This is a genomic window from Oceanospirillum maris DSM 6286 (assembly GCF_000422865.1).
GTDB classification, from domain to species: Bacteria; Pseudomonadota; Gammaproteobacteria; order Pseudomonadales; family Halomonadaceae; genus Oceanospirillum; species Oceanospirillum maris.
Genome location: NZ_KE383938.1, coordinates 104,925 through 162,595 on the forward strand (window position 1 = coordinate 104,925; position 57,671 = coordinate 162,595).

General features: G+C 46.0%; 61 protein-coding genes and 1 pseudogene (1 of these 62 only partly in view). 4 read left to right on the forward strand and 58 right to left on the reverse strand.

Going from position 1 to position 57,671, the window contains the following annotated elements; all coding sequences use genetic code 11:
• From G517_RS20815 to G517_RS0116410, 9 genes are all read right to left on the reverse strand, one after another.
• The coding region (locus G517_RS20815; protein ID WP_036591916.1) for a hypothetical protein at positions 1-491 on the reverse strand (491 nt) is incomplete at its 3' end.
• Between the two features lie 793 nt (positions 492-1,284).
• The gene (locus tag G517_RS19700) at positions 1,285-2,001 is read right to left on the reverse strand and encodes a hypothetical protein (RefSeq protein ID WP_157833210.1); all 717 of its coding nucleotides are present in this window, start codon (positions 1,999-2,001) and stop codon (positions 1,285-1,287) included.
• Between the two features lie 86 nt (positions 2,002-2,087).
• Positions 2,088-3,272, reverse strand: a complete 1,185-nt coding sequence (locus G517_RS0116380) for an MFS transporter (protein WP_036591918.1) — start codon at positions 3,270-3,272, stop codon at positions 2,088-2,090.
• Positions 3,272-5,059: an ABC transporter ATP-binding protein gene (locus G517_RS0116385; RefSeq protein ID WP_028305297.1), complete on the reverse strand. Its 1,788-nt coding sequence runs from the start codon at positions 5,057-5,059 to the stop codon at positions 3,272-3,274. Before G517_RS0116385 ends, G517_RS0116380 begins: the two co-directional genes overlap by 1 nt.
• A complete protein-coding gene (locus G517_RS19705; RefSeq protein ID WP_036591920.1) occupies positions 5,056-6,831 on the reverse strand; it encodes an ABC transporter ATP-binding protein in 1,776 nt (591 codons plus the stop codon). Before G517_RS19705 ends, G517_RS0116385 begins: the two co-directional genes overlap by 4 nt.
• Positions 6,832-6,989: 158 nt before the next feature.
• The gene (locus G517_RS0116395; RefSeq protein ID WP_102043395.1) at positions 6,990-7,256 is read right to left on the reverse strand and encodes a putative antibiotic biosynthesis monooxygenase; all 267 of its coding nucleotides are present in this window, start codon (positions 7,254-7,256) and stop codon (positions 6,990-6,992) included.
• Positions 7,237-8,478: an MFS transporter gene (locus G517_RS19710; protein ID WP_051206523.1), complete on the reverse strand. Its 1,242-nt coding sequence runs from the start codon at positions 8,476-8,478 to the stop codon at positions 7,237-7,239. The genes G517_RS0116395 and G517_RS19710 overlap by 20 nt, the downstream gene beginning before the upstream one ends.
• Positions 8,471-9,565, reverse strand: a complete 1,095-nt coding sequence (locus G517_RS0116405) for a class I SAM-dependent methyltransferase (protein ID WP_028305299.1) — start codon at positions 9,563-9,565, stop codon at positions 8,471-8,473. The genes G517_RS19710 and G517_RS0116405 overlap by 8 nt, the downstream gene beginning before the upstream one ends.
• A 12-nt stretch (positions 9,566-9,577) precedes the next feature.
• On the reverse strand, positions 9,578-11,602 hold the full coding sequence (locus G517_RS0116410; RefSeq protein ID WP_028305300.1) for a TonB-dependent receptor: 2,025 nt from the start codon (positions 11,600-11,602) through the stop codon (positions 9,578-9,580).
• Between the two features lie 178 nt (positions 11,603-11,780).
• Between G517_RS0116410 and G517_RS0116415 the strand changes: the two genes are divergently transcribed.
• A complete protein-coding gene (locus G517_RS0116415) occupies positions 11,781-12,728 on the forward strand; it encodes a helix-turn-helix transcriptional regulator (protein WP_028305301.1) in 948 nt (315 codons plus the stop codon).
• Between the two features lie 273 nt (positions 12,729-13,001).
• On the opposite strand, the gene G517_RS0116420 is transcribed toward G517_RS0116415, so the two are convergent.
• A complete protein-coding gene (locus G517_RS0116420) occupies positions 13,002-13,877 on the reverse strand; it encodes a LysR family transcriptional regulator (protein ID WP_028305302.1) in 876 nt (291 codons plus the stop codon).
• A gap of 104 nt (positions 13,878-13,981) precedes the next feature.
• On the opposite strand from G517_RS0116420, the gene G517_RS0116425 reads away from it, so the two are divergent.
• Positions 13,982-14,449, forward strand: coding sequence for a PaaI family thioesterase (locus G517_RS0116425; protein WP_211224317.1), 468 nt, complete (start codon positions 13,982-13,984; stop codon positions 14,447-14,449).
• A gap of 202 nt (positions 14,450-14,651) precedes the next feature.
• Here G517_RS0116425 and G517_RS20580 read toward each other — a convergent pair.
• The 35 genes and pseudogenes from G517_RS20580 to G517_RS0116605 form a co-directional block, all read right to left on the reverse strand.
• Positions 14,652-14,818: pseudogene (locus G517_RS20580) on the reverse strand (Txe/YoeB family addiction module toxin); the annotation flags it as partial.
• A gap of 89 nt (positions 14,819-14,907) precedes the next feature.
• Entirely contained in the window at positions 14,908-15,417 is a 510-nt protein-coding gene (locus tag G517_RS0116430) for a ClbS/DfsB family four-helix bundle protein (RefSeq protein WP_028305304.1), read from the reverse strand.
• 108 nt (positions 15,418-15,525) lie between these two features.
• Positions 15,526-16,155, reverse strand: coding sequence for a type B chloramphenicol O-acetyltransferase (catB, locus tag G517_RS0116435; protein WP_028305305.1), 630 nt, complete (start codon positions 16,153-16,155; stop codon positions 15,526-15,528).
• Between the two features lie 78 nt (positions 16,156-16,233).
• On the reverse strand, positions 16,234-17,244 hold the full coding sequence (gene dmeF, locus G517_RS0116440; protein ID WP_036591921.1) for a CDF family Co(II)/Ni(II) efflux transporter DmeF: 1,011 nt from the start codon (positions 17,242-17,244) through the stop codon (positions 16,234-16,236).
• Positions 17,241-18,509 carry an MFS transporter gene (locus G517_RS19715; RefSeq protein ID WP_051206524.1) on the reverse strand — a complete coding sequence of 423 codons (1,269 nt, stop codon included), beginning with the start codon at positions 18,507-18,509 and terminating at the stop codon, positions 17,241-17,243. Before G517_RS19715 ends, dmeF begins: the two co-directional genes overlap by 4 nt.
• On the reverse strand, positions 18,499-20,682 hold the full coding sequence (locus G517_RS19720; protein ID WP_036591922.1) for a TonB-dependent receptor: 2,184 nt from the start codon (positions 20,680-20,682) through the stop codon (positions 18,499-18,501). Before G517_RS19720 ends, G517_RS19715 begins: the two co-directional genes overlap by 11 nt.
• Before the next feature lie 81 nt (positions 20,683-20,763).
• The gene (locus G517_RS20350; protein ID WP_028305307.1) at positions 20,764-21,837 is read right to left on the reverse strand and encodes a helix-turn-helix transcriptional regulator; all 1,074 of its coding nucleotides are present in this window, start codon (positions 21,835-21,837) and stop codon (positions 20,764-20,766) included.
• 180 nt (positions 21,838-22,017) lie between these two features.
• Positions 22,018-22,209, reverse strand: coding sequence for a hypothetical protein (locus G517_RS20945; protein ID WP_211224318.1), 192 nt, complete (start codon positions 22,207-22,209; stop codon positions 22,018-22,020).
• A 165-nt stretch (positions 22,210-22,374) separates the two neighbouring features.
• The gene (locus G517_RS0116465) at positions 22,375-24,453 is read right to left on the reverse strand and encodes a peptidase domain-containing ABC transporter (RefSeq protein WP_028305309.1); all 2,079 of its coding nucleotides are present in this window, start codon (positions 24,451-24,453) and stop codon (positions 22,375-22,377) included.
• Complete coding sequence (locus tag G517_RS19730) at positions 24,450-25,661, reverse strand: JmjC domain-containing protein (RefSeq protein WP_084632353.1); 1,212 nt, start codon at positions 25,659-25,661, stop codon at positions 24,450-24,452. Before G517_RS19730 ends, G517_RS0116465 begins: the two co-directional genes overlap by 4 nt.
• Before the next feature lie 269 nt (positions 25,662-25,930).
• A complete protein-coding gene (locus G517_RS20355; protein ID WP_051206525.1) occupies positions 25,931-26,236 on the reverse strand; it encodes a hypothetical protein in 306 nt (101 codons plus the stop codon).
• A complete protein-coding gene (locus tag G517_RS0116485) occupies positions 26,233-26,655 on the reverse strand; it encodes a hypothetical protein (protein WP_028305311.1) in 423 nt (140 codons plus the stop codon). Before G517_RS0116485 ends, G517_RS20355 begins: the two co-directional genes overlap by 4 nt.
• Positions 26,656-27,014: 359 nt before the next feature.
• A complete protein-coding gene (locus tag G517_RS20585) occupies positions 27,015-27,158 on the reverse strand; it encodes a class IIb bacteriocin, lactobin A/cerein 7B family (RefSeq protein WP_084632355.1) in 144 nt (47 codons plus the stop codon).
• 358 nt (positions 27,159-27,516) lie between these two features.
• A complete protein-coding gene (locus tag G517_RS0116500) occupies positions 27,517-28,812 on the reverse strand; it encodes an HlyD family secretion protein (RefSeq protein WP_028305313.1) in 1,296 nt (431 codons plus the stop codon).
• 214 nt (positions 28,813-29,026) lie between these two features.
• Positions 29,027-30,205, reverse strand: a complete 1,179-nt coding sequence (locus G517_RS0116505; RefSeq protein WP_028305314.1) for a pyridoxal-phosphate-dependent aminotransferase family protein — start codon at positions 30,203-30,205, stop codon at positions 29,027-29,029.
• A 122-nt stretch (positions 30,206-30,327) separates the two neighbouring features.
• Positions 30,328-30,660, reverse strand: a complete 333-nt coding sequence (locus G517_RS0116510) for a hypothetical protein (RefSeq protein ID WP_036591923.1) — start codon at positions 30,658-30,660, stop codon at positions 30,328-30,330.
• 5 nt (positions 30,661-30,665) lie between these two features.
• Positions 30,666-31,535 (reverse strand): alpha/beta hydrolase family protein, encoded by an 870-nt coding sequence (locus G517_RS0116515; protein WP_157833211.1) that lies wholly within the window; start codon positions 31,533-31,535, stop codon positions 30,666-30,668.
• A gap of 386 nt (positions 31,536-31,921) precedes the next feature.
• Positions 31,922-32,611: a DUF4336 domain-containing protein gene (locus G517_RS0116520; protein WP_028305317.1), complete on the reverse strand. Its 690-nt coding sequence runs from the start codon at positions 32,609-32,611 to the stop codon at positions 31,922-31,924.
• Positions 32,612-32,642: 31 nt separating this feature from the next.
• Complete coding sequence (locus tag G517_RS0116525; protein ID WP_028305318.1) at positions 32,643-32,879, reverse strand: helix-hairpin-helix domain-containing protein; 237 nt, start codon at positions 32,877-32,879, stop codon at positions 32,643-32,645.
• A gap of 55 nt (positions 32,880-32,934) precedes the next feature.
• Complete coding sequence (locus G517_RS0116530; RefSeq protein WP_028305319.1) at positions 32,935-33,408, reverse strand: GNAT family N-acetyltransferase; 474 nt, start codon at positions 33,406-33,408, stop codon at positions 32,935-32,937.
• 28 nt (positions 33,409-33,436) lie between these two features.
• A complete protein-coding gene (locus G517_RS0116535; protein WP_245543278.1) occupies positions 33,437-33,802 on the reverse strand; it encodes a DUF1801 domain-containing protein in 366 nt (121 codons plus the stop codon).
• A 12-nt stretch (positions 33,803-33,814) separates the two neighbouring features.
• Positions 33,815-34,234, reverse strand: coding sequence for a DUF6559 family protein (locus tag G517_RS20785; protein WP_157833212.1), 420 nt, complete (start codon positions 34,232-34,234; stop codon positions 33,815-33,817).
• Positions 34,235-34,256: 22 nt separating this feature from the next.
• Positions 34,257-34,964: an alpha/beta fold hydrolase gene (locus G517_RS0116545; protein WP_028305322.1), complete on the reverse strand. Its 708-nt coding sequence runs from the start codon at positions 34,962-34,964 to the stop codon at positions 34,257-34,259.
• 68 nt (positions 34,965-35,032) lie between these two features.
• Positions 35,033-35,803 (reverse strand): SIMPL domain-containing protein, encoded by a 771-nt coding sequence (locus G517_RS0116550; RefSeq protein WP_036591930.1) that lies wholly within the window; start codon positions 35,801-35,803, stop codon positions 35,033-35,035.
• Between the two features lie 76 nt (positions 35,804-35,879).
• Positions 35,880-36,245, reverse strand: a complete 366-nt coding sequence (locus G517_RS0116555) for a hypothetical protein (RefSeq protein ID WP_157833213.1) — start codon at positions 36,243-36,245, stop codon at positions 35,880-35,882.
• 280 nt (positions 36,246-36,525) lie between these two features.
• Positions 36,526-36,879, reverse strand: coding sequence for a hypothetical protein (locus G517_RS0116560; protein WP_102043396.1), 354 nt, complete (start codon positions 36,877-36,879; stop codon positions 36,526-36,528).
• 23 nt (positions 36,880-36,902) lie between these two features.
• A complete protein-coding gene (locus G517_RS0116565; RefSeq protein WP_028305326.1) occupies positions 36,903-37,304 on the reverse strand; it encodes a hypothetical protein in 402 nt (133 codons plus the stop codon).
• A gap of 99 nt (positions 37,305-37,403) precedes the next feature.
• Positions 37,404-37,820, reverse strand: coding sequence for a hypothetical protein (locus G517_RS0116570; protein WP_028305327.1), 417 nt, complete (start codon positions 37,818-37,820; stop codon positions 37,404-37,406).
• A gap of 129 nt (positions 37,821-37,949) precedes the next feature.
• Positions 37,950-39,548 (reverse strand): ATP-binding cassette domain-containing protein, encoded by a 1,599-nt coding sequence (locus G517_RS0116575; RefSeq protein WP_028305328.1) that lies wholly within the window; start codon positions 39,546-39,548, stop codon positions 37,950-37,952.
• Positions 39,548-41,155 carry an ATP-binding cassette domain-containing protein gene (locus G517_RS0116580; RefSeq protein WP_051206526.1) on the reverse strand — a complete coding sequence of 536 codons (1,608 nt, stop codon included), beginning with the start codon at positions 41,153-41,155 and terminating at the stop codon, positions 39,548-39,550. The genes G517_RS0116575 and G517_RS0116580 overlap by 1 nt, the downstream gene beginning before the upstream one ends.
• 57 nt (positions 41,156-41,212) lie before the next feature.
• Positions 41,213-43,462, reverse strand: a complete 2,250-nt coding sequence (locus G517_RS0116585; protein ID WP_211224319.1) for a TonB-dependent receptor — start codon at positions 43,460-43,462, stop codon at positions 41,213-41,215.
• Between the two features lie 111 nt (positions 43,463-43,573).
• A complete protein-coding gene (locus G517_RS0116590) occupies positions 43,574-44,539 on the reverse strand; it encodes a siderophore ABC transporter substrate-binding protein (protein ID WP_281167534.1) in 966 nt (321 codons plus the stop codon).
• Positions 44,532-45,323, reverse strand: coding sequence for an iron ABC transporter ATP-binding protein (locus tag G517_RS0116595; protein WP_028305332.1), 792 nt, complete (start codon positions 45,321-45,323; stop codon positions 44,532-44,534). The genes G517_RS0116590 and G517_RS0116595 overlap by 8 nt, the downstream gene beginning before the upstream one ends.
• Entirely contained in the window at positions 45,320-46,267 is a 948-nt protein-coding gene (locus G517_RS0116600; RefSeq protein ID WP_028305333.1) for an iron chelate uptake ABC transporter family permease subunit, read from the reverse strand. Before G517_RS0116600 ends, G517_RS0116595 begins: the two co-directional genes overlap by 4 nt.
• The gene (locus G517_RS0116605; RefSeq protein WP_084632358.1) at positions 46,264-47,280 is read right to left on the reverse strand and encodes an ABC transporter permease; all 1,017 of its coding nucleotides are present in this window, start codon (positions 47,278-47,280) and stop codon (positions 46,264-46,266) included. The genes G517_RS0116600 and G517_RS0116605 overlap by 4 nt, the downstream gene beginning before the upstream one ends.
• 136 nt (positions 47,281-47,416) lie before the next feature.
• Between G517_RS0116605 and G517_RS0116610 the strand changes: the two genes are divergently transcribed.
• Positions 47,417-48,037, forward strand: a complete 621-nt coding sequence (locus tag G517_RS0116610; RefSeq protein ID WP_028305335.1) for a TetR/AcrR family transcriptional regulator — start codon at positions 47,417-47,419, stop codon at positions 48,035-48,037.
• Between the two features lie 261 nt (positions 48,038-48,298).
• Here the strand turns inward: G517_RS0116610 and G517_RS0116615 are convergent, their stop codons facing one another.
• The 11 genes from G517_RS0116615 to G517_RS0116670 all read right to left on the reverse strand — a co-directional run bounded on the left by G517_RS0116615 (position 48,299) and on the right by G517_RS0116670 (position 55,820).
• Positions 48,299-48,982: a DUF1963 domain-containing protein gene (locus G517_RS0116615; RefSeq protein ID WP_211224321.1), complete on the reverse strand. Its 684-nt coding sequence runs from the start codon at positions 48,980-48,982 to the stop codon at positions 48,299-48,301.
• Positions 48,983-49,340: 358 nt separating this feature from the next.
• Positions 49,341-49,805 carry an SseB family protein gene (locus G517_RS0116625; RefSeq protein ID WP_028305338.1) on the reverse strand — a complete coding sequence of 155 codons (465 nt, stop codon included), beginning with the start codon at positions 49,803-49,805 and terminating at the stop codon, positions 49,341-49,343.
• Positions 49,806-49,923: 118 nt separating this feature from the next.
• Positions 49,924-50,496 carry a DUF6151 family protein gene (locus G517_RS20360; protein WP_051206527.1) on the reverse strand — a complete coding sequence of 191 codons (573 nt, stop codon included), beginning with the start codon at positions 50,494-50,496 and terminating at the stop codon, positions 49,924-49,926.
• A gap of 116 nt (positions 50,497-50,612) precedes the next feature.
• Entirely contained in the window at positions 50,613-51,395 is a 783-nt protein-coding gene (locus tag G517_RS0116635; protein ID WP_051206528.1) for a hypothetical protein, read from the reverse strand.
• Positions 51,396-51,528: 133 nt separating this feature from the next.
• On the reverse strand, positions 51,529-51,810 hold the full coding sequence (locus tag G517_RS21415) for a 7(1) septoil knot domain-containing protein (protein ID WP_028305340.1): 282 nt from the start codon (positions 51,808-51,810) through the stop codon (positions 51,529-51,531).
• Positions 51,811-51,935: 125 nt separating this feature from the next.
• Positions 51,936-52,229 (reverse strand): barstar family protein, encoded by a 294-nt coding sequence (locus G517_RS19745; protein ID WP_036591934.1) that lies wholly within the window; start codon positions 52,227-52,229, stop codon positions 51,936-51,938.
• Positions 52,230-52,309: 80 nt separating this feature from the next.
• The gene (locus G517_RS0116650; RefSeq protein ID WP_028305341.1) at positions 52,310-52,597 is read right to left on the reverse strand and encodes a YrhK family protein; all 288 of its coding nucleotides are present in this window, start codon (positions 52,595-52,597) and stop codon (positions 52,310-52,312) included.
• Positions 52,598-52,825: 228 nt separating this feature from the next.
• Positions 52,826-53,095 carry an immunity protein Tsi6 family protein gene (locus G517_RS0116655; protein WP_028305342.1) on the reverse strand — a complete coding sequence of 90 codons (270 nt, stop codon included), beginning with the start codon at positions 53,093-53,095 and terminating at the stop codon, positions 52,826-52,828.
• Positions 53,096-53,210: 115 nt separating this feature from the next.
• Positions 53,211-53,624: a hypothetical protein gene (locus G517_RS0116660; protein ID WP_028305343.1), complete on the reverse strand. Its 414-nt coding sequence runs from the start codon at positions 53,622-53,624 to the stop codon at positions 53,211-53,213.
• Positions 53,625-53,717: 93 nt separating this feature from the next.
• Entirely contained in the window at positions 53,718-54,299 is a 582-nt protein-coding gene (locus G517_RS0116665) for a hypothetical protein (RefSeq protein WP_028305344.1), read from the reverse strand.
• 270 nt (positions 54,300-54,569) lie between these two features.
• The gene (locus tag G517_RS0116670; RefSeq protein WP_028305345.1) at positions 54,570-55,820 is read right to left on the reverse strand and encodes a DEAD/DEAH box helicase; all 1,251 of its coding nucleotides are present in this window, start codon (positions 55,818-55,820) and stop codon (positions 54,570-54,572) included.
• Here G517_RS0116670 and G517_RS21325 point away from each other — a divergent pair.
• The gene (locus tag G517_RS21325) at positions 55,794-56,099 is read left to right on the forward strand and encodes a hypothetical protein (protein WP_051206529.1); all 306 of its coding nucleotides are present in this window, start codon (positions 55,794-55,796) and stop codon (positions 56,097-56,099) included. The two genes, G517_RS0116670 and G517_RS21325, sit on opposite strands and share 27 nt — an antisense overlap.
• Before the next feature lie 358 nt (positions 56,100-56,457).
• On the opposite strand, the gene G517_RS0116680 is transcribed toward G517_RS21325, so the two are convergent.
• On the reverse strand, positions 56,458-57,108 hold the full coding sequence (locus tag G517_RS0116680; protein ID WP_028305347.1) for a pentapeptide repeat-containing protein: 651 nt from the start codon (positions 57,106-57,108) through the stop codon (positions 56,458-56,460).
• A 127-nt stretch (positions 57,109-57,235) separates the two neighbouring features.
• Positions 57,236-57,671: the end of an acyl CoA:acetate/3-ketoacid CoA transferase gene (locus G517_RS19755; protein ID WP_084632365.1), read on the reverse strand. Its footprint extends 1,214 nt past the window's final position; 436 of the gene's 1,650 nt are visible here — the last part of the coding sequence; its start codon lies beyond the right edge, outside the window — the gene reads right to left on this strand; its stop codon occupies positions 57,236-57,238.

Consider the following 57,671-nt stretch of genomic DNA (forward strand, 5'->3'; position numbering starts at 1 on the left):
TTCGCTACAGTAGCCCCGGTAACTGGTGAGGTATTTGCCACAGCAGCGATGAGCTTCATGGCATTGATTGCACCCCCTCGACTCTCGTTAAATTCTCTGCCGGCATATGTGGGAAGCTGTTTTTGATGATAATCCCACTGATTATATTTTGCGTCCTGATTTATCCCTTTTCCATCGGGACCAAACTCTACAGAGCCAGATATATATCCGAAATTGACTTGGTCGTAAGTCAGAAGTTTTGCGTCAATAAGCCCTCTGTAAAGAGTGAGCATATCATTGCTGCTGGCATCTTTAACATTGACATCTTTTACGATCTCTTTAAATTTGTCGTAGTCTTTCTGGCTGAGAGTCCCGCCGAGTATGCCTTCGGGGCTGGTTTCCTTGCCCACTTTGACTGTGAAACCTTCGTATTGCTTAGGGTCAAGCAACGAACGGTTCATATTGGCCGAGATGTTGCTCAGCGCGTTAGATAATGGGTTAATGGATGGCATTCTTACGGTTCCTTTATTGATTATGAAATGTCATAAGAACTGGAGAGCTATTAGCTCCCCAGTCGTCCTTTGACTATCAGGTGCCAGGAATTGTGAACAGTGGCATACGACCTTCCATGCGCCAAGTGCGCACTTCGCTCGTGCCGGTATTGACAATGCTATAACGATACTTGCCGGTTGACTGGGAGCGCCTGGGAATAGACCGCCACCAATTAACTGGTTTACAAAAGTTGTGCTAAAAACACAAGTTTTACTACCCATGGTGTAGCGCACAATTGCCGCGTTAACATCAGGGCTCATATTGTTCTGTACACTGTACGAATCCGAATTATTGGGATTAACCTTTAACCTTAGTAGCTGGTTTAGGGCTGGCATAGGCATAGGTCATAACTTCGTTATTAGTTACAATCTTGTAAACTGCCTCTTGATTGCCTAGGTTTTTAAAAGTGACTTGTACTGGTGCCCTGCAAAGGCAGCACCAGCGGTAAACATCGTAGCAGTGGCAAGCGCAACAGACAGCATAGTTTGTTTGATTTTCATATACGACTTCCTTCTATCGTTTTAACAAGATAACTAGGCAAGTTTTACAAGTAAGCCCAGCATGGCAGCACTTCATTGTGCTACCCAATGAATTATCGACCTCACAAAACAGAACTTTAAAAGTAACTAATATACTTGTTGTACGGCTTAGGTTTTTGTGATTTTTATTTAAGCGGCTACTAAATTAACTCTTGATTTGTTCCTTATTTATGGGATGAGTCGATAAAGTTAAGCAGTATGCTTTTAACAACACCTATGCCTGTTTATTACTTTCCAGTCGTTTGTTCAACACTTCTAACAAAGATTCCAGTTCTTTTTTGTGCTGAGATGGCTCATTGCTGTCTGCGGCTTGTATCAAAGCTTGCAACTGCATGTCGTAACCCTTTGGGAGTTGTGCTTCTTCAATGGCTGGCAGTGACTTGTAATAATCCAGCACTTCCTGATGGCTTTCTGACGAGGTTTTATGAGTGCGGTTGTATTCGTCCATCATCTTAGCGACCATAGCACGACTCCATTCTTCATGCTGTCTGTAAGACTCTTCCCACGCTGCACGCCGTTCATTAACGGTGAAGGTACCGCTTTCATCGTAGGTGATTAATGCCAGTTGATCTCGCGACAAGCCTGTAAATGGGTTACCACCCTTGTTATTCCCATAGTCGGTCGCTTGTTTTGCCAGAGCAAGCCGCTGCGGATCCTCTGAGTTTGGTACTTCAGCATCATGGGCATCCCTGTTGTTCCAAAAATTATCACCAAATATCTTATCAAGGGCAGACTCTGCAATAGCAGCTAAGCCGTCGCGGTCGGTGTTAGCATCACGAACAGCAGCCTGAGTCGCCACGCCACCTAATAGACGTGAAAGCAAGGAAACCTCTGTTCTACTGACTTGTGTATCAATTAAAGCGGCACCTTTCACTGATGACGTAACACCCGATTGGCTAGCTGCGCTTTGATTGTTAGCTTGCGATGTCAAGTTTTACAAGTAAACCCAGCATGGCTGGGCTTCATTGTGCAGCCCGAATGAATTATCGACTTAAAAAGAGGGAACTTTAGCAATGGTTAATATTCAATTTGTTGGCTGGGCCGGTACACGGCAAAGCCTATACTCAGCAGCAATAACAAAGCAGCGGCGATCAGATAAGGCAAGATGGGGTTCATTTCATAAAACAAAGTGCAGATCAGGGGCATCACGACCATCGCTACCCCTTGCACTGCGGCCAGTGTTCCTGCTGCTGCGCCCTGTTCGTGTTGCTCAACACTGTTGGCCGTTAATGCCTGTACGGAAGGAAATACCAGACCAAGACCCGCCGCCATGATGCAATAGCTGACCAACAACCCTGCCTGACTGATCCACACCGTCGCTAACAAAAAGCCACCACAAGCCAATAATGCGCCCCACAAGAGCACCTTCAGGCTATTGACCTGTTTGGCCTTAGATAACACAACCTGCACCAGTATCAGGGTCATGCCCACACCCGTCATTGCTAAACCAGCCATTCTGGCAGCCTGCAAACCCTCCAGATGCAGACGATCCAGTGCGTAAAAGCCAACCGTCATCTGAGAAATAATCACACTGCCCATCGCCAGAAACATCGCCAGCAAGGGCAGGCGAATACGAGGATCTAAGAGCCTGACCCTTGAAGAAGACTGATTTTTAGCCGGTACTGAGGCTGGTAACCTCCATGCCAGCAGAAGTACCGCCAATAGTGGTAACACAGCAGCCAGATACAGGGGCGTCACCAGATCGGTATATTCTGCTAACAAGCCTGCTAACAAGGGGCCAAAAACCATGCCTAAAGCTCCTGACGCACCCAGTTTTGCCATGGCAGAACCCCGCTCATCCGGTGAGTGGGTGTCTGCAATTTGTGCCGCACAAACCGGCGGAATACCGGCAAAAAACACCCCCATCGATCCTCTGAACAGAAGCATCAACAGCAACAACACAAGCAAGGACAAAGGTGTCTTTAAAGCATAATCCAGCAACCCGGCCAGCATTAAATAGCTGACTGAAAAGCCAACACCCGCCAATAACAAAACCGGCTTTCGACCGAGGCGATCACTGCGCTTACCCCAAAACCGAGCTAATAACATCCAAAAAACACCGGAAACCGTGACAACAAGCCCGCCATGCCATTCCGCTAAGCTCAACGCTCTGATCAAAGGGCCAATGACCGGCACAAAAGCCATCATCGCGGTCATGCAAATCATGTTGAACAAGTGAATGCTTGTGGAGGATTTTTTCATCAGATCACACCTTGAGCGGAAGTAATGTGCCACTCTTTAATGCTTTGCTGCGCCTGCCACATCCGGGCATAACGCCCTTGGTTGGCAAGCAACTCCTGATGTTTACCACTTTCGGCCAATTCACCCTTATCAATCACCAGAATCTGATCAGCACCGGCGATGGTGGACAGCCTATGGGCGATAACAATAACAATACGTTCACGCACCAAGGTGTCGATAGCCGCCTGAACAGCCACTTCACTTTCCGTATCCAGTGCCGCAGTGGGTTCATCCAGAATCACAATGGGCGCATCCTTAAGTATCGCGCGGGCAATACTGATACGCTGGCGTTCACCGCCAGAGAGCCTGCCACCAATTTCACCCACAAGCGTCTGGTAACCCTCAGGCAAGCGGGTAATAAACTCATGGCAATGAGCGGCGCGGGCGGCGGCTTCCACCTCTTCATCAGAAGCATCGGGACGAGCCATACGAATATTGGCCAGAATGCTGTCGTCAAACAGATAAACATCCTGAAACACCACCGAAATCAGCTCGTTAAGCCGTTCCGGTTCAATAGCACGCAGATCCACACCACCGATGGTAATACGGCCTTTTTGTGGATCAGCATGGCGCATCAGCAGCCGTGTGATCGTGGTTTTACCGCTGCCCGAAGGCCCCACAAGCGCAGTAAGGCTACGTGCAGGAAGTTGAGCGTTAAGATTGCGCAGAATCTGTTTCTCAGTATTGGCATAAGCAAAGCTGATCTCTTCAAAGCGGATCTCAAAACCATCCGGTAACTGAGCCGGTGTTTGTTGTGGCAGAGGTTTGATGTTTGACAAGGCATCAATCTTACCCAGTGCCGCCTCCATAATATCAATCACCTTGGCGTAAATCACAAAGGTTGCCAGTGGCTCACTGAAGCGCACCACGATCACCAGCAAGGCAGCGAGCAAGGCAATATCCAGAGATCCCTGCACCACAAACAAAATACCGAGAAACACCACCAGCAGCACTGCCAGCTCCATCACCGTTGCTAAGATCAGGTTAGGCTTGGCTCCTTTCTTTTGGCCGATGGTCTGAATCTTTTCCAGGTGAGAGAAACTGTCTCTCAGGTGTTCTGCCTTTTCACCGGTGCAACAGGCTGCACGCAGCACAGGTAAACCTTGAGTGTATTCCAGAATATCGCTACTGGTGCGCTGATTAGCATCGGCCAGCATCTGCATGCCTCGCCCGAAGGAGGGACGACGCCAACGGTAGAGTGGAATCAGCAGGGGAAACACCAACAACAGAATCAGCCCCATGCGCCAGTCAAAATATAGCGCAGCCAGAGCAACCACTACCGGTGTGATCAGTGCATGAGCCATCATGGCAGCGACGGTCAGCAGATAATTCAGGTTTTCATCCACATTGCCCAGCAGGGTGGCATTAACCTCACCAGCCCGTTTATCCTGCAATAACTCTAAAGGGATACGGCGTAACTGCTCCCCCATCAGAGTACGCAGCTCATGGGTATTCGCCACCGTATACCCCAAATAATCAAACCCCTGAGCCCACCAGCGTATCGCCAAACTGGTCAGCATCAGCACCGACATTATCAGCAGCCAGGGCAAAGCCGCCTGCCAGTTTGCAGCGGGAATCAGGGTCTGAAAAAGAGGCATCAGGCAAGCCAGTGCCAATCCCTGCACAGCCGCAGCAACAGCCAGAGCAATCAGACTGGCCCGCAAGCGTGCTGACCGACTACGGGCACTGCGCATTAACTGCCGCCAGGTTTCCCGTAATGATGTAATTGGAGGTGTGTTTGTGCTCATGCTTGTTCTCCCGCCAGCACCCAGTCCTGAGCCTGTTCATAGTTATGCCACAGCCGGGCATAGACACCCTTCTGAGCCACCAACGCATCATGCTTACCTCGCTCCGCCAACTGCCCTTGGTCAAATACCAGAATCTGGTCAGCATCACGGATGGTCGACAAGCGATGCGCCACCATCAACACCGTCTTGCCCTGCATCAGGTTAGCCAGAGCCGCAACTAATGCCGCTTCGTTTTCCGGGTCGGCAAAGGCAGTTGCTTCATCCAATACCAGAATCGGCCGATTTTGCAGAATCGCCCGAGCAATGGTGATGCGCTGACGCTGACCACCGGAAAGAAAAATACCCCGCTCACCGGCCTGGGTGTCGTAACCCTGAGGTAACGCCATAATAAAATCGTGAGCCTGAGCCGCTTTAGCCGCCGCAATCACCTCATCCAGGGTGGCTTCCGGCAGGCCCAGTCGGATGTTATTGGCCAAAGAGTCAGCAAACAGAAAAGTATCCTGAAAAACAAAAGCTACCTGCTGCATCAGTGTCTCCGGCAGCATCTCGCGCACATCCACGTCGCCAATACGAATACTGCCATCCGTCACATCCCAGAAGCGCGGAATCAACCGTGCCACCGTGGTTTTACCGGCACCGGAAGGCCCCACCAAAGCAGTTACAGTGCCCGCTGGAACGTCAAAACTCACATCACGCAACACCAGAGGTCCACTTGGGGTATAACAAAAATTCACCTTCTCGAAGCGCACGTTTGCATCCTGAGGTGTTTTAGCCGCTGTTTCATCAGGTACAGGCAACTCGGGTTCAGCCATCACTTCATGGATGCGATGAATGCTCATCTGGGTTTTAGCCACCAGATGTTTCAGTGACATCAGCGGCAGCAATGATTCCGCCATGCCCGTACCCACCAGCAAAACCGCCAGCCAGACACCGGCATCCATGTTCTCCTGACTTATCAGCCAAGCTCCGACCCAGATCAAGGCGGCCAGTGTTGGCAAAGGACTCAGAATCAGCTGAGACAAACGGGATGAGACCCCCGCCATGCGATACCAGCGGGTGACAATGTCTCTGTAGGCTTCCAGCGCCCGCTGATAACGACCAAAGGTGACTGTTCCGGTATCAAAGGTGCGAACCACCGGCATGGCCTGTACATACTCCACCACGGCACGGCTTACATTCTCACCAGCTTCATTGTACTGACGCATCATCTCACCACTGTTGCGCATCGCCAGCGAGACAACCGCTACACCCAGCGCCAGCACGGCGGTAGCGACTAAGGCCAGATGCCAATCCAGCCACCATAACAGGGCAAAAGTCAGTATCGGCGAGACATAGGCCCGAGCATAGAGAGGCGTGCTGTCTGCAACAAACACATGCAGGGCTTTAACATCTTCCATCAGCACCTTAGTCAATGCCCCGGCACCAGTCTGCTGCACATAACCCAGCGGAAGCCGTGCCAGATGCTCAGACAACTGAGTACGCAGCCTTGTCTCTAGTCGAAAGGCCGCATAGTGAGATTGGTTAAAAGCCGTCAGCCGCAGCACATAGGCCAGTACCGTCAAAACAACCGCCAACAACAGAGGCAACCAAGGCCACTGATCGGGAGTCGCCAGCAACCGGTGCACCGCCCAGGCCAACATTGTTAAAGCCCCTAGCGTGAAAGCAGACGCTATACCCGCTAAACCCATAGCAAAGCGGATTTGTCCCCAAACGGGTCGCATAATCGACCAAACCTTGGGCAAGTCAGCGGATCTGGATAAAGAACCCGACATAAACACCTCTGATTCGTAAATGACAAAATATCAAATAAGATTATTTATCATTTACGACCGGCAAGATGCTCATAGCGGGAATTAAACTGACACAGGAAGGAAAAAAGCACCACTTTCCCCTTCGTTGCCTGGTGCCCACTTTTTTACTTCAAATAAGTTTATTCCCTCAGCCACAGGTGCAGCCTTTTATGCAGCCGACCCAATATAAAACTCATGATAGGCACGATGATAATAGTCATAATTAAGAGCCTAATGGGCTGTGGCAATTGAACGATATAAGGCATTAGCAGTGGAAAAAATATGTTAAGCAGTGGATAAATCGTCACCCAAACCAACAACATTAATTTCCATTTTTTAGGTGTTTTTAAAGCAATATTGCTCTCATCTTCTTGTTTTTCAACAATACTAATGTTTTCCACTTTCATTCTCCCTCTCTTTTTCTATCATCCAATACAATGACAAGACACACACTATCAAAGCCCCTAAAACCAACCCTAGATACATCCCTGAATAACCTAATGTGTCCAGCATGATGCCAGCGGATATGGGAACAAGCATTCTTGTTAAGGCAAATAAACTGGATTGCAGACCGTAATCACTGGCCGACAAGTCCTGACGGCTGTGAATCATAATTAAACCAAAGATCACCCCCGCAGACAGCCCTAACGCAATAGCAAGTCCCATCACAGCGAGGATTAAACGCCAATCCAACCACAGCATAGAAGCCGCCATATACATTCCAAGCAAAGCGAAAACATTCACAACCGAAAAGGCAAACAACGCACGATAAGGAGAAAACTTTTGTATATAAAAGCTGTAAATAAGGCCTGCTAAAGCAGCTACGATACCTGCAGCACTAGCAATCCATGCCACCTTATCTAAGGAAACACCCATGTCTAAGATAGAGGGTTTTAGATATAACCAAGCGGCGCCAATAAACGGAAAATACAGCATCAAGATAAGATTCCACATTTTCATGTTTGGGCGTTTAAAGTAGCCTTTCCACATGGCAAAGAAGGATACATTTTTTACCAAAGTGAGCTCTGCGGCTGAATCCTGAATAGGAGGAAAAGCCCGCCCTGCCAGCACTAAAAATATGCCCGCAAGAACCACGGCTAAAGCAAACAAATAGAAGGGCCAAGACCAACCTAATTTTGCGTAGACCAGCAGCATCAAACCGCCACCAATCACTGATGCAAGTGAGGTGACAGAAGAACGAATCACGCCGGTTTTCGAGCGTTCTTCTTCAGGCAAGCGCTCAATGGCTAAGGCGTTCACCGGAATATCCAGCCAAGAAACCACAAAGGAGGTGCATAAGGCCATAATGAATAAGGTTCTAAATGAGGTGGTCGCTAGGTCTAATGCAGCAAGCGCGAACAAGCAAAGCAGAAAAGCACCACCGAGTACTAAGCTCCACTTCATGTAATTAGCGCGTTTAAAACGAAATCTGTCTATGGGCGAAGCAAAGAGAAACTTGAAAATAACAGGCAAGCCCGACATTTGGAATAAGCCTATTTCTGTTCCGCTCCAACCTTGTTCTCGCATAACAAGCGGTAAACCAAGAAACAGATAAATTGATGTAGCGGCTAGGGCAAAGTTACACAAGCCAATCACAAAGTGCAGGTAAAAATAGGAGGATTTATGCATGGTTTTTCCTCCCTATATGCAGCCACACGGGTGCCATGGGAGAACAGGCGACCTCCTTTGAGGCTAAAACACTTATGCTGTTTTGATTAAGTATTTTGGAAATTTCTCCTTGTTTAGGTAGGTAATTTCCTTTCATTACCATAAATAAATAAAAGGGTAATACCCGTTCACAATGGTCTTTTTCAGGCGTCTGTTCCGCATGAAGAATTAATAAAATACCATTCGGTTTTAAGAGCGTTGAAATGCGTGCTATCGCCTCATCTGCGCTGTCTAGAAAATGCAATACGGAGGAACACCAAATCAAATCAAAGGCGCCTTCTGGTTGCGCAGTATTCAAATCGCCAGATTGAATCGATACACGATCTTGAAGCCCTGCAGCAAGAATATTGTCATTTGCCACTTTGGCGGTTTCTGGAAAGTCGAACACCACACCCGTTGCTTCAGGAAAGCGCTTCGCCAAGGCTAGCGCCGATAAGCCAGGGCCACCGCCTAAATCTAAAAAGTGCATCTGTTTAAACCTTTGCTCCGCCAGGAATACCCCGTCACCAGAGGCCATCAGGTAATCCATAATTTTATTAAGCATTGGAACTGTAACGGCTCGTTGCTCTTGGAAAATCTGAGCTTTGGCGGCATCAGCCCAAGCCACCGCCATATTAAGCGCCGATTCTGCATTATTTTCTTTTTTGGGCACTCGCTTTGGAGCATGCAATAACTTTTCAAATCCTGAGGTGAATGTTTGCAGGGTGTTCAGACGAAAGGCAACCGCCTGAGAACAATCTAATGATGAGCTTGGTACAAAATAGTTTTTCGCCATCTCGCTTGTTGAGTACAGCACTTCACCCGATGTTTCTTCTAGAAATTTCTCTAGGCAGCCCATACTCCATAATAAATCCAACCAAACTTCTGTATTTTTTACATTCAAAGGCGAATCAAAAGATTCATGATGTGCAACGCCTTCCGCGTTAGATCGCGACAATAATAAGTCAAACAAAGATTTAGAAAGCGCTATTTCTAGTGCCTTGATTTTTACTTGTCCGCCTGCCAAATCCCAAAATGGTTGTAGTTCATGATGATCTAATAATGTCATGGTTATTCTCCCTTAAAGATCCATCGTGAACTTGAAACCAAATTCTCTTGGTGGGCTGTACACAGTGACATAACCATTTTGGTAGCCAACAGCATCGTATTCGCGGTCTTCAATATTATTCACATAGGCAGAAGTCCTTATGTTATCTGTCATCGCATAACTACTTGATAGATTTATAATTTTATAACCTTCTTGCTCATACGTATTGGCCGCATTCAAATAAACTGATCCAGTGGCAACAAGACTCGCCGCAGCCGATAAACCATTACTACCGTCATAACGAAACGTTGCATGTCCATTTATCTCTGGCGCGAATAAGTTGGTATTTCCTGTGTAATTACTGCTGCCATCGACAAATTTATCAAAACGTGTTTTGTTCCAAGCCAGACCAGTTTCCATGCTCCAACTGTCGTTGAAGTTATAGGCAAGGGATGCTTCAACACCTTCTGACGTAGCTTCAGCGGCATTGGTCAAATAAATAACCCCCGCTGTCGGCATTTGCATCACCTGCATATTATCTATGTTCATATAGTAAGCCGACAGGCTGTAATCCAACTGCTGACTTAACAGCTTACCTTTCAAACCCAGCTCAAAACTTTGGTTTTTTTCAGGATCATAAGAAGAGTAATCTGCAGATGCAGTCACCATATTGAATCCACCAGCTCTCATACCTTCCGCATAAGTTGCGTAGGCCATGTGATCTGGATTAATAAGGTATTGAAGCGTTAATTGAGGTGTTAACTCTGTCCAGGTTTCAGACTTTTCATCGGAACTCGTTGGTGTAATCGTCACCTCATCACGAGAGCCACGAAGCCCTGCAATTAATCGAACATCAGAGCGCAATGGCACCGTCCAGTTGGTAAATAATGCATAAGAATTACCAGCCTGCCCGGCGTCTAATGTGGTTAAACCAAAATAATTTTTTGATGTAGTGCTGAGATCATGATCTTGTTTTTCAAGATAGGCCCCAACCAACCATTGAGAGTCACCAAGATTGCCTTCTAAACGGAACTCTTGGGATAAGGTTCGCAGGTGGTTATCCCGTCCAATATAAAGAATTTCAGCCGCACTAAAATCAGTGTCTTGTTGAACCTCATCTTGAAAATCGTTGTACGCCGTCACCGAATTAAACAGCAAGCCTGACGAGGTGCTATGAGTCGCATTAATCGAAAAGGTCTGGCCGACAGAGGTATTATAACTGTCGGTACCAGATGCAACGGTGGTGCGTTCAGTCGCGCTTGCGCTATTCCATAACATGGCACCATCATCATAGCTTTGGCGACGGTAGCGTACTACGATATCGGTACCTTCTGACATTAACCAGCGAACGCCAGCGCTTAGATTTTGGTGCTCTTTATCGTCCGCCTTTTTACCTGTTGTCCTATTGTCAATAAAACCATCTTGCTCGACAAACTCACCCGCTAAACTGGCATACAAGGTGTCTTCAATGAGAGTCTGGCTAGTAGAGGCTTGAACAACTTTTTTATTACGGCTACCAATCCCTAAGCCTAATCGGGTTTTGTCTTCACCGTCCAAGTCTTTACTAAAAACCGAAATCACGCCCACTTCCGCATTACGTCCATACACAGTGGATTGCGGCCCTCGTAAGATTTCAATTCTATCCACATCAACTAGGGTGCTTTCATAACCCTGCGCCGTTAATGTAGGAACACCATCAACCATCAATAATGTTGAGCTAGAAAGTGCATTGAAGTTAGCCGTTAACCCTCTTAATACAGGAGAGTTAATACCAGACTGTCCAAAAGGCTGAAAGCTCAGCCCTGCAAACTTGCCCTCCAACTGACTTAAACCGTAAATGTCTTCGTCTTGCAGCTGTTCGCCACCGTAAACATTTGCGTGCACTGGCGCGGTAGACAAGGTTTGTTCTTGCTTGTTTGCGGTAATGGTTAATTCCGGCAATAAAACACCATCATCGGCTGCACTTTTTTCTGTTTTTTCTTCAGCAAAAGCTGACGTAACAGTTAGAGCAAGGGCGCCAGCAAGAAGCGTAGCGTGTGAAAATAACGGTCTTATCATGGATCTTTTTCCTCTGCATAACTCTATCTTTACGAGATGGAAAAACATGATAGACTTTACTGAGATTGATTATCATTTGAATACTTATTCATTTCGTCAAAAAACATATTCAATACGGTTTTTAGGTGCGCAGTGGCAATAGTTGGCAACAATATTGGAAGATAGGAAGCAGAAAAACATGGCGTATCGAGTCAATAAAAATGCTTTTTTTACCGACGATAGCCTTAACAAGGGTTGGCAGAGATTGTCTATGTCAAAAGAGCTAGGAGAGTGTTATGTCGATCGCTTTGCCCTGGCACCGGGGTTGTCGATTGCCTATTCAAGTTACACACCAAACCGAGACATCATTGAAGAAAGCATTATTGAAAGAAGAGCTTCTACTTTCAGTTTAACCTATGGGTTAGAAGGCCTCTCATGCTATCGCTCCAAAAATTGCCTGAATGAAGATTTTGTTTTTTCTTCTAACCACACAACCTTGTCCACTTTTGGAAACAGTTCTGGTGAAAGGCTTTTTAAAGCCAATCAGAAAGTCAGCCAGCTGCGTATTTTAATCGATGGTCGTTTTTTTGAAGATTACGATGTTCCTTTTGAGTGCGATACTGAAAAAATACCCACACCACAACAACATTGGCACGCAAAAACAGCGAATCACACTCAATATTATATAAACAGGTTAATGACATTGATGATGAGTAGTCATACAGAAAGACCATTAGAAAAAAATATTTTAACGTTTAACCTACTCAGTGAGCAGCTTTCATTACTAGGGGAAAAATTCGATACAGAAGTAAAAAAATCATCTATCAGCCACCAAGATGAACTCAAAGTAATCAAGGCGAAATCCCTGATGATTCAATATATGAGCCAGCCGTTAACATTGGCGTATATTGGGAAACAAGTTGGATTAAGTGAAAGTAAATTGAAATTAGGCTTTAAAGCCGCTTATCAAACCAGCCCTTATAAAATGCTGCTGGAAATCCGCATGAATAAAGCATGGGAGCTCCTTGAAGCTGGTTACCAAGTTGCCCAAACAGCTTACGCAGTGGGCTATCAGCACCCTTCGAATTTTAGTACAACCTTTAACCGTTTCTTTGGCCAAGCACCTAAATCCTTGTCTAAAAAGTAAGGCTTTATGTGTACAAATTTCACTCGATGACACCTATATTTGCAGTTCGAGTGAACTGGCGGCTTTTTTTGCAGGGCCGGATAAAGAAAAACCAGCTAGATAAGGCCTTGATTAGGCAGCATTTTTCACCCACTCGAAAATATACGGCCACTCACCCCTCAACGGGAATGCACGACTGGATTAACACTCAAAATTCCACTAGTGCTTTAAATATAAATCAGAAGGCTGATTTTGGTCGGATAAATTATGGGGGCCCCGTTTGTAACAACACTTTTACGCTTTTCCAACAGCCTGCTCAATTGCACTCGTCAATGCTGAAATAACCCTCAAAGGTGTACCTACCTGCCATTGCAAGCCTATATTGCGCTCGATATTCAGCCCTGAAACTTCTACTGATATCAAACCAGGAGGAACCAGTTTTTCCGGAGCCAAGGTGAAGCTTTGGCTGTGCTTTACGAGTCGAAAAGCTAAGTCTTCGCGCTCAACCCTGCCTTGAACATTAAGTTTAACGCCCGCGCCTTTAAGTCGGGCCTGGCCTAATGGATCCAATTCACAGCGAGACCTATGTATAAAGGGGTATTTGGCTAAGTCTCGAATAGAAATTGTGCCTGCGGTCTTAATATAGGGGTGGTCTGGGTTTACAACAGCCACGAGCCGCTCTCGCCAAAGCAGCTTGGCATTAGGGGTCAAGTCACCCACATTATTCCAAACGATATCTAGTCGTTCCTGACTAAACCAACTGGTTACCTTTCTACTGGAACCCTCCCACCAATTAAGACTGACATTAGGTTCAGCCGCTTTGAATAGCAAGAGCGCATCCACAACCACGTCCTGCGGAAGAGTATCGATGACGCCCAATATTATTTTCACCTTCTCGGTTGACTGACCAGCAAATTCCTCTAGAGCAGACTCACACTGTTCTAGTATATTCAGAGCCCTTTGATAAAACCGCTGCCCTTTTAGAGTCAGACGTAACGGCCTATTTGATGGCCCACTACGATCAAATAATCCTCCCCCTAACTCTTCTTCTAGTGCTTTAAGACCTGCCGAGATTGTTGGTTGCGATATATGCAAACGCTCTGCTGCTTTAATAGCACTACCATAATCTACAACTGCTACTAAAAACCGTAAGTGCTGGGTTTTAAGCATAGAAAAAACCTATATCAAAATATAAAAATTATCGAATATACCAATAACATAGATATTGTTAAATTACAGTCATTATCTAAGACTAAGGAGTTCTTATGACTGTTATGCTTCCCACGTTAGAGTTTCTTAAAAAACAAATTGATGGCAGCTTGCCTACAGATGCAAAGACAGAAATGCTGTACCCAACGGCTATTTCCAAGCTGCTCGGCTTCCGTATCATCGCCGTAGATAACGCGCTGGCATCCCTGGCAATGAACACTGATCCAGCCATGCACGGTAATCAGCAAGGCACTGTCCACGGCGGATTACTCAGCGAACTTGCAGACGCCACCATCGGTACGGCCCACTCTACCGCTATTAAATCAGGTGAGTCTTTTACGAGTATTGATCTGCAAATTAAATTCTTCCGCCCTGTGTGGAAATCGACACTCATCGCTACAGCAAGTCCCATTCAGCTCGGACGCACCATTAGTCATTACCAGTGCGAAATACTCAGAGAGGACGGCAAGTTAGTAGCTATGGCTTCGGGCACCATCATGACACTTCGTGGGTCTCAGGTTATTGGGCGCTAAACCTCAATACAAGAAAGTGCTTTTTTTTCAAGGCTGGTATTTAAAAAAGCACTATTCACACCCAAAAATCATGATTTGAATAGATAAAGTAGGATCACTGGCTTTTTACATGCGTTGAACTCAGTTTTTTTCACTAAGCTATGGCAACTGTATATTGGCGTTACTTTATTGATTGTTAGCCACTAGATAGCTCTGTCTTGAATTAATAATGGTAACAACAAGAAATGATTGTAATTGCTTGGGTATCAACGGCATAAACAAGCCTATTGGTATCATCAATACGGCGGGGCCAAAAGCCAGATAAGTTTTCTTTTAGTGCTCTGGTTTGCCTATGCCCTCAAATGGAGAGTGCTTAATATCATTGATAACGCATATTGCACGGACTCTACGCATACAGCCTAAATCACTAAAATCAGCGCATAGTAAAATGCCACGCGTGCTGACTTACTCTTAAACTGCTATGTGAGTTCTCGATTAAAACGCCGGACTTTTGTACGCATATTTTTCATGGGTGATGACGTATTAAACTGAATCATGCGCCCCAAAGTCCATTGTTCATACCACGCAACACCATACAAATCATGGTCACTTAAGCTTGAAATGAGTAAAAGTATCTCGTTAACCGTAGACTCAAGCTCAATGAGTAAATCATCATATTTCCACTCACGATACTCTTCGTGGAAGCTTTCAGCGAGTGAGCCTAATTGGTTCCATTTATAACCAGTTTCTGGGAATTCTACAGGCTGGTTTTGAGATCTTAAGTGATGCCATTTAAGAACGAGTTTCCCCCAACCAATCAAGTAAGCCACCGTATCACTGACGCTAATGACTGTACCTTTGACGTTTCCCTCTATTCCAAGTTTGCGAGCTTTGCTTTCCGGAATTGAACGATAGTCAGCCATGAGTTTCGGAAATATTGAGCTTATGGCTAACTCCAATTCATCCTTATTTTTTGGTACAGAAGACATTTAGCCCACCCATTCACATAACGAGTCTATAGAAAAATCTCTGTAAAAAAATAATCTTTTTTTCTGCTAAAAGAAGGCGCAATTGTAATTACGTCATTACTGTGCCTGTTATATTCTGATCTCTCTTTTCCAATACCTATATAGTCCTTCAATGTCCGACGAACAAAGGTATTTCATACAATCTTTTAGCTTTAGCTCAGACCAAGTCCACCACTTCATCTCTAACAACATAGAAATCTCAGATTCTGAAAACCGAAACCTAATATGCTTCGCCGGATTAGAACCCACTACTTCATATGAAGCTACATCTTTGGTTACTACAGCACGGCCAGCAATAATCACACCGTCCCCAATTTTAACACCAGGCATAATCATGGCTTCGGAGCCAATCCACACATCATTTCCAATGACAGTGTCGCCGGAACGCTGGAAACCGTCTTCGGCACTCGCGAAGCTTTCATCATCTTGATAGAAAAACGGAAATGTGCTAATCCAGTCACTTCGATGTCCTTGGTTTCCAGCCATCATAAACACCGCACCAGAACCTATAGAGCAATAGCTACCGATTACCAGCTTATCAACATCACTTCTATCTGGGCTAAGGTAGCGCGCACAATCGTCGAAACTATGACCATGATAATAACCCGAGTAGTAGCTATGTTTACCAACAATTATATTTGGGTTCGTCACCTGTTCAATCAACGGAACACCCAAAAAAGGAGACTCAAAATAGTTCATAAATCCAACTTTATATCTAAGAAAATAGCGAGTTTTCTGTAGCTAAAACCAATTACTTAACAAACAAGTAATGACCTCTTAATCAGAAGTATTACAGGTTGGGCAGTAGTTGATTTCAATAATGGGATGATGCAGACCGTCGATGTCGCTAAGCAAGGCTTTGCAGCTATCCGGTGTAATGGCTGCATCATGTGTAACGAGGCTGGCGACCATGGTCCAGGCGCCTTGCCCGACTGACCAGAGGTGCAGATCCACGACCTTCACTCCATCCATACTGTCCAACTGATGATTGACCTTGTTCCTAAGTAAATCAGGCCCTTCCATGTCCAGCAGCACGCTGGCGGTTTGTTTCAGTAGACCTACGGCCCAGCGCAGAATCACAAAGGATGCAACCAGGGCGATGGCAGGGTCTAACCAGCTCCAGCCCCATAACCAGGCTGCCAGTAATCCAATAATCGCGGCAACCGATGTTACCGCATCAGCGATCACATGAACCAAAGCGGCTCTGAGGTTACTATCTTGCTGATGTGCGGGTTTATGATCGTGGTTGTGCCCGTGATGATGCGTGTGTTCATGGTTATGGCCATGATGGTGATGCTCATCTGCGCCTGCCAGAAGCCAGGCCGAGAACAGGTTAACCAGCAAGCCCAATACAGCAACCGTTGCGGCTTCTTTAATCATTAAGTCTTGTGGTGTAAGCAAACGATGAATCGACTCAACCACCAGCCAGACGGTTGTGACCGCCAGAAACAAAGCACTGGTCCAGGCAGAGAGATCAATAATCTTACCGCTACCCAAACTTAACCGGCGATCTTGGGCATAGCGCCGTGTCAGGTAATAAGCCAGGGTCGCCAGCCCTAACGCCAGGGCATGACCACCCATGTGAATGCCATCGGCCAATAACGCCATGGAGCCGGTCAGCCATCCGCCCATTATTTCTGCTAGCATGGTTGCCAGCGTTAGCAAAGTAACGAGCAGAGTGCGCCTTTCCGCTTTTTGTCTTTTGCCCTGACCAAAATCATGGGGGTGCAGATGCTCTCTAATCGTTTCGCAGGCATCTCCTGTATGGGAAGGTGTTTCCACGATCATGCGCATGGCTCCTCTTGTGTTTTTTCCGGATGAAAGTCAGTCATTGATGCATGATCGGCACCAGACGACTGAAATTTGAGTGATAAGAACAACCCTGTCAGGCCCAATATCAGAGCAAAAAGAATCACCCCACCATAACCTAACCAAGCGGCCAGCAACATGCTCATAGAAGCCATTAAATAGCTAAGTAACGCATTGATACCAAACTGCATGGCATAATCAGTTGACGGTGTCGCTTTTGATACATGATCCATCATCAGGGTCATCAGCACCGTTGTTACGGCGGTAAAAGCAAAATAAAACAGGCCAATGGCCAGCCCCACACTGAGTAGATCAGTATAGCCCAACACAGGTAATAGCAGCGACAGCAGGGCAGCGCACTGGAACAGTGCGGATGAGAGCAGCACCCTTCGCCGGGAATAACGATGTAACAGCCAACCCACCAGAACTGAAGCCAAAACCCCCACTAAGCTCCCGATCACATTCATCACCAGACCTATCTGCTCCATGCGCCAGCCGACATCCACTAACATCGGCGTCAAAAGGCCATAGGCCAGTCCTATACCTGCCGGAAAAATCAGCAGCAGCCGCAGCCAGCCACCATAATTAGGTTGTTTCCAGAAGATTTGTATATAACGAAAAACATTACCAACACCCTGAGCGACAGGCCGTGTATCCGGCTCCCGAAAGAAAAACAATAGCAATAAGCTAACACTGGTGCCTAAAGCCAAAAAATATAGACTGTTTTCCCATCCCAACCAAGGATAAAGCATCAGAACACCACCGCCCCCGAGCATATTACCAATCAGGCCACCGGCAGACTGAACGCCGTTACCCACTCCCCGCTCTGTCGGTAGCAACAGGCTACAGGATAAGCCATCGGCAGCAATATCCTGAGTCGCCGACAAAAAAGCCAGCAACATACAATAAAGAAAAAGGGTGGTAAAAGAGCCATCTAAGGGTTGCTGCGAAATAGCCAGCAACACCACAACCATCAGAGATTGCAGCAACAGCAGCCAGCTACGAAAATGCCCTTGACCAGGCAATTTCCAACGATCAATGATGGGTGCCCAAAGGAATTTGAATACCCAGAAAAGCCCCAGCAGATAAATGACACTTAAGCTTTCCAGGCTGTATCTCTGCTCCCGCATGATGGCAACCAAGGCGATCAGAAAGAAGCCCATCGCTACAAATTGAGTGATATAAAGACTAAACAACAACACCCAGTTATAGCGGGTCATTTCTGATGGCCGATCAGAAGGCATGGCTTACCCCCATTCCCAGCAAGCGACCTTCCCCCGGCGCGCCCAAAGTGGCATCCGGCCCACCTGACATCATGGATGGATAATAAAAACCGTACAGGTCGTACTCTTCATCCAACAGGTTACTGCCCCAGAGATAGACCTCAGTCTGCTTCACCGTCAGTGCAATGCGAGCATTAACCAGCTGGTACGAAGGCAGTTCAAGGTAGTTTTCCGGGCCGCTGAAACGGTCGCCCACATAACGCCAGGAAAGGTTGCTATTCAGATAAGCCCCTGAAAAACCAGACAACTTAACCGGATGCTGGTGATTCACTGCCACAGAGGTATTCCAGCGAGCGGCTTCAGGCACTCGGTGCCCTTTTTCAACACCGGAAGCACTGCCTGCTGCCACCCCAGTGATTTCTGCATCGGTGTAGGTCAGCGCAGCGTTCAGGCGTAATGACTCAAACATCTGCCATTGAACATCCAGCTCTACCCCTTGACTGCGGGTATCCAGATTCTCAACACCAACGGCAAAGGTAGTTGGGTCCCAGGTATAAAGGTGATCCTTTGATGTCTCCGTCAGAAACACCGCTGTATTAACCAGCAGATCCCCACCCAAAGCCTCGCCTTTCCAGCCCAGCTCCCAGGCATCGACACTGGCTGCCTTATAGGCTTCATCCTTTCCACCCGAAGCGATGTTACTGCCGTGGTCGCTCCAGCCCCCTGATTTATAACCCCGCGAATAAGATGCATAGAGGTTATTGTCCGCATTAAGCTGGTAGCCTAACGCCATGCGCCCCGTTGTATAATCATCGGTCAGCTTCTGTTTATCTGTGCGCACCAGCCCGGCATCAGGGTGGGTCGCATCCGCCTTCCAGTAATCCTCGTATTCTTTCTCATCCCAGGTATGGCGTAATCCTGTTGTCAGTGACAGCTGCTGCGTTAATGGGAACGTGGTCTCACCAAACAGGGCAAAACTGGATGCTTCAAAGTCTCGGTCAATCTCGGCGTTATAGGGATTGGATGGATAAAAGGTGTCGTTCAGTTCGCTGGTGGCCATGTTCCGGTCACTTTGAAAATAGTGCAAACCCGTCACCCAGAACACCTTATCACCAGGCAGCGATGACAGACGCAGCTCCTGATTAAAAGACTGCTCAGAAGTATCAATGGTTCTGTCAGCACTGGGCGGTGCCATACCGATCAGTTTTTCGTAGAGCAACTCTTCGTACATAGCGGTGACGGCCTGATCTTCTGAATCCACCAGACCCGTGATCGAGGTGAACTGCATACCATCCAGTTCGGTCTGAACATTCAATACCGCCTGACTGACATCCTTATCATCATCAATAAGACCTGGCTCAATTCCCATTGTAGGGGTTGATCCGTAAGGTCTGAGTACCATAGCTGCGGAATGATCACGCATTCGCTGATGTGAAAGGCTTAAGGTTGCTTCAGTAAAGTCTGTTGGCAACCACTTAAAAGTCCCTCTGGCAACTAGGGTTTCAGGTTCCGATAGCGGCTGATTGTCGTGAAGGTTCTCTACCGGATGCTCTGATCCCTGATAACGCAAAGCAAAACGGCTGGTCAGATTTTCATGCAAAGGCAAGGTTCCAGCACCTTCGACCAGAGTTTGATTATTTTCGCCATACTCAAGCCTTATGTCGGCTTCCGGCTCGAAGCCCGGCTGACGGGTGATGACCTGAACAACACCGGCTTCACTGTTTCTGCCAAACAGGGTTCCCTGCGGCCCTTTAAGCACTTCAACCCGTTCAAGGTCCAGCGTCGCCAGAGTTGAGTTGGCAACCGGCTGCGGCATACCATCCACATAAAGCACAACCGAGCTATCATCCCGGCTGGTTTTGTTCAAAGCGCCAACACCCCTGATTCGGATCGCCGTGTTGGATGTATCACCGTAAGACTGTAGATCAACACCTGGCGTCAGCCGAAGTGCATCTTCCAGGCTATTCATTCGTTGCTGAACCACCTGTTCCCGCCCGATCACATTGACCGTCAACGGAAGACGTTTTGCATCCTCTTCAACATGACGTGCTGTTACGGTAACGGCACCCAGTTGAGTGCTATTATCTTCTTCATCTGGGTTAACTTCTGCGTGTAGCTGTCCTCCTGGAGACAACGCCGCTAGAAAGAAAGCGACGGAAAGGGGACTCCGTAAAAAAGGGACTGTATAACTCATATACCCACCTCCTTGAAAAGATGAGAATATGTCTCATTTAGAGAATGATTATTGCCCCATTTGGAAAAAATAAAACCCAGATCAGGAAAATGACACCATAACTTGGCGAGAAATCTGAGAGGGACGATAACCAAAGTGCTCACTGAATGCAGAAGAGAAGTGGCTCTGATTGGAAAACCCGACTTCCAAGGCCGCCTGATGAACGGTATAGCCTTGAGTCGCCAGTAATAACCTAGCTTGCTCCATGCGTAAGCCGCGCACATAGCGACCAATCGTTAAGCCAGTCACCTCCTTGAATCCAGACTTAAGATAACACTCATTCATTCCGACGCGAGTAGCTAAGCCATGAATGGTTGGAGGATCGAACCACTCCTCATGCAAAATCTCTATCACTTGGCTGATTAAGTGTTTTTGCCTAGCATGGCGCTTTTCAGTAGCCGTCATACCGGAGCCCTTTTCATCCGGGTTCAGCAGCAATGCCAGAAGGCTCAACCCTAAAGATTCGTACTCTAACCGTGAGCAAAGATCAGTCGTTGGGCAAGCCAGCATCTTCATCGCCAGCTTCCGTATATCTGCCGTTACAACCCCATAACGAAAACAATCTGGCGCCGTAGAATGACGCCCCAGTGATTTTTTAAGCCTGCAAGGAGCCTCCTCCCGCCACACCTCCAGCATTTGAGCTGAAAGATCTAGACTGACACCACACACTCTCTTGCCTGAAAACTGAGTTGCACAAATATCTTCTGCCTGCCCTTTTCGCACCCAGATCTCACCGGCTTCCACTTGATCAGACAGATGCAACTCAGGCACAGCCAACCCGAAACTACCACTTAACATCAGCCCAAACCCAAGCTGATCAGACAGATAACGGTAGTGACTCTGCAACGGATAGTTAAGGAAATAGTCACTGCGACCAATAGAAAAACCACTGGGTAACTGCAGCAACTCCATACGCCCCTTACCAAAAGGCTGCTTTAATGACATCGAGAGTTGTTTCCGGTCACTGGAAAAATGACAAATATCATCCGCCGTCAGATCCGCAGAGCACTGACCCGGCATTTCCTGTAATTGATTGATGAAGTGCTGAAAGTCATCAAAAACAGGGTGATCAGCAAGCCCTTCTTGAGGATCGAAATATTTTTGACCCAAACTCATAAAATCACCAAATGAAAATGATTATCATATCATCTTGTGGTAATAAGCGTGATTAAACAAGGCATTTGCTGATATTCAGCAAACTTGCCCAGCCATTCAAGCATCTCTACCCAGGATAAAAGCGCGCCGCTGGCACAAAATACAGACAAAATCAGTACGCCGACGGTGCAGCAAAACGCTCTAACTCACCCGCTGCATATGGGGGTGGCGGAAAAACATCGTCGTCGTCAAAACAGCCAACGCAATAACACCGTAACAAAAGATACTGACGGCAAGATGCAGTCCCCAGTGATCCGCAATCCAACCCACACCCTTATCGTTTAATATTTGTCGGTAGTGACCGCCACCTGGCACTGCGGTGACAACATACAAACAAAAGCTACTTGCTCAACAAACTGACTTTCAGACACCTAGAGCTAATTGCATGCATTTATATGTTTTTTTTGTACTCTATAACAACAACTTGTCCGATGTTGGATTTGGCATTGCACTAAGAATGGTAAAACTCAAACCTACTCTGTCGAGGCATTGTAGAAGTCACGCAACTGTATCTAAACGCACATCTTCTGTGATAGTTCCTTGTTCTAAATGAATAATTCTAGATACCATAGCAACTGTTTCTCGACGATGAGCAATGACAACACGAGTCATCGAAGTCGACCGTAAATTAAAGACCACATGTTGCTCACCATGTAGATCCAGATGACTAGTCGCTTCATCTAAGGCTAAAATCATTGGCTGTTTATAAAGAGCCCTTGCTAACAGTAAGCGTTGCTTTTGCCCACCGGATAAACCACTTCCCATTTCAGAAATTAAAGTTTGATAACCCATGGGCATATTTAGAATCGTTTTATGTATATTAGCTTGCTTCGCTGCGTCTTCGATTCGACCTTGATCTGCCCCTGGCTCAAAGCAAGCAATATTCTCGGATAGTGAGCCAGCCATTAACTGATCGTCCTGCATGACGACACCCACCATATTTCTTATGGTTTGAGGACCTAACTGGCGTATATCAATCCCCCCGATCCGGATACTTCCCTCAGTAGGCTCCAGCAATCCTAGCATTAGCTTAAATAATGTAGACTTTCCACAACCAGAACGGCCAACCAAAGCAACCGCATCACCCGCCTCAATTGTTAGAGATAAGTCTTTAACAACCCAGCGTTCACCATCACCATATCGGAACGATGCGTTTTTAAACTCAATACTTGGTTTAATCCTATTTAAGTCTGTTTCAATCGCCTCGCTAGGCTCAGGTGCTTCTAACGCGATATCCGCTAACCGCTCACCATGCAAAGACAACATTTTGATCTCAATGCCCAAATCAATTAGCTTACTGGCACGAGAAGTAAATTGACTTTTATAGGCCAGAAACGCCAATAACATACCAAGTGTTAATGTATTCTCGAGTACAGCCAACCCGCCGACATAAAGAAGCAACATGCCTTCTAAGCCAAAAATCAGCGTATTACAACCCGCAAAAACTAAGACTAACTTTTGAGTTTTGAGGTCGCGGTTTTGCACATCGGTTAATAGATTTTGCCAAGTCGCTAATCGCAACGATGTAGTATTGAAAAGCTTCAGTGGCTGAACAGCGCGAATAGTCTCTAGAAAATAAGCATTTTCTCTTGTCGCCAGTACGATGCGCTCTTCGGTTGCATTTCTCAATGGCGCATAAAATACCCACCGAAGAAGAACATACAAGCCGACCGCAGCCATTACGATAGTCGTCAGCATTTTGCTATATAACAACATTAGAACCAATGTTATTAAAGCGACCAAAGCATCAAGTATGATCGTCACAGCGCCGTTTGCCAAAACGGCTCGAATGGCGTCAAGCGACTGAAAGCGAGCCGTAATATCTCCCAAATGCCTTTTTTCAAAGTAAGACCATGGTAGCCTCAATAAATGCTGAAAAAAATTACTTGTCCATTGCAAGGTCAGTTGCTGATTGAGCCTTAGCCCCATCCATCCCCGAGCCATTCGCAGGGCAAAGTCAATCACCAGTAATAAACATCCACCCAAAACGGCTAATAGAAGCAAATCATAGTCCGCTGATACTAAGGCATGATCCACTACCCATTGGGTGACCTGTGGTGATAACAAGGCAACGACTTCTAATCCGAGCGCAAGCATTAAAATATTACCTAAAGCTCGCTTTAAACCAAGTACCCTTCCAGTAAGCGCCCTAAGTCGTAATCGAGGTTTTTGTTCTGCCGATTTAAAGGTCGCGTTGGGTGTAAGCTCTAAAGCAACACCTGTAAAACAACGAGATACCTCGTCAAGCGATAGCACGCGGCGTCCTACCGCTGGATCGAGTATGGTAACTTTATTTCTGCCCACTTTTTCAAGCACAACAAAGTGGTTCAAGTTCCAGTGAAGGATACAGGGCAGCCTTAGCTGCTGTAGCTCATCAAGTTCTAATCGTAAAGGACGACTAGAGAACTCAAGAGATTGTGAATATTTCACAATCTGAGGCAAACTTGTCCCTTTCACAGAAATCGCAAAGCGACGCCTCAAAGTTGAGAGGTCTAAATGCAAACCATATTGGCTGGCGACCATTGCAAGACATGCCAAACCACACTCATGACTTTCAGATTGAAGAATCACTTTCATGGTTGAGCAACATCCAAGAAAATATGGCTTTTTTCTGACTTCAATGTGGTTTCATAAGAACCTTTAACCAACTCTAATACATCATTCAAAGCAAGATTAAATAATAAGTCATGCAACTTTTGACTGGGTTTCGATGAAAACTCAGCTAATATATCAGACACAGTACAAGTAGAATGCTTATCAATGTAGCTAATCAATTCGCGTCCTATAGCATCTAGGTTAAGCTTGTTACCATTAACTATGACAAAATCATCAGAGAAACGGTAAATAAAGTTAGCATTTAGCCTAACTTTCTGAGACAGCTCTAATTGTGTTATATCTTTATTTGCAAGCGTTCCTAGTGAAATGGGACTATCAACTCGATGCTGACCAATATAATCCGTCATAAATTCTTCATAAGTTTTCTCATCTGCCATTAAAGAGGCAAACTCTTGACCAAATCGCTCTAGAGGTTCCTTATCTTCGGAATAAGAATGTAAGTTTCTGCGCCCATCGGCAATATTAGGGGTCTTTCGCACAAGCCAGTTAATGTAATCGAAGCCTGTGGGTGCAAAGGTACCAACGGCTAAATGAAACGTTTCTTCTCCTAAAGGAATAGGGTTGTGCCACCACCCCCTAGGTACATACAGGACATCTCCTTCCTCCAAAATAACATCTAGATAAACCTCTTCTGGTTCAGGAATATCTGGCATATATTTGTTTTGCTGCATATATAAGGGAAGCTCGAAATTTGGCTCTTTTAAAATCCAACGTTTACGCCCCTTTACTTGAACCGCAAATACATCCCGAGTGTCCCAGTGACATTTGTAAGAGGCCTTATCACTGAACGCAGCGTAACCACTCACAATTACCTGCGCTTGAGCAAAGTTCGCTATTTCACGCGCAACATTCGTAACAAACGGCTCATTTCGAATACGATTATATACCAGCGTCGCACCATTTCTCATATAATCATAGACAACGGGCTTAATATAACGGTATTCAGTCTTACCCACATTTATATAGGACTCTAAGTAATTCTCTTTAGAAACTTCTCGACCATCCATCAGTTTAAAGCTACGATCTGAAGCATCGGCTCTTTCATAGAGCTCACTAATATCATTCCAATCAAAGCCAAAGGAAGCTAAGCCTTTAAACAAAAAAGGCTTTTTATATAAAATTTCTTCTCGAAATTCTTTAATATCATAAGAAAAAATAGAACAATTCATAAAAACAAACCTTAAAATTAAGAAAGGGTGAATCAACCACCCTTTATAAACTAAGCCTCTAATATTTATTTATAGCGCTGAAACTCTTTAAGCATAAGAAATGATATAATCATAATTTGAAGAATAGTAATAGAACTAATAGATCCATCAAAAATAGCCGCGTAAATAAAATAAACAAGACAACCTAAACAGGAAACTTTAAAGAATAATATTAGGAAATTCAAAGCTATCTTTTCATATTGTATTTTCATAACTATTCCTTTAAAAAACTAATAATCTGTGCCATCAGCATAATCTGTACCACTCATCAATTCATTAGCATAGTATCCACCCAAAGCTCCTCCTACTGCACCACCTATATATTTTCCAGCATACCTACCAGCTACAACTCCAAGAGCAGTTCCAGCAGGCCCAAAAATAGTACCTACAGCGCCACCTAGATAACCTCCAACAAGACTCCCTGTAGCAGACCCGACAGACGCACCTGCAGCCCCAGCAAGGCCGGTTACACTAGCACTTGCCGCACTCTCCCCACCATTTATTAAAGACAACTCATTAATACTCAAAGCTCTCATTTATCACTCCCTTTCAAAAAAGAACACAAAGTAAAATAAAACAAAGTAACGCTAAAAACGATAAACTCAACCCCTATAATGAAGCTCAAAATTTTCTCTCCATTATTCATATAACTCTCAAAAAGAATCCAAAAACCAAAAAAGAGAAACAAAACTAAAACAATAAAACCCAACACTCTCCCTCCATAAAAACTAAAATTATTTTTCGAATCTAGATCAATTTCGGAAGACAAACCTTTAAAACCACCCAAGTAAAATGAAAATAAAACCATAAAAAACAACGCTGAAACAGAAAGAAAAACCTCAAAGATAAAAACAAAAAGATGAGAATTAAAAATGGATCCATAATCAAAAAACGAAAAAACAAAAGCAACACCAAATAACCAACCTGAAACCTTAAAGCCAATAGAATCAAACAAAATAACCCCCTTTTTTTAAAATTAATTAAAGAAAACGTAAAAAAATATATTTTATTAAAGAACCTATTTAAGTCAAATTTTATAAATATAATTTTAAAACTTCACCTTCCATAGATGGAATAAATTGGCTCTAAAACCCACTGATAGATACGTCGAGTATCTTGCTTAATATCTGAATCAGCTTTCACCCCAAGAATCAGAAGCATGGGAAACCATAAATAACTATATTCTTTCTGAGGAATATCCGGAAAATATTTATTTCTTGCACATACAAGAATTTAAAAATTTTTAAAAACTATAATTTAAGATCATTTACTTAAACTGAAAATATATTTCAGGCATCTAGGTTACACTTATAATTATTTAGAGTTAGTAGTAAGATAGCCTAGCGCCCCAGCAGTGGCACCGACTGCGGCTTTACCAAGAATGACAGCACCAGCAACTATAATAGGTGCGACGCCACCGCTAACTACTTCTAATTCCTGTATCGTGATTTCTCTCATGTAAACGCCTTTATAATAAAGTTAAAACATGTATACCCAAAGCTACCAACACCCCCCCTATAAACCCTCCTAAGGCTATAATAAAAAAAGATTTAACTAATTTCAAAAACAAGCTCAAAGCCGACTCCTAATACATGATAAAACAAAATCAGCTTTCGGATTTATACCATTTATACAAAATCATTAAGAAAGCAACTTCATAGACATCAATCTGAGACTCAAGCTGCAATACTCTCTCACCTGTATGCAGATAGTATGAAAAATAAAAACCATTATAAACTGCACATAAAACCAAAAGTCCAACAACCAAAATGTCTATATTCTTTTTTTTCAAAATACCTCCATATGTTATTTTAATTTATTTTCTCACCACAGAATAAAGTGGCTCTAAAACCCACTCATAGATCCGTCGAGTATCTTGCTTAATAGCCGACTCAACTCTCATGCCAGGAAGAAGAAAACGAGAAAAACCATTAATATTTATATTTTGGCTCTGCAAATCTACCAATACTTTATAATAGTTTTGCTCTTCGAATTGTATAGAAGCACTATTTTGCAAGAGGGAACCAATATGAGTAGGCAATTCTTGTATGGAGTATGGACTACTCGTCACACTCACTACACGACCGTGTTGCATTCCATATTTTTGATAAGGGTAAGCAGCGTACCTTAATAATACATCTTGCCCCTTCTCTACAAAGCCAATTTGACTAGGTGATAAATATAAACTCGCTTGTAGCTTACTATCTTCAGGGATTAGGCTTACCATTAATGAACTAAGAGTAATTTGCTGTCCGGCTTGAACACTTAAGCCCGTCAATTTTCCACTAAAAGGCGCTTGCACTATCTGGTTAGATCGTAAATTGTTTTCAGCGATTTCTTGATGCACAAGTGCTAACTTTTGTTCTAGCTCTATTTTCTGCCGCTGATATAATTCATGCTGATTTTGCTGCTCTGCTTTCAATAATAGTAGATCACTTTCCAGATCACTTTTCACTCTAATAAGCGCTTGTTTTTGACTTACTAGGGCTAACTGCTCCGCCTGAGCATTTTGCAATTCAAAATCTGCCACATGACCTTGCTTATTAAGAGTTTGTAGACGCTTATAATTTTCGCTCGATAACTGAATCCTTTTATGTAAGGTGTCTATTTCAGCTTCAATATGTGTCCTCTTCCGTTCTGTAGCGGAAATGCGCTGCTTCAATAGCGCTTGCTGACTCGCTAATCGACTTTCGTTCTGTTGCTGGTCTCGAAGTATCAGATTCGCTCTCAAATTTAACTTGTCTGCCAACAAATCCTTCAACTCACCCGCTTGGGAAATCCGGTCTTCTGATACCACAAATAAAGGTTCGCCCTGCTTAACCAACTCCCCTTCAGAAACGTTTATCTTGGTAACTTGACCAGAAGCGGGCGATAAAACCCTTAAAACACCTTGATTAGGGACAAGCAGACCCGGAGCAGTGACTTTTTGGGTATACGTTCCAAAAAATAGAAACGCAATAACTAGACAAACGAGAGCAAGAGAGGCTAATGCTATCCAAGCATAGCTAGATGACTGATGGATCAACACCTGTCCCATATGAGAGTGCTGCTTTTTATCAAGCACTTCTTCTCGAAACAGAAGATCCGAAGACGGGCGATTTGGATTTTCCATAATTTTTCACACTAATATCAACATCCTGTTAAAAAGAACCATATGACAAACAAGACGTAAATGCAAATCATTATTATATGTAAAAAATTATTAGTTTAACCTTTCAACACACAGGCGTTTTTACAATGCCATAAAAAAAGAAGTGACCGCCTATGACAGCAGCCACTTCTTTATTGAATCAGACCCTTAACAGCTTAAAGCTGCACACTAAGGCTTATTTGACGTAAACCGCCAGCGCTGCCTGGCCCGCTTTGCCCGCCTCAAGGGAGATTCCCTGAGCCAACAAGGTGTTTTCCAGAGCCATCAGGCAGAACATAACATTACGCTGGGTACAGGCCGCACCCATCAGGCCGATACGCCATACCTTTCCGGCGAATGCGCCCAGACCCGCACCGATTTCCAGACTATAATCGTTCAGCAGTGTGGTACGCAGGGCCGCATCATCCACACCTTCCGGGATAAAGACAGAGTTCAGCTGCGGCAGGCGCTCGCCTTCCGCCACCAGGAATTTCAGCCCCATCGCCTCAAGACCGGCGCGCAGGGCCTGATGATGTTTCTCATGACGGGCCCAGGCGTTTTCCAGACCTTCGTCCTGCAGCATCACCAGACCTTCATGCAGGGCATAAAGCGCATTCACCGGCGCGGTATGATGATAAGCACGTTTAGCACCGGCACCCCAGTAACCCATCACCAGATTGGTATCCAGAAACCAGCTGGGTACAGTGGTTTTACGGGCTTTAACCGCTTCAACAGCACGCGGGCTGAAGCTGACCGGAGAGATACCCGGCGGGCAGGACAGGCACTTCTGAGTACCGGAGTAGATGGCATCAATGCCCCACTCGTCCACACGCAGTTCAGAGCCACCCAGAGAGGTCACGGCATCCACAATGGTCAGACAATCATGCTCACAGGCCAGCGCACACAGGGTTTTAGCATTGCTGATGGCACCGGTGGAGGTTTCCGCATGAACAAAGGCCAGCACCTTAGCATCCGGGTTCTGTTCCAGCGCGTCCTGAACTTTATCGACGCTGACCGCTGTGCCCCAATCATCCTCGACCATGACCGCAATACCGCCACAGCGTTCGACGTTCTCTTTCATACGGCCACCAAAAACACCGTTCTGACAGACAATTACCTTGTCACCCGGCTCAACCAGATTGACGAAGCAGGTTTCCATACCGGCAGAACCCGGTGCTGAAACCGGCATGGTCAGTTCGTTTTTGGTCTGGAAGGCGTACTGCAGCATCTGCTTAATCTCATCCATCATCTGAATGAACGCCGGATCAAGGTGCCCGATGGTTGGGCGAGACATGGCGGCTAAAACACGCGGCGCGATATCAGACGGGCCAGGGCCCATCAAAGTGCGAACAGGGGGATTAAAGGATTGAATCATACTTAACCTATTTCCATCAGAAAGTTGCGCACAGAGCGCATAGGGATTTTGTTATGGAAAGGAGTTTAAAGGAGATTCCGTTTAGCCGGAACCACAAGAGCCTTAATTATGTGAAACCTACATTATCCGTTGGCCCAAACCACTGCCAAGTGCCGTAGAGGATCCATGACCAGATAGAGAAACACGCACCATAACATCAGAGCAATGGCGGCCTTTCGGGACTGAAGCTGGCCCCGAAAAAGCATGACCAGAGAAACCAGAACAGAGACAAACAGCAGTACAAAAAAGATTAGAAACAGACAAAGTTCGATAATATCTGCAAGTCCATAGGGATCTTCCGGAGCTATATAGATATCAGCATACCAAAATGCACGGAATGCCAGCATAGCCATCAGTTGCAGACTGCTGATCAAGCCAAACCCAAACAGGGCTTTGCTGCCCTTTGCTATTGTCACAAGGATCACTTAAAAACAGAGTTTAGATAATCTGCCAGGCGAAGCCCCAGAGTTTGCTGAAAGGCAACACGGTCAAACCCTTCCGGGTCAATAGCGATATTACCCAGTTCAGTCTTAAGCTCCTCAGGAAAGGCATTCAGAAAAGCATAGTGACCAGCATTGGCAATTTTCTGCAAGGTCAGCAGTTTTTTATTCGGCAGACCTTCAGCGATCACATCAGTATTAAAAGGTTCGGTCAGCTCTTCATCTTTTTCAGCCTGAAGCAGAAGTACTGGAATATCCACCTGCTCAAGAGCACCCTCGGCTGAAAACAGAATCCCCAGAGGTGCCATAAGCACCAGAGCCTTAATTCTGCTGTCCTTTACAGCTGGGATAACCTCTGCTGAAAGACTACCATTGCGGGCTGGGGCACAGTATGGATCCTTTAATGTCGTATTTTGCCTACAAAGACGGATCAGAGCCGCAGAATCAGCAATCCCTCCTGCCGCGGCCAAAGCACCATACCCTCCAACGGAATGACCAATCACAGCAATTTTTCCCTGATTGATATGTCGATTCAAACCTGACGTAGTTAAAAGCTCATCAATTGCTGTCTGAATCTGCTTTGGACGATTGATATAGTTAGCCAGCGAGCCTTGAAGACGGTTATCCCGGAAATTGTTATTTGGATGCAAAGGCATCGCCACGATGAAGCCCTGTTGCGCTAAGGACATAGCAGTATCCTTATAGGACATATTACTCCCTCCAGAACCGTGGGACCAAATCACTAGAGGGAATAGTCCTTCGGCAGGAACGCCACCAACAGCAACGTGCATTTGAAAAGGGCCGAAAGCAACTTTTTTGGCCACAGAGGCACTGGGGTACAATACCGCCATACTGAAAAAACGGCCCTCATGACCATATGCCACCTCAAATTTTCGGAATCCAACCTCGAAAAGTGACGCATTAGCCTTCGCGCTAAAAGAAAATATCGCGATAAAAACAGTCAACACACACAAATAATGCTTAGTAGTAAGCCACTGACAATCAGTATTAATCATAAAATCTTCATTCCAAATATCTCGCTATGCCAGTACTAGTAAGAAATACGCACCTGACAGATTGTCAAACAATTGACCAAAACTAACCCACCAGGGCCATCAACTCATCCATTTAGCCATCAATTTTGTACAATCGACGAACTCTACTTTCGGCAATATTCGCCTTTACAATCACCAGATAAAAATGGCTGGATTCTGCACCAACGACCAATCCGGCATCCTTAACCCAGTAGCCATTTGAATGATCGGGCTAAAAATTCTCCGGTATTTTCCCGGACGATTTCACCGTGGGCCATAATGAGAGTCTGCGGCTTCCAGGCTAAAACACGATTCATATGTCTGCGAGCATCCGCCTTACCCAGCAGAAAACTTAACCGCCAATCCAAAGGTGTTTTACCCTTAGGAGCAAGAATACCGACAACCTTTGCAGCCTGCTTTTGCCAGTAACTAAAATTATCCCCGGAAAAGTTTTCCACCAGATCCGTCACAATTAAGGTCCCGGAAGACTTATGGTAGAAAACACACTCTTCCATCAACGGAGAACCGGAAATCAGCTCTTGTTCAATATCAACATCCCAGTCCCAAACCCGTTGCGTGTTAAGCGAAGCATGAAATGAAAGGTCATCCCTTTTTTTGATCACTTCGTCCGTGCCAAACATTTCTGCGCTCGGATAAGCCGCTATCCATTCCGCCAGAAACAGATGGTGCAAATGGTTAGGGGCAATCAGATAGTTTACTTGTCCCAGCTCTTGCAGCTGCGCCTTAATGGTTTCCGTCAGTTTAATTGGACTATGAACCCATAACCCACCCTCTGACAGGCGCACAACAGTCATTCTTGTTGAGAAGGGCAGGCCCAAAAACGGCACCGCTTCTCCATCAAATATCCATAGATCATCAGCTAAGTGTTTCATATTTCTCCAATCTGAGTCAGGGCTATCGCCGTCATAACTCATCCTGTGCACGGGTTATTGCCGCTTCAATGGCCGCTTTGGCCTGAGGACTATTTTTCCAACAGGTTGTTCCCAGCAGTGACGCCACTCTCTCGGCAATATCATTCACTTCATATTTCGCTAAGTCTGAAAGTGTATCAATGCCGATCTCTTCAAACCTTTTTACTACCGTAGGGCCAACCCCTTTAACGGATAAAAGCACTTGTCTTTCTGAATCTGAAAAAGCCATAAAATCACCTTAACCCTATGCCGATTCTGCGCCCTACTTACCGACGCGTCAGATGCTATCTCGGTAAACCAAGATGCTTTTCCATCGAGAAATTAACCAGTGTCACGCCATCCCGCTGCAACGCATTCTTTTTAATCAGAGAGAAGCCACGCTTCTCAAAAAAAGGCAGCGCGATATGCGACGCCTCGACATACAAGCGCGCCATACCCGCTTTTTTAGCCTGGGCAATCAGGTATTCATAAAGAGATGATGCCACGCCACGCCCCTGAAAATCAGGATGCGTGTAGGTACAGTCGATATGCCCGTCAGAATCCAGTTCAATAAAGCCAGCAACACGGTTATCAATTATTGCCAGATACGGCTTTTTAACACGCAGCCGTTCAGACCAGAGATCATAGTTGATTGGAGCCGGTGCCCAGGCTTGCTTCTCTTCGACGGAGTAGACCCCGGAGTCAATTCCGTGAACGGACTGATAAAACAGGTCCGCAACCTCTTTTCCCCACTCTTCCGAGTATGTTTGTATCTTCACGAGCAGATATTCCGTTATTGTCTGTTCATCAGCGCTCTTCAGTCGACGCCTTCAACGCAAGCGCCAGATACTCAGCCAGCTGTTTATCCGGGATCTGGGAGACTGACTGTAATTTAATGTGACGCCGCCCTATACCTGTGCCTTCGAGAAAGCCAAAGGGATCGTTGATACTGGCACCATTTCGGAATTCAACAGAAACATGTGCTTTATAGGCAAATACACCGGCAAACTGAACACCAGAGGAGAACAGGATGCCGCCATATTTGACCTCTTCAGCAACATCGTCAAAAGCCTGCATGATCAAAGTGCGGACAGTGTTCACAATGTCATAGTTTTGACTACTGACAAGACGAAGATCGTCAAGCAGTTCCTGAACAGATTGTTTAGCCATCATAAAAACTCCGTTTTAATCACCACCACCACCGCTATCTCCACCACCGCTATCTCCACCACCACTATCACCGTAGCTATCAAAAGAACCCGTTGAACTATCAGGAGCAGCATTCAGTAGTGTTGAAAATGAGAAACCGGAAGCACCGTAAAACAAAGTCGTACTTACGTCGCTACGGATTTCATCATAATCAATCGACTCACCAGAAGTTTCCTGAATCGCATCAACCTCCGCACGGGAACAATACATGGCATAAACATAATAACTATCAGGAGTAATCACTCCTCCTGAGTGATCAAGCCTCTGCCTCTTAAGAGCCGCATCAACCTCAGATCTGGAGTAATAATTTTTAAGACCGTAGTGCTTTTCCAAATCCCGTGGCAGCTTTTTAGCGTACTTTCTGATTTTTCTTCTTCGGAAGAATCCCTCAAACATTCTGATCGTCCTATCTTTACGACTAAAAACTAGTATCGATAATATCGTTATCTATGAGATGACCCATCGTGTGCATAATGGCATCACAGCAAGCGCTTGGCTGTGCCTGTAAAATAAAATGTGGGCCGGCTATATCAACAACACTAAGTCTGGAAAAGGCAGCGTTAAATTCAGCAGCTCTGTCACCCACCAAAACATCATCTTTCGCACGGATATAGGTCGCATCAACCTCAAATAATTGAGAAGAAGAGGTATACGTGAATATTTGGCGCAACCTTTTTTTCAGGATCTGACCCGACACCGCATCCAGTGCACAACGAAATAAGCTGAGTGTCTCTTCAGAAGCTGAAGCACCCAGCAAAAGTTTTCTTTCAAGCCAGGGAGCAATAACGGGTATTTTCGAAGAACGCTGTAAAGGCAAAACTGACGCCAGATAAGGCAGCACTCCAGCCGGATTTGACAGAAAAGAAGCAACAAAAATAACATGCTTAATATTCAGGTCATGCTGACTCAGCAAGGCCTCTGCAATCCCCCCGGAGAAAGACTCCGCCAGGACAACACACTCCTGGCTTCCGATATGGTCTGCAACATAACGGGATAAAGAGAGGTAATCCTGAGGCCCGTAATTGGGCAAGGTGATAACCTGAGTTTCGACACCTTCAAGCCGATCTAAAAGCGGCTTAAACAGAATGCCTGTTCCATCCATACCCGGCAGGAGTACAAGCTTCATCCTTTAAAATCATCCATGAGCATAAGCCCCTGTTTATCAGTATTTTTAATACTCAATACGAGGCAACATCATGACCCCGGGCTGATAATTTTAAATTCTACTGAGATATTGGCCGTATAATTAACTTCATCAAACGACGGCTCACGGGCAGGTTCTCTATATTTAGTCATGGATGAAACCGAATCGCTTTCTATTCTGGCCGCTTCTGCGACAAACATGGCACCCCGTGTCGCCTGCTGGTGAATATTTGAGTCATTAATGGCAATAGGGACCAGTTTTACACCAAGAGATTGCTCATAAAATTCTTTCTGCTTGAGTATTTTTTCCAAAGCATCAGACTTAACGATCTCTTTAAATTCGTCTTTTTTAGTATGTTCAAACTCAGTACCCGAAAGCTCAACACCCTCCAAACGGTCAGCAATTACGGCCACTTCGGTAAGATGGGATTCACTGGTAACAGAAACAGCCATTCGGTTCACCACTTTATAGCTCTCCGGCTTACTGCCAAACCAGCCATACTGAGGTGAGGAGGAGAATTTTGAGCTGTTAATCAGTTTGTTATCAATTCCAGTAGAAACCAAATAGCTTTCAATCTTATCGCGTAGCTGACCATTTCTGGCAAGTGCACCTGAAAGCTTTTTATCTTCAGTTGTGACGACCAGGCTAATTATCGCCTTATCAGAATAGGCACGTTTCTCAGCAAAACCACGAATGGAGACGACCTTCTCATTTGGGTATAAAAAACCTTTAAGTTCTTCCGGACTGCCTTTGATCTCTGGTGCTGAAAAAACAGGAAAAGAAAGAATAGAAATAAAACTAAGTAAAATTACTTTTTTCACGTTTAAAGTCCTTTTTTGCAGAAAAAAACTAACACCTCGGGGGTACTATTTAAGTGTACTAATCTGATTAATTGTACTAATTCAACCTTAAACTCTCTGATTGAGTTTCTCCCGGCTTATTGGAAATTTGCAAAACCACTTCATGCTTTACATTATCTTCATGACCACTGTCCGGATAATACCTGAGCAACAAACCTTTCTCATTCTCCACAATTTCAGGGTATTCAAAAAGATTCTCATGATGATCATCCAAATAGACGGAAAACAATGCCGCCGGACTTTTACTGCCATTCGTAGGATCAACCTGCATCCATTGAACATAAAGCCATGAACAACCAAGCAAATAGTCAACATAGATCACTCTGTAGAAACCCGTTTCCCCTTCATGCTCCCAACGGCCTAAAGATTCGATACGGGTAATATCATTGCGGTGGTACGTCATCAGATTCTCAAAGGTAAATTGAGCTGCGTACAAAAGATCGCTAACGAAAATAGCCGCCATAAACAATAAAACAGAGACCTTTCCTGATCTCCCAACTGAATTAGCAGTCCTCAACAACGCTCCCCCCTAGTTGCGTCCTTAATCACCCTGTGTCCGTCCCGGAATATTGCGGGCGGTTCAAATTCGGGCCGTTTGAATGCATCCTACCTGAAACCACACCGGGTTTATCGCGACCACTTAACATCTTTCATGAATAACCTTCACAGGGTGAAGTGATGATTCAGTCCTGTTCAATAATCTCGGTACACCACTCATCCCAATGACAGGCACTTAGAGTATCGACCCTTGCATCAGGGTAGATTGAAAGCCACCAATCGAATACCGATTGATACTCCGCTGGCGTTAATTCAAAAGGGACCCAGCCCGCCATTCTGGCGTCCTGATCACAGGGGTCACTCCCCTGCCTGAAAAACGTATTCAGGAAGTCTCTTGGCGGGAAAAAACCGGAAAACTTGATGATACTGAAAATCCCATACAGCACATCTGAGTTTTCACGAATCACGTTTTTTGCCAACGCTATACTCATAACACGTCCGGTGAGTTCATCTTCAGTGATTTCATTATTGCTGACCACAGAATGATCCCTTTTGCAGGGGGTCAACCTAAGGCATTAACCGCCTCTTCAATTTGACGCCTGCGAAGTCTTTCGTAGCCTGCGAACACCAGATCAAATTTGTCCTGTTTTACAAAAGGAAACTGAAGAAAGTAATGCGCCGTAAACCCCTTGATATGCTCACTTTTCTTGCCATAAATAGCCTGTTCTTCACACCATTCACCGGATGAGCCGCGGATACTTGTCTTGTAAACACTGACCGCCTGTTCTTTGATATCAAGAAGATAGGTCGTAAAAGCTGCCTTTATCAGCAGATAGCGTTTGCAGCTCGACTGTTCGATAATTCTTGTATAGTCCTGACTGCCAATCAAAACCTGCTTATCTTTTAAAAAATCAAACACACCAAAATTTGTTGTGATAATTACACCATAAGCATCACATCCCATGCGTATCTCACCAAGAGGGATTAACGCTACATGCTCTACGATGGCCTCTCGTCTCATAGGGAATAGCTTCCAAAGGCGTAAATAATGAAACCCACCGTTTCACACGGTTTCGTTGTAGTAGGACTCAATCAGATCCGGGGTCATTTTCATCAGAGGCTCCCCGGTGTGATAATCTCGGGCAAAGAAAAAGAACTCTCTAATGGGAGACTCAAACTGAAGTATCGCGCACCCCAGATCCATAAAGTAGAGCGATCCACCCTGAGCCTGCCCATAGTCAGAGCTGTGTTTTGCCAAGTGAAGAGCCGCTGCAAGCTTGTCCATTTTAATAACGTCTTCATCAGAGATAACAAGACGTTCAACATCATCTGGATAGAGTGAAAAAGCCGCCAGTTTTCCGTTGTTAAAGCAGCATTTCACTTCACTGACAACCGCTTCCGGCAGGGCGTTTACCTCTGCTTCAGACATACCAAATTTCAATGATCCCAGGCCGATAAAAGGCTCCAAACACAGATCCATAGAGGATTCCTTTTCTTCTTTGAATATTAACAACGGACATTTCCACTAACGCCCGGATCAGGCGACCCGGGAAATTCGACAGCGCTCAAACAGGTTGAAAACCTATGATTCTGTTTTTTTACCACTGACTCAATCACCCTCAGCCAACATTAGCACCTTGCTTGGAGACCAGATAGACGGGGCGCCATGAGTCACAATGATCACCGTTTGTGGCAGTTTCCTGATGACTTGGGCTATTCCCTGCTCAGTGACCGAATCCAGCGCTGAAGTCGCTTCATCGAGAATCAACAGAGGTGCATTTTTAATCAAGCCTCTGGCTATCGCTACACGTTGACGCTCCCCCCCTGAAAGCAAGGTACCATTATGCCCCACGGCCAGGTGAATACCCAACTCAGACCGGTCTATCAGAGGTCCCAGTAAGGCCTGCCTTGCCGCTTTTTCAATATCGGCGTCAGATGCATCAGGCCTACCAAGACGGATATTGTCCGCCATTGATCCTGTAAACAGAATAGGTTCCTGCCCCACATAAGCAAAGCGGTTTACTATCTCTGCGTAGCCCATATGCTCAAGCCCAACGCCACCGATGCAGATCATACCGCATTGAGGATCATCAAACCGCATCAACAGCTCTACAAGTGTACTTTTACCACTCCCGCTGGGGCCTCTGATAAGAAACGTACTACCTTCCGGAATTTCCAGAGACACTTCAGTCAGAGCGGGAGGCTGCGTCAGACCTTCAACCCTGATGTGGTTACCCTTTGGAACCTCAGCCTGATCCGGAGCAGGATCATCCAGAACAGGCGTACGGATAACCTGCTCATAGCTGTTGATTGCGGCCTGAAGATCATTGATTCGCGTGCCTATTACAGCCAGCTCCTCCAGGGGAGCTGCTGCGCGGCCAATCAAAATAATCAGTGCCAGCAGTTCGCCCCCTGAAAGACTTTCACAGAGCAGTACATATCCCGCCAGGCCGACCAAGGGCAGCGCTGCAGACAGCGAAGACCAGAATGAGGCGATGGCCGCACCTTTGTTGGTATCTGACAGAGCCTGCTCCTGCATCACCCACTTTGCCGCCACTCGGTCAATCGATTTATTTTTTCCTGTGGCAGTTCTTAGCAGATCCAGATGATCAATAAACTCCCGCATGGACTGCGCGGCACTCAGCTCAGCCTGATGCCGATGGCGGTCTACCGATTTCAAGACCCCTTGAGCATAAAACTGCATAGCCAAAGACAAACTCAGTAAAACAACAGCCATCAAAGTGATGTACAAGCCACCGATCAGAGCAATACCGACCATTAGCAGTAAAGGAAGAAGAGGCGCATGCAATAACAGCTGCAACTGGTGAGCAGGAATGCTCATCATCCCTGGTATCCCCTGGCCTGCTAAAACCGACACTTGGGTTCGGAACGCTTCACTGAAACTGGAAAGTTTGGCCCTATCTAGCGCATCACCCAAGGATGTATACATATTCCCCGCCAGCTGACCTCCAGTGATAAAGCCGGAACGCGTGACGATAACCGTAACAACCACAGCGAAGGCTGCACTCAGTAGAACAGCGATGATGGGCTGACTACCTGCAACAGTCAAAGCCAGAAGCGTATAAGCAGCAGCTTCACAAACGGCCACCACGACCCATCCAGCACTAACGATCAATAACTGATGACGAGATGGCCCCATAAAGGCCAACTGATCCGGTAATTTGCTCAATAAAGAAGTGATGCGCATTATTCCGATTCCTTGATCATTGATGACAGGCGGATATGCTGATCCGCAAAGACGAGAGCATCAGCATCGTGAGAAACGAGGACAAGTGTTCTGTTACCCTCCAGCGCCAGCATACTCAAGGCCTCCATGACCCTTAGGGCACTTTCGTCATCCAGTGCACTAGTGGGCTCATCGAAAAGAAGTATCGGCGCTTCAGAAATCAGTTGCCGAGCAAGACCCAACTTCTGCTTCTCACCGCCAGACAATAGTGTCGCGCAATCTTCCAGGCTCACATCCAGCCCAACCTGCGCTAACGCCTGCAAGAGTGATTCATCCGTCAGGCTCACAGATGTACCCAAACGCAGGTTCTCCCTAACACTGGCCTCCAGCACACTACAATTTTGGGGCAGCAGCCTAATAGTCGCCTGACGACTCTCGTCATTGAGATCAGACATGCCTATACCCGCTATCCGGATGCTTCCATCAGTGATGACTTCAAGTCCAGCCATAGCCCTTAACAGCGTCGTTTTACCTGAACCACTGGCCCCTGAGATAATACTGAGTGTACCTGGTGCAAAATGGTAGTTTGCCCCCTCAATAACGGGTGCTCCCGAAACAGCTATCCTGAGATCTTCGACCTCCAGAGCAAGACTTTTTCCATTTACCTGCCGCTGGCCTTCCGGCAACACAGGTTCCGTAAAAAAGTCCTCCAAGCGCTGTATTGCTTTGATACCATCGCGTACATAATCCAATCCATGACCCAGTTTCAGCGCCGGAGTCACAATTGCCAGACCAAACAACATCGCTGCTGCTGTCACGCTAGCCTCCTGTTCCTGGGTAACAAGATAAGCCAGAGTAAAGGTTGTCACTGCCTGCATAAGCGCCGCTGCCACTGCAGCAGCGGTAGCAACCTTTTTAACCCAAACGACAATACCCTGAGTAAACCCTATACTGGCCTGACGATACGATGCCAGTGCTCCGGACTCAGCACCGTAGAGTCGGTTTACCCGAATTCCTCGTACATATTCATCAACAGCCGTCACGATCTCAGACATCAACCTAACCCGTTCTTCACCAAAACGCGCAGAGACTTTTGGCATCAGCCAAAGATAATAAAGCGAGGCCAAAACACCGGGAATCAGCACGATCAACCCTGCGGGACCAGCGCTTGATAACAGCAGCACAACCGATACCAACGGCACCAGAGCAAAGGTCGTTATTTCCCCCGGCAGATGCGCTACAAGGTGATGCAATGCAACCACATCATCACTTAGCACCCCCCGGATTTTTCGGTCATCCCATCGGCTCAGTGTACTTGCAGGCAACCGGGCCAGATGTCGCGCAACAAACCGACGTAATCGCGATGCGACACCGGCCTCACCCTGATGACACAACCAGGATGATATGGAGGACAAGCAGGCACCCGAGAAAAGCAGTAAGCCCGCATAGACAATCGATTCTGTGGCAGGACGGTCAATCAGCTGAACCAGAAACCAGAGAGCTCCCAGCTTTGCCAGTCCAGCTAATCCCGATGTTAGCGTTCCCACTGCCAAACCGGGCATAGATGGACGCAAAGCGGCCCACAAACTTACTCGTCCGGATGGCATCTGCTGCAGTACTTCAGTCATAGCGTAAAATCTCTTCCAGGGGCTGGTGGCCAGAGTTGAACAGGGCATCAGAAGACATTAGAACTCCGTCGTCGCAGAGAGCATAACGGTTCGCGGAGCACCCAGACCCAATGAACTGTAATGAGGCATAGCCCAGTAATCCTTGTTAGTCAGGTTTTTCACTTTCAAACGCCAGGTCATTGACTGATCTCCCAGATGAGTCTGATAGCGGGCACCCAAGTCATAAATTGTATAGCTCGGTAGCGAGATCTCATTATCCGAAGCGATGTACTGCTCAGATACAGATGTCACGTTTCCCGTCAACGATAGGTTTGCAAGAAAAGGGGTGTCCCATTCACCACCCAACTTACCAACCAATTCCGGTACTCCGGAGGCCTGGTTACCCTGATTAACACCACCCTGGGTCTTAGTCAGTTCCGCGTCCACATAAGCGATCCCCCCCATCAGGCGAATATTATTGAGCGGCGCCCCGAAGAAACTCCACTCTGCTCCGCGGTTACGCTGCTCACCACCAGAAGAGAACTGATTTGTATCCGGGTCAGTGTAGCCACTAGGCTTTTTAATCTCATAAAAGCTTATGGTGTGCGCAAAATCGCCCAGATCCAGCTTAATGCCACCTTCCGTCTGCTTCGTTTTATACGGTTCGAAGATCTCACCAGCATTAGCGGCTGTATTAGGTGCCTGATCACCTTGGCTTAGCCCCTCGATATAATTTGCGTAAAGAGATAACTCATCCGTCAATCGAAACATCACCGCAGCAGCCGGAGTCACGGCACTTTCATCGTATTGACTCAGCCTCGCACCGGTAGTGGCAAGATAGCTGCTCTGTTCAACCTGCTGCTGCCTAACGCCCAGCGTCAGCTGTAATCTGCCATCATTGAATGAAAGCGTATCCGCCAGACCAAAGCTGGTCAGTTGAAGGTCGGTCTTTGTGATCGGCTGAACACTGTGAGGGGTATCTCTTGGGTCCCAGACCGGGTCATAGATATTAGTCATCCAGTCACTATTAAGAACCCCGCGACGGGCATTCAGCTGGTAGTCTTCGTTATAGCGCTTAGCATTCATAGCCAACTCATGACCAACAGTCCCTAGTCGGAAACGAGTACGGAATCCGATTTCAGCCGAATCTCTTTCCGCCTTATCACTGGTATCTCCCATGTTATTGCGGTAATCACCCTGCTCGTTGATGATCTGCGCTATGGAAGTGTTCGTTGAACTAAATTCAGTCTCACTCCCCCCAAAGGCGGCATAAACCATCGTTTGATCACTGATATCATATTCACCACGAATGATTCCCCCCTTGTCTTTCGAGTGATTGAACCCCCAGTCCGGGTTCAGCAAGGTATCCGCATCCGGAGGCTTAGGCAGCGATACCCCCGGAGCAAGGGTTACACCCCGGGTTGCGCCATCGACACGGTCTTCACTAACATAGAGATCCGCAAAAATTCGCGCCTTTTCTCCACGCCAATCCAAGCCCAGAGATCCAAGCTGAACCTCTTTTTCCTGATCATTAACCGATGTTTCACCATCACGGTATGCACCGTTAAAACGAACACCAAAAGCCTTGTTAGCACCAAAACGTCGTCCAAAATCCAGATGCCCACCAAATTGCGAGTCCGACATATAGGTTGCGGTTAGTGCAGTCAGAGGTTTATCTCCGGCTCTTTTGGGCACCAGATTGACCGAACCACCTACAGAGCCGTTAGGCGGCATTCCATTCAGCAAGGCGGAGGGACCTTTAAGCACTTCGATACGCTCAAACATTTCAGGGGAACTACGGAAATAAGGAGCAACCCCAAACATGCCATCAAAGGTGACGTCACCAATATCTGAACTGAACCCGCGGATCGAGTAGCTCTCCAGGTTTTCACCCGTGACGCCACCATTGAATACCGTCGGGTCTGTTGCCGCGATCACATCTGTAATGTTCTGCGCTTGGCGGTCGTTAATAAATTTTTCGGTATAGCTGATGGTGCTGAAAGGCGTTTCCATAAAGTCTTTCTGACCCAGCATACCCACACCGCCGCCACTTCCTGCCTGACCACCTGTATAGGGCGCAACAGCAGCCCCCGAATCACCAATAACAGATATTGGAGCCAGAGTTGTTTCGGTCGATTCTTCATTTTTAAGCACCGCTGACGCATCGCCACTCGCTCCCTGCGCCTCAGCTGGGGTAGCCCACGCTAGGTTCAACGTGGCAATCAACACAACCGAAACGCCGAAGTGGTGCCGAACCCTACGAGAAGACATGCAAGCCTCACCGGTTTCAAAAAAAACCAACCCATTGTAATTTAACGTTTTTTTCATTGATCTTTCCTTTTTTCAGGATGTACGTAGCCCTCCGCTCAACAGGAGCGGAAAAAAATAAAAAGAAGTAGAAAATAGGCCTTTTAAAGAGGCCTGGTGACTAGAGGGAGATCATTGCTGATAGCCCTTAATAACATCATCGAAGACGCGCTGAAGTGAGGTGGGACTGGCCGCCGTGATATACCAGGCATCCGCATCGACAAAAACAACGTTTCCTTTCTGCCAGGCAGTTGTCCGACGTAGCAGAGGATTCGCCATTTGCTCAGCCTGCATGATGGGACGCCGCTCCATAACCGCAGTGCGATCAATGATATAAAGAATATCCGGGTCAGCACGGTTGATAAATTCACTGGAAACAGGCTGCCCGTGCAGGCTGGTATCTTTTAGAGTACTGGCGGGCTTAACCCCAAGCGCATCAAAGACAAAGCCATAGCGTGAATGAACGCCAAAAGAGCTGAATGAGCCATTGTTGTGCATGACAATCAACGCCCTTTCAGGTCGACCTTCCGTAATCTGGCGTACTTTTGACAAATGAGCATCAAGTTGGGCGACTTTATCCCGGGCCGCTTCTTCCTTGCCAAAGACTCTGCCCAATAATCGCAGATGCTCCCTAACATCTTTAATGTGATGGCTACCGCTGTCGCGAAAATCCACATCGAAATGGAGCGTTGGTGCCAGCTCCGATAAAGACTCATATTGGGCAGCCTGAATCGGTGTTATCAGTATCAGGTCTGGCCGAAGCGCATATATCCGTTCCAGATTTGGCCGTGTGATTGCCCCCAGATCCTCCACGCTGGCATCGGTGCGATAAGAGGCCAGAAAATGTGGTACATAGTCCTTCACCATGCCTGCAATAGGCACTCCAAGCTGATCCAGAAAGTCCGCTTCATTCATATCCAAAACCGCGACTTTCTGCGGGCGCTCTGTGATACGAGTTGTTCCTAGTTGGTGCTGAATGACCAGCGGTTCAGTCAGTGGCTCCAATTTCTTTTCCTGTGACACAGGGCCATCATCACACCCCGACAATGCCAGACCTGTCAGTAGCGCCAGAGGAAACAGTACCCAGGGTTTATCCATCCACTTCATTCTCATTCTCCAATACGGGGGTGAAATAATCACAAACGCGACCGCGTTTACTGTTAATAATTTCAAAATCCAGTTCATACAGATCACTTAGCAGGGTTTCGGTTACAGCGTCATAGACAGGACCATTGAAATGAATCGCTCCCGACTTCAGCGCCACAATATGATCGGAATAGTTGGCTGCAAAATTGATGTCATGAATAACCAGAATCACCGTGCGCCCCTGCTCATCACAAAGCCGGCGTAAAGCCTGCATAATCTGAACGGCATGCTTCATATCCAGATTATTTAATGGTTCATCCAGCAACAACACAGGGGTTTGCTGGGCGATCGTCATCGCCAAAAATGCCATCTGCCTCTGGCCACCACTGAGTTCATCAATAAAAGCATTTCTCAAATGCTCCAGAGACAAAAAAGCAATCGAATCATCAATCACCTGCCGATCATGGGCCGATAGAGCGCCTTTCGAATAGGGAAAGCGCCCAAAAGCCACAAGCTCATGCACTTTGAGCCTCAGATTAAAGCCCGGTGATTGCCTGAGAGTAGCCACTTTACGAGCATAGTCAGCAACCGGAATGTCACCAACCGGAACGCCATCAAAGAAGACGCTACCGCTGACAGGCTTGATCAATCCCGCCATCATCATCAATAAAGTGGATTTTCCAGCACCGTTCGGACCAATAAGGGAAGTGATACAACCGACAGGAAATGCCGCATTGGCTGAGGCCAGAACCGTTTTATCCGCGTATTCTTTGCAGAGATTTTCGACAGAAATCATAGAGTCGTCCGCACCCTAACCATCAGCATCAGGAAGTAAGCACCACACACTAAGTTGACCAGAATACTAACGGTAGTTTTGTAATTGAACAGACGCTCAACAAGGAGTTGAGCAGTGATAAAAATGATGACAGCAACAACAGAACCCAGCGGCAAGGTATGCCGGTGCAGGCGACTTTTGGTTATTGCATAGGTGATATTGGCAATAAAAATCCCAAGGAATGCCGTCGGGCCAATCAGGCTGGTCGAAACCGCCACCAGAATAGCGATCAAGGCCATGTATAACCGAATCCGTTGTGGCTCATTTACCCCAAGAGAGACAGCCTGTTCACGCCCCAATAACAGCACATCCAGCTCAGACAGATATCGGTAACCCACCACGCAAACTGCCAAGACTGCCAAAAAGGCATAGAGGAGTGTTTCCGGCTGCGCACGGTTAAACGAGGTATAACTCAGATTCTGAAACACTGAAAACTCACCAGGACTTATTCTGAGCTGAACAAACTGCGTGAAAGTCCCCAACACCATTGTCAGAACCAAGCCCACCAGCAGCAGCTGATAAACATCACGACGGCCTTGACTCAGAAGCCAGCGATGCATCGCCCAGGAATAGATCAGAATCAGAAAAGAGGACATCAGAAAATTCAGCCCGACACCCAGAGCAGCCATCCCATGGGTACCCAGTATAAGCAGCAGCATCGCCTGCCACATTAGGTAGACTGCTTCGTACCCCATAATCGCCGGTGTCAGAATCCGGTTATTCACCAGAGTCTGAAACACAATTGAAGACAGAGCCACGCAAACCCCACCGATCAGAATACCGGCCAACCGCTCCAGCCGTTTAGGAATGATGTAATCAAAGTCCAGCCCACTTCCCATGAATACAAAAATCACCGCGAGTACAAGGACTGCAACCACAACGCCGGACATCACTCTTAAACTCATCCCCGCGCCCCTCCGCGAAGAATAATAAGAAGGAAGACACACCCACCAAGCCCTCCTGCCGTTAGGCCGATAGGGACCTCAAAGGGGTAAAGCATTAAACGGCCGACAATATCGCAGATCAGTAACAGCGACGCCCCACCCAAAGCAACAACCGGCAGCGTATTCTTTAGATTGTCCCCATAACGCATCGCAACCAGATTCGGTATTACCAAACCAACAAAGTAGACCCCCCCTACAGTAATCACCGTAATGGATACCGTCATTGCCACTAAAAACAGCCCAACGCTGGCGGTAGCTGCATACCGCAATCCCAAACTACCCGCAACTTCCTCCCCCATACCCAATACAGTAAACCGATGGGCATATAAGTAAGTCAGAACGACAACCGGAAGGATCAGATACATCAGTTCATAGTGCCCCTGAACGACTTTAGAAAAGTCCCCCAGTAACCAACCCTGCATGCTTTGTAAAATATTGTTCTGATAGGCATAAAACTCAGCAACAGCGCTGAGCACACTGCCGTACATAAGACCGATAACAGGTACAAGTGCCGTGTTGCTGAATCGGATGCGACGAATCACCGCAACATAGACAAGACTGGCGATAAGACAGAAGACGACTGCAAACATCATTTGACCGAACCGACCGACACCCGGCAGCAACGTGAGGGAGACAAGAATCCCCAGCTTAGCGCCGTCCAGCCCTCCCGATGTAGCGGGTTCGACAAATCGGTTACGCACAATATGCTGGAGAATGACACCACACACTGCCAGCCCGACACCCGCAAGAAGTAGAGCTGCCAATCGGGGCAGTCGACTGGCCGTCAGCGTCAGCCAACTGTCACTTAACGGATCAGCAAGATCATCCAGTACAAGCGTATCAGCTCCTACAAAAAGCGAACCAACAGAAAGCAAACAGAAACAACTGAATAGACGCCAGTCGATACCGGCAACATTCAGACCTCTCCTACATCGGCAACTAACTTGCGCAGAACCTTGTGTACTGAAATTCATACGATGGGAAACCAGATCAAATGATAATTATTCTCATAAGATAAATGACTTCCTATTTAGTTGCAACCCTATAAACTAATTTGACGCAGGAGCTACAAAGAGGTTTCATACCCACCTATAAGCAAGGAGCAGACTTATGGTACAAGCCCAGAAAACTAAAAACCGCGGCCGACCGAGAACCATCACCCGAGAACGCATCACAGATGTCGGTATCCGCATGGGTCTACCGAAAATTACGTTTGTCGGTTTAGCGGCTGAGATGGGCGTAAGCCACATGGCGCTTTACAAACACGTTCCAAATCTTAAAGCACTTAAAGCGCTCATAGCCGAGGCCATTTTTGAACACTGGGAGATCCCGGAAATAGCAAATCCCTCACCGTATAAACTGGAAAGTTACCTGAATGAATTTGCACTTTCTCTTCGGAATCTGGTCCGACTTAACCCCGGCTTACCGCCATACCTTTTGCGCCGATCTGTCGCAACGCCTCATATAACCGAAAAGATTAGAGAGCATCAGAAAGTCGTCGCTGCGACTTTCAATCTATCGAGTGAAAACTCGCAGTGGCTACTCTCCACCATCGCATTTCACTGCATTGCGGTTGCCGATACGCTTTACTCAAAAGATGATGAGACTATTGAGCTGGATCGCTTGGATGAGGAGGAGATTGAAAGGGAATTTAATCAGGGCATAAATGCACTGATCATTGGTGCACTGAAGATAATGGCACAGGAAGAAGACCTTCCTTCAACACCATAAAACAGGACTTATAAGCCCCACGAAACGACAAAAGGTTAGAATCGGACGTAGGGACTTCAAGCTTAAACGAGGATAAATCTCAATTGACTGGCTTTACTGGAAAAGAACTAGCTCAGCTATAACCACAAATTTCCAAATCGGTACTGGGTTCAAAACCGGAAATTGGCTATATTTTTTCATAATCAATAAGTTAGCTTTCCTTCAAATAAAGTCCGGCACAGTACTAAAATATATCCTCTCAGATAAAAAGGTCGACAGCGATTAATAAAACTGACACTTAAAGCACCAATCTCCGGCTTTGTTTTTATTGAAATAGGCAATACCGTTATCAGCCCACATCCAGTTGGCTTTCTCTTCACTACCGATTTGAAAGACATAACCTTCTAAATCATGCCCATGCTGAATACAGGTTGGAAATCCGGCAAACTTTGTCCCCAGATAACGATGATATTCGTAGAAAAACTTTTCATCGGCGTCGTCAGACTCATTAATCGGCGTCATATCCACCAGATCCCAGGCATTCTCCCAATCGGGAGCGTCATCTTCGACCTTATCCCACTTTATTGGGAAGCTTTTGACGACATCAGGCTCCTTGGATTCAGGCAGACACTGCAGACCCTCACGGGATTGATACTCCCGTATCTCCCAGCCGTCGCCATGGGGCTTATCAAATGGAAACTCCTCGCGATTCGTAAAAACGACCAAAAATGCAATTTGCTTTAACTCCGGGGGTATAACAGGCAACTCAGATACCTTTACCTGAAGCAGGCAAAACATATCTCTTCCTCTATAAACGGGAAGTGCTTCACCCGCCAACCCTACTCCGGAACCACCAAACCAGGAGGTGATCCGATCCTCCGGTGGTCGAAAACCACCCACCTGAGCGACCGAAGCCTCTCTCAATAAGCTGTCCAGCTCGTTATAGGTTTCTTCAATTGTTTTCATCATGGGCTCACTAGTAATGCCTTGCGGAGGAGAGCTTAATTCCGATCCCACGCCAGCATCTCTTCAAATGCTGCCTTTAAGGCCGATTCGATATCCTGATGAGATGAATCTTTGTGCCTCGCGGGACCAGATGCTCTGCTTTCTGCAGAAGACCAAAGTTCGTATCTTCGATTTCTGTGCTCAATGGTCAGTAAAACATCCAGACCATCCGGGTATGTTTTCTGATAAGAAAAAAGGACAGGGCTTTCATAACCGGAAAGCTCACTCCAACCCTGAGATAAAAGCGATCTCACTGTACTATGACTCCCGGTTCTGCAAAATCAGAGCGCTTCCGGCATCCCTGAAAGCCATTTCGTCCTTAATGCAACTGACCGGCATGTTGAGCAAGATATTCCAGCATAGGCCGCTCCAGAGGGAGCGCATTATGCGCGGGGTTAATAACAACGCCATCGTAGGCATCGCCCTGTAGTGCGAATGACCAGACATCTTTACCCGGCAATATCAGGCCTGAAACATCCTGATCGGTATATTGTCCCAGTGCCTTCCAATCGGTGAATAAAACCAGATAGTTTTTACCGACATTTTCAGCAGACAAAATCCCAAAAGTGCTACCCTGTTCAAGCGTTTGCAGATTGCCATCAGAAGGTGTCATTTTGAGCCCTTCAGTAAACATTCCCGCCAGATAATTGGCCTGAAATAGCTGCATGATCAGCTCATCTTTGGACGCATCGGAATCCTCCTCAGCGACACGCGCCATTGCCGCAACTAATGCAGGGTTTTCAACGGCCTTATTCACATCGATTTGTGTTTTTTCCTGAGACATTGCTTCGCTTGCTCCCAATACAAGCAGGATTCCAATTAGATAAGAGATTATGCGTATCATAAATTTCAAAACTCATCGCCCGCGGACTAAGAAAGGGTCCTATGACTGAAGGGCAATATCATTCCGGCCAGCGCTCAGCTTTAGTCAGCACATATGGCACAGCAACCGGGGTAAGCTCATCCTTATTAAAGAAAGGTGAAGGGTTTGCCTTTTTGAGCAACTTTCCCTTCAGGATGAAAGGCATAACCGTTAACAGCCCTTTCAGATTAAGTTTATCAGGCGTGCCGGGAGGTGCTGTTCCCTTCGCATAACGCCCCATAATACGGCACCGAACCTGACCCAGGCGTCTGATCGCATCGGGGGAATAAACACAGCCCAAAAAACCTGCCCAAGGCTCGTTAGGACGGGTATTAACAATGGGGGTATTGCAGCAGGATGTAGAGAAACGAAATATCCCTTTAGGCGATAATCGCGTGCATTGCAGCGTCTCTTGCCCACTAAGAATTTCGACGTCAGAAGGATAAGCCGGAATCACCTGAGTGCCGCCATTGGCATCCAGCAAGTCATCACGCTTGAGATAACGCAGGTACGACTGGCAATCATCGCAATAACACACCAAGCGACCAGGGGTGTTTTTAGGGAAGGCATTAAGACTTGCGCGGAACTGTCCGCATTGGCACTGTATTTCCATGTTCAGATCCTTTAGTGCAATCCACGATACGCTTTACACTCAGTATTAACCAAGGTTTAACGCCTGTATTTTCAGCAGATAAACGTCAGCAAGCCCCAGCCCTTCCGGTGCTCTACCTAGAACTCCAGTGACTCAACATACTTTAAGAACAAATAATCAAACTGCTGCGTAATTCTGTAAAACCGCTCTAACAGGGCTGTATCGCCTTCCCTGTTGTACAGACGGGTAAGATCCCGGGCAATAGATTTTGCCTGTTCGGCATCTAATGAATTTTGTCGTTTAAAGCCAATAAGAGAAGCGCCCAATCCGAAGAGTTCGTACCCATAAAACTGTTCAAGGTGCTTGGCCAGCACATAGTTTTCAAACGGATTAAGGTCGCAGGAGAAGTAACCATTTGGAAATGCGCTGATTGATAACGCTGCCGATTGGACCGGAACGACTTTTATCCGGATATCGCTATCAATATAATCAAGCGGAGTGTTATGTACGCCTTCAAGCATATCCATTTCATCGTCATCAAGCGTAAGCCCTTTGCCGCAAACACCTGAGAAATCAACCGATAGCGTTTTTGAAAGAAAGTTTCTCTCCCGGATAAAAAACTCAGACTTGGTGGACAGATACCCCAGATGCTCACCATCTTCAAAGGCTTCAGGGGCAACATCAGAAAGGTCATGACCTTCAACGTCATCAAGATCATGAGACATCGTTGCATGCATAGATGTATATTCAGCCTGCCCCAAATCATCCAGCGTTGTCAGCACTGAGGAATTGTCCGACTCTTTTTTCAGAGCACTCAGAGCCTCAAAAATATCATTTAACGAATGGATGTCAGTGCCCTGGTATTCGTCACACAGGATTTCGTACCCGGGCTGATCAGCGTACAACCTTTTGATCTTCACTTAATGATTCCTTGTCTCAATCACATTCCGGGCCCCGCTAAAGGGGACGAGTTATTTGTATATATTCGGGATTTTTGCTGCACGGTCGGCAGCAGGCAGTCGAAGATATGGCCGCTTCAGAGGCGCAAAAAAATCATAACCTGCCCTTAAGAGGGTGGTCTCGCTGCCACCCGGCGGCGGCACGAGAGTTGACATAACAGATCAAAAGGTCAGCTGCGCCTCTCGATCCTACCCAGTGTATTAACGATGAGGCGACGCTACGAACACCCACCTCGCACCACAGAGCATCATTGTTGTATGCCGGCCCTCGTGAATCTACCTGACACACAAGCAGATCTGCCGCGCCGCGAAAATCAACCTGATGGACGAGAACGTCGGCAACGACCCGTGAATCCACTTCATAGACAAGCGCCATGTCTGCTCCTGTTGTTTAACCATTGCAGCTTAAATTGCAGCCGGACACTCACATTTATGCGGACTGACATATTATGTATTCTGTTAGTCGCAACAGCCCTAATCAACAATTTCAATCAACAAGTACTAATTAAGAAAAATCTTTACAAGACTGCCGCTATTATTCAGATCAAACGCGATTTGGTTAAGAGCGTTATAAAATATACCGTCACTTAACTTTTTAAGCCTGTCACTGTTCACAATTTCTATAATTTGCACACCTTCACCCGGAAACCCCGGGCCACCAGCGTTCAGAGCATCCCAAAAAGCATCCAGGTTTTTTCCAAAAAACTCACTACCATCAGGTTTTACAGTGGCAATGTAGCTGATCCAAAAGTCTGCTTCCGAATCAACCCTTTTGCAATCAATAATATGTTTCATAACAGTATGATAACGATTTAATCTGTAACAAATTAATTAAAAACAACCCAATGATTAAAAAATTATCTATCCCAGAGAGTTTAATAGGTATTACAGCCATCCGATTTGCTACTTTGTTTTTTAAATACCCGACCAACGTGAACTAAACCAGTTAATTTTATCACCGGTTTAATTATTAACTGACCACTACCTACGATAAAAAGCCAGGTACCACTATCAATAAGCGATTCATTAAGAAAGAAAAAACTACCTACTAAAAACCATAGCGCTATAAGCAAATCATTTAAGGCACCTAAGGCCTCATAGCGCCGCTGAATCACTATATGCTGATGACCAATATCAACATCCAACTCATTACTTTGATTCACAAACCCTCCTTAGATTAAGTCTATTAAAATAATGCTGAGAATTATCCGCCATAAAATTTCATTGCCAGAACGCTTTTGTTAGAAAGAATCATTCGAAGAACAGAAGGGATTACCAGAAAACAAAACTCATCAGACCAAGAGAGCGAATGCCACTACCAGGGTCAGAACCAAAAAGTAACAATAAATGGCCGCTCCCAACAAGGAAAGAACCCCATTAAAACTCCGACTTCAACGAATATTCAGCCGGACTTTAGCTGCATAGAGTAAGAATTTACGCTGTAGCTTATACTGGATCCCAATGAGCAGAGAATGAAGCGGATCTTCTTCGTCAATTTCGCGAACCGCAATCAGACCAATATTGAGTTGTTCCAGTTTTTCAGGTGAAGCCTCTGCCAAAACCACTGCAAAGCAATACTCCAACTGCTTTCTGACCATTGCCTGCCAGGGTAACGGAAACCTCTCCAGCTCCACTAATGCTTGGGTTATCAACGCTTTCATTCTCAATGAACAACCGGTCAAATACGATCTAACTTATGTTTTAGCAAAGCACTATCCTCATTCCAAATGGACTCAGAATATGAAAGCCTTAAGATAAACTCAACGTTGATCTGATTTAGTCAACGGACCAAAATAACTCAAGCGTATGAAAATCATTATTCTCTATGAAAGTGAGTTCAATCATATGGGATAAACCATCATCTGCTGACTCACTAATACAGCTATACATCCCACTAAAATCAACATTCAATCTATCGATGAATTTTTGCACATAGTGAGCCACTTGGTCAGAAACAGGCTCAGAACCATACTGACAAAGTGCATTAGCAAACAACGTTTTTAATTGATCGAACTCGGGATCACTCAATGGCTTGGGATAGCCTGCTGATTTCAAAAGCTGAGGATTTATAAAGGAATGGGCTCTGCGATGCCCAAAGCTGTAAAGATAGATTAAACCGCCCTGATCATAGAGTTCGTCAGACTTCTGGCACGCTTCGTTCAAAAGCGCTACGGTTTTTCGGCTTAGCATATTTGTCGCTCTGAGCTGTTATTCTTGCCGTTACGAAACGCCTAGAGCAGCGCAACATTAAACTGATAGCGTTGAATGAAGGATAGCCTGTTATCAGGCCCCGTCTAAAATCTTTACGCGCTCCCACTCTTTTTTCAAAATAGGTTGCAACTTCATGATAATTAAGTCATTAGCTTCTGCGGGGTCTGATTCGGCAGTAACAAGGTTAAAAGCAGAATCAATAGAACTTATTAACTCTTTCGACAGATCCTCATCTGGATTCAATAATAGATTTATTTGAGCCCGATGTTTTTGTGCCATTTTGATAGCAGAGCCATATCGTTCAGACCAGCGTGCAAGTTCCGACATAGCGTACTCAGGATTTTCTAAATCTCTTAGGACGACAGCCCGGCCCTTTTTTTCCTGACATAGATCCCACACAGAGAAAATAGCAGAAATGTAATCAGACACTTCTTCCCGAAGTGAATTGATCCACGCTTGACGACTTGTAGATATAAACTCTGACCGGGATTTTTCTTTTTCTTTATCGGCAAGCTCCCTGGATATTGCTAACTGGGACTCTGTAGCCTTATTTTGATTTCTAACCGTTAAATAGGTTGTCGACACTATCGTCAATATTACAATTATAAATGCCAGCAATGTGGGCCAGTCGAGTTCACATAAAAATTGATTCATGATTATCCTTAAATTTCATCTCAAACAGACTTTCATCCCGCCTGCTTATCCGTCTTTCAAACGCTTAACGTAATCGGAAACAGACCCGTTCCACAGGCATATTTGGCAAATGCCATTTTCAAAAACGTGTGCACAGTTATCATAACCATAAAGATAATGAGCGCATTCGGGGCATAGTGAAACCATCCCGGAAGCTTCACATTTAAAATCACTGCCACATTCTGAACAGGTTCCCAGTTTTGCTTCGCAAGTCATGACCACACCTCATATCTATCGACGGCGTCGCGGATTGCTTCTGCCATTCTTACCTTTACCCAAAGCTTTAGCCAGCTGGGCTTTTTTCGAGGGTTTGCGTTTGCTGCGTTCCTCTTCTTCCTGCGCCATAAAGTCCGGCTCAAAACCGGGGAACCACTGCATCATAAACGCTTCACCGGTGAGTTTTTTCACCTCCTCAAACAGATACTTCTCTTTATGGGCGATCAGAGATACTGCGATACCTGCCTGACCCGCACGGCCGGTGCGGCCAATACGGTGAATATAATCTTCGGTGTTGTACGGCAGCTCATAGTTGACCACGGTCTGCAGTTCTTTAATGTCGAGGCCACGGGCGGCCACATCGGTCGCCACCAGCGCCCGCACTTTTCCGGTTTTAAACTCTTCCAAACCGCGATCACGGGCACCCTGAGACTTATCACCATGTACACCCGCTGCCTTGATACCATCTTTGGCCAGCTCTTTGACCAGCTCATCCACCATCTGTTTGGTTCGGGTAAAGATCAGCACCTGCTGCCAGTTTTTGGAGCCAATCAGGTAAGCCAGCATCGCGGCTTTGCGTTTGGTATCTACTTCATAAAACAGCTGCTCGATTTTGGCTGCTGTGGCGTTACGCTCGGCGACTTCAATCAGCTTAGGGTTCTTCAGGATGGTTTTGCTGAGGGCAAACACCTCATCATTAAAGGTGGCGGAGAAGAACAGCGTCTGACGGGACTCCGGCAGGCGCTTCAGGATGCGGTTAATATCGTTAATAAAGCCCATATCCAGCATACGGTCGGCTTCATCCAGCACCAGCGTTTCGATATCGCTAAGGTCGATCAGCTCCTTAATCGCCAGCTCCAGTAAACGACCAGGAGTTGCCACCAGCACATCACAGCCTTTATTCAGCGCATCGATCTGCGGGTTAATACTGGCACCGCCATAGGCGACGACTGAGTTGAAGCCTAAACCTGCGCTGTATTTCACAAAGCTCTGGTGAACCTGCTGCGCCAGCTCTCGGGTTGGCGTCAGTACCAGCGTGCGGATCGCCTTTTGGTCGTCTTGGGCGTGCTGGATCAGGTAACGGTGGATCATCGGCAAGGCAAAGGCCGCCGTTTTACCGGTGCCGGTTTGCGCACCGGCCAGCACATCGTGACCTGCCAGAACCTCCGGGATCGCTTCCAGTTGAATCGGTGTCGGCGTTTGATAGTTAAGGGATTCTAAAACCGCGAGTAAATCTGAATGCAAACTAAGGGAGGCAAAACTCATAACCAAACACCGACAGAAAAATTAAAGTCGCGCATTGTAGCACTGAAGACTGGTGCGAACATTTGTAGACACCAATTAAATAAGGCATCTGTCATCGTCAGCAAAACTCATCTTTCTGTCGATAAAGAAACGGAACAGCTCTCTCAGCAGATGGCGGAACAGGTGAATCGGGCTTTTGAGAAGTTAGAAGCAGGAGATGGTGTTTTTATCGAGCATAAAACCGCGAAAACCCTGATGGAAACGCGCAAGGCCAGAATCTGGGACAGAGATAGGCGATGATTGTATTTCATGTGGTAGCACATGCTGTCGGAATTATTCCGGTACTCCAACAGAAACAACAGTTTCCAATGAGTAACATTTAGGGAATAAAATTTGTGGATTGCAGCTTATTGTACGAGAAGGAACTTAAGACAAGCTAGAAGGGGTTTGAGGCTGCTCAACCCCAAACAATCGAGAGTGATTACTAAAAATAAAAAAGTCCAAACAGTTAATGATGATTAAACTTAAAAAACCAAAAGTCGTGCAAAGATTTCCTACCATAGTCACCCCCTCTCGAATGCCAGTAATTGAATCGAGTCCCCACTAATATCCTATACTTTTCAATCTCTCGATTGAATGGGGCGGGACAGCATGAAGGCTATCGATAACGGCCTGCCTTGTCAATTACGTTACATAATCCGTTTGCTGTAACAATACGATAAGGCAAAAAGCCATTGAGACTCTTAAGACCCATTAAAAGTTTGTCTTCACCGAGTCGTTCCAGCAAACTGAATAACGTCAAAGAATTCACTTTACCACCTTTCAAATGCAACACACGGCTATTATGAATCCTTGAATTGAACCTCAGTCCATCAAGCAAGTTCATTATGCACTCTGATACGACAGGCGTCGGACGTTGAGAGTAAAAACGATTGCTATCATCAATAACTATGTTTTTAGCTAATTTCAAATTTGTATTTACAAAAATGCAATTCTCAAAGATACAGCCTTTAAAATTGCTATTTTTCAACAAGGCTGCTGAAAAGACACAAGATTTAAAGACAGCATCAGTGAAGTTAGACTTTTTTAGGTTTGTCCCTAAAAATTCAACCTGTGAAAACTCTGCATTTTTAAAACGGCAGCTGGTTAAAATAGCCCCTTTAAAGTTCACATTAAAAAAAGAGGTGTTCGAGAAGTTAGCGCGAAAACACTGAGCTTTAGAGTAAAACTTGTTTCGTATACTTTTCACTCTAGTCTTGCCATAAAAAAGCGATAATCGGCTCAAGCCTTTTTGTTTTTTTGGAAGCAAAATACACTCCGTTTAGGGATCATCCTAATATCAACAACCCATAATTTTATCCAGTCACATCAACATGTTAAGGCTGATCTCCGCCGTATCTGAAAACGACGGCCTGCAGCCGTTGCTCGGAGGAGATTCACACGGCCACCGCTGACATATCTGCCTGACAAGTGCTCTTGCTGGGTTTAATGGCGGCGTCTTGAAACATCGAGCGTAACTGCTTTACCGGCATACTCCCCGCGTAACGAATATTCATCGGGCCTTGTTTAAATAAACGACAATCCATTTCAACCAAGTTTGTAGCAATCTCGGGCATAAAATCCATCTGCTGTAGAATATCTTTTTCCAGATCAACGCCTGGCGCTATTTCTATCAGGCGAAGCCCATTTTCTGTTAGGCGGAAAACAGCTCGCTCTGTAATAAACATCACATTCTGCCCCTTTTTCGCCGCATACTCGCCATTAAAGGTGATCTGCTGCACTTGTTTGCAGAATTTTTTTTGCGAGCCATTTTGGCGTATTTCTAGGGTCTCTCCCTCAAATTTTAAGCATTGTTTACCTGAGGTAAATGTC

What these genes read in the sequence shown, in the direction of transcription:
- G517_RS0116515 (WP_157833211.1), bottom strand. Translation starts at nt 31,535, where the DNA reads ATGGCGGTATTGTACCCCAGTGCCTCTGTGGCCAAAAAAGTTGCTTTC.
- G517_RS0116565 (WP_028305326.1), bottom strand. Translation starts at nt 37,304, where the DNA reads ATGGGATGTGATGCTTATGGTGTAATTATCACAACAAATTTTGGTGTG.
- G517_RS0116405 (WP_028305299.1), bottom strand. Translation starts at nt 9,565, where the DNA reads ATGACATTATTAGATCATCATGAACTACAACCATTTTGGGATTTGGCA.
- G517_RS0116500 (WP_028305313.1), bottom strand. Translation starts at nt 28,812, where the DNA reads ATGGAAAATCCAAATCGCCCGTCTTCGGATCTTCTGTTTCGAGAAGAA.
- G517_RS0116575 (WP_028305328.1), bottom strand. Translation starts at nt 39,548, where the DNA reads ATGCGCATCACTTCTTTATTGAGCAAATTACCGGATCAGTTGGCCTTT.
- dmeF (WP_036591921.1), bottom strand. Translation starts at nt 17,244, where the DNA reads ATGATCGTGGAAACACCTTCCCATACAGGAGATGCCTGCGAAACGATT.
- G517_RS0116595 (WP_028305332.1), bottom strand. Translation starts at nt 45,323, where the DNA reads ATGATTTCTGTCGAAAATCTCTGCAAAGAATACGCGGATAAAACGGTT.
- G517_RS19710 (WP_051206523.1), bottom strand. Translation starts at nt 8,478, where the DNA reads ATGCATAAATCCTCCTATTTTTACCTGCACTTTGTGATTGGCTTGTGT.
- G517_RS0116395 (WP_102043395.1), bottom strand. Translation starts at nt 7,256, where the DNA reads ATGAAAGTGGAAAACATTAGTATTGTTGAAAAACAAGAAGATGAGAGC.
- G517_RS0116520 (WP_028305317.1), bottom strand. Translation starts at nt 32,611, where the DNA reads ATGAAACACTTAGCTGATGATCTATGGATATTTGATGGAGAAGCGGTG.
- G517_RS0116545 (WP_028305322.1), bottom strand. Translation starts at nt 34,964, where the DNA reads ATGAAGCTTGTACTCCTGCCGGGTATGGATGGAACAGGCATTCTGTTT.
- G517_RS19745 (WP_036591934.1), bottom strand. Translation starts at nt 52,229, where the DNA reads ATGAAACATATTATTGATTGCAAAAGGGTTGATTCGGAAGCAGACTTT.
- G517_RS0116660 (WP_028305343.1), bottom strand. Translation starts at nt 53,624, where the DNA reads ATGCTAAGCCGAAAAACCGTAGCGCTTTTGAACGAAGCGTGCCAGAAG.
- G517_RS0116600 (WP_028305333.1), bottom strand. Translation starts at nt 46,267, where the DNA reads ATGAGTTTAAGAGTGATGTCCGGCGTTGTGGTTGCAGTCCTTGTACTC.
- G517_RS19730 (WP_084632353.1), bottom strand. Translation starts at nt 25,661, where the DNA reads ATGAATTGTTCTATTTTTTCTTATGATATTAAAGAATTTCGAGAAGAA.
- G517_RS0116415 (WP_028305301.1), top strand. Translation starts at nt 11,781, where the DNA reads ATGGCGTATCGAGTCAATAAAAATGCTTTTTTTACCGACGATAGCCTT.
- G517_RS0116420 (WP_028305302.1), bottom strand. Translation starts at nt 13,877, where the DNA reads ATGCTTAAAACCCAGCACTTACGGTTTTTAGTAGCAGTTGTAGATTAT.
- G517_RS0116665 (WP_028305344.1), bottom strand. Translation starts at nt 54,299, where the DNA reads ATGAATCAATTTTTATGTGAACTCGACTGGCCCACATTGCTGGCATTT.
- G517_RS20350 (WP_028305307.1), bottom strand. Translation starts at nt 21,837, where the DNA reads ATGAGTTTGGGTCAAAAATATTTCGATCCTCAAGAAGGGCTTGCTGAT.
- G517_RS0116465 (WP_028305309.1), bottom strand. Translation starts at nt 24,453, where the DNA reads ATGAAAGTGATTCTTCAATCTGAAAGTCATGAGTGTGGTTTGGCATGT.
- G517_RS0116425 (WP_211224317.1), top strand. Translation starts at nt 13,982, where the DNA reads ATGCTTCCCACGTTAGAGTTTCTTAAAAAACAAATTGATGGCAGCTTG.
- G517_RS0116615 (WP_211224321.1), bottom strand. Translation starts at nt 48,982, where the DNA reads ATGAAAACAATTGAAGAAACCTATAACGAGCTGGACAGCTTATTGAGA.
- G517_RS0116570 (WP_028305327.1), bottom strand. Translation starts at nt 37,820, where the DNA reads ATGGATCTGTGTTTGGAGCCTTTTATCGGCCTGGGATCATTGAAATTT.
- G517_RS21325 (WP_051206529.1), top strand. Translation starts at nt 55,794, where the DNA reads ATGCAAACTAAGGGAGGCAAAACTCATAACCAAACACCGACAGAAAAA.
- G517_RS20360 (WP_051206527.1), bottom strand. Translation starts at nt 50,496, where the DNA reads ATGGAAATACAGTGCCAATGCGGACAGTTCCGCGCAAGTCTTAATGCC.
- G517_RS0116385 (WP_028305297.1), bottom strand. Translation starts at nt 5,059, where the DNA reads ATGAGCACAAACACACCTCCAATTACATCATTACGGGAAACCTGGCGG.
- G517_RS19705 (WP_036591920.1), bottom strand. Translation starts at nt 6,831, where the DNA reads ATGTCGGGTTCTTTATCCAGATCCGCTGACTTGCCCAAGGTTTGGTCG.
- G517_RS21415 (WP_028305340.1), bottom strand. Translation starts at nt 51,810, where the DNA reads ATGGCGCTTGTCTATGAAGTGGATTCACGGGTCGTTGCCGACGTTCTC.
- G517_RS0116410 (WP_028305300.1), bottom strand. Translation starts at nt 11,602, where the DNA reads ATGATAAGACCGTTATTTTCACACGCTACGCTTCTTGCTGGCGCCCTT.
- G517_RS0116590 (WP_281167534.1), bottom strand. Translation starts at nt 44,539, where the DNA reads ATGGATAAACCCTGGGTACTGTTTCCTCTGGCGCTACTGACAGGTCTG.
- G517_RS19720 (WP_036591922.1), bottom strand. Translation starts at nt 20,682, where the DNA reads ATGAGTTATACAGTCCCTTTTTTACGGAGTCCCCTTTCCGTCGCTTTC.
- G517_RS0116585 (WP_211224319.1), bottom strand. Translation starts at nt 43,462, where the DNA reads ATGAAAAAAACGTTAAATTACAATGGGTTGGTTTTTTTTGAAACCGGT.
- G517_RS0116670 (WP_028305345.1), bottom strand. Translation starts at nt 55,820, where the DNA reads ATGAGTTTTGCCTCCCTTAGTTTGCATTCAGATTTACTCGCGGTTTTA.
- G517_RS20585 (WP_084632355.1), bottom strand. Translation starts at nt 27,158, where the DNA reads ATGAGAGAAATCACGATACAGGAATTAGAAGTAGTTAGCGGTGGCGTC.
- G517_RS0116655 (WP_028305342.1), bottom strand. Translation starts at nt 53,095, where the DNA reads ATGAAAGCGTTGATAACCCAAGCATTAGTGGAGCTGGAGAGGTTTCCG.
- G517_RS0116555 (WP_157833213.1), bottom strand. Translation starts at nt 36,245, where the DNA reads ATGACGTACCACCGCAATGATATTACCCGTATCGAATCTTTAGGCCGT.
- G517_RS19715 (WP_051206524.1), bottom strand. Translation starts at nt 18,509, where the DNA reads ATGCCTTCTGATCGGCCATCAGAAATGACCCGCTATAACTGGGTGTTG.
- G517_RS0116605 (WP_084632358.1), bottom strand. Translation starts at nt 47,280, where the DNA reads ATGAATTTCAGTACACAAGGTTCTGCGCAAGTTAGTTGCCGATGTAGG.
- G517_RS0116380 (WP_036591918.1), bottom strand. Translation starts at nt 3,272, where the DNA reads ATGAAAAAATCCTCCACAAGCATTCACTTGTTCAACATGATTTGCATG.
- G517_RS0116525 (WP_028305318.1), bottom strand. Translation starts at nt 32,879, where the DNA reads ATGGCTTTTTCAGATTCAGAAAGACAAGTGCTTTTATCCGTTAAAGGG.
- G517_RS0116625 (WP_028305338.1), bottom strand. Translation starts at nt 49,805, where the DNA reads ATGTCTCAGGAAAAAACACAAATCGATGTGAATAAGGCCGTTGAAAAC.
- catB (WP_028305305.1), bottom strand. Translation starts at nt 16,155, where the DNA reads ATGAACTATTTTGAGTCTCCTTTTTTGGGTGTTCCGTTGATTGAACAG.
- G517_RS0116430 (WP_028305304.1), bottom strand. Translation starts at nt 15,417, where the DNA reads ATGTCTTCTGTACCAAAAAATAAGGATGAATTGGAGTTAGCCATAAGC.
- G517_RS0116580 (WP_051206526.1), bottom strand. Translation starts at nt 41,155, where the DNA reads ATGACTGAAGTACTGCAGCAGATGCCATCCGGACGAGTAAGTTTGTGG.
- G517_RS0116610 (WP_028305335.1), top strand. Translation starts at nt 47,417, where the DNA reads ATGGTACAAGCCCAGAAAACTAAAAACCGCGGCCGACCGAGAACCATC.
- G517_RS0116535 (WP_245543278.1), bottom strand. Translation starts at nt 33,802, where the DNA reads ATGATGGCTAAACAATCTGTTCAGGAACTGCTTGACGATCTTCGTCTT.
- G517_RS20785 (WP_157833212.1), bottom strand. Translation starts at nt 34,234, where the DNA reads ATGTTTGAGGGATTCTTCCGAAGAAGAAAAATCAGAAAGTACGCTAAA.
- G517_RS20355 (WP_051206525.1), bottom strand. Translation starts at nt 26,236, where the DNA reads ATGAGAGCTTTGAGTATTAATGAGTTGTCTTTAATAAATGGTGGGGAG.
- G517_RS0116505 (WP_028305314.1), bottom strand. Translation starts at nt 30,205, where the DNA reads ATGATTCAATCCTTTAATCCCCCTGTTCGCACTTTGATGGGCCCTGGC.